This is a genomic window from Bradyrhizobium sp. JHI2711, assembly GCF_056156565.1.
The window spans coordinates 1-54706 of record NZ_JBPZPT010000006.1; the positions used below are offsets into that span (position 1 = coordinate 1).

The 54706-nt window shown below is 65.0% G+C and carries 56 protein-coding genes and 1 tRNA gene (1 of these 57 cut by a window edge); 23 read left to right on the plus strand and 34 right to left on the minus strand.

The features are described 5' to 3' along the window. The coding region (locus ACTEK7_RS32820) for a hypothetical protein (protein WP_474810611.1) at nt 1-213 on the plus strand (213 nt) is incomplete at its 5' end. A 192-nt stretch (nt 214-405) separates the two neighbouring features. Here the strand turns inward: ACTEK7_RS32820 and ACTEK7_RS32825 are convergent. Next, nucleotides 406-978 carry a hypothetical protein gene (locus ACTEK7_RS32825; protein ID WP_036011195.1) on the minus strand — a complete coding sequence of 191 codons (573 nt, stop codon included), beginning with the start codon at nt 976-978 and terminating at the stop codon, nt 406-408. Nucleotides 979-1371: 393 nt separating this feature from the next. On the opposite strand from ACTEK7_RS32825, the gene ACTEK7_RS32830 reads away from it, so the two are divergent. Then, nucleotides 1372-2031, plus strand: a complete 660-nt coding sequence (locus tag ACTEK7_RS32830) for a peroxiredoxin (RefSeq protein ID WP_036011192.1) — start codon at nt 1372-1374, stop codon at nt 2029-2031. A 122-nt stretch (nt 2032-2153) separates the two neighbouring features. On the opposite strand, the gene ACTEK7_RS32835 is transcribed toward ACTEK7_RS32830, so the two are convergent. Continuing rightward, nucleotides 2154-3884 carry a methyl-accepting chemotaxis protein gene (locus tag ACTEK7_RS32835; protein WP_036031599.1) on the minus strand — a complete coding sequence of 577 codons (1731 nt, stop codon included), beginning with the start codon at nt 3882-3884 and terminating at the stop codon, nt 2154-2156. 158 nt (nt 3885-4042) lie between these two features. Between ACTEK7_RS32835 and ACTEK7_RS32840 the strand changes: the two genes are divergently transcribed. After that, nucleotides 4043-5434, plus strand: a complete 1392-nt coding sequence (locus ACTEK7_RS32840; RefSeq protein WP_249786497.1) for a cryptochrome/photolyase family protein — start codon at nt 4043-4045, stop codon at nt 5432-5434. 66 nt (nt 5435-5500) lie between these two features. Continuing rightward, nucleotides 5501-5794, plus strand: a complete 294-nt coding sequence (locus ACTEK7_RS32845; protein ID WP_036011186.1) for a hypothetical protein — start codon at nt 5501-5503, stop codon at nt 5792-5794. Between the two features lie 116 nt (nt 5795-5910). Here ACTEK7_RS32845 and ACTEK7_RS32850 read toward each other — a convergent pair whose 3' ends face one another. Both ACTEK7_RS32850 and ACTEK7_RS32855 read right to left on the minus strand, forming a co-directional pair. Continuing rightward, a complete protein-coding gene (locus ACTEK7_RS32850; RefSeq protein WP_225139888.1) occupies nt 5911-6783 on the minus strand; it encodes a DMT family transporter in 873 nt (290 codons plus the stop codon). A gap of 99 nt (nt 6784-6882) precedes the next feature. Next, the gene (locus ACTEK7_RS32855) at nt 6883-7329 is read right to left on the minus strand and encodes a hypothetical protein (RefSeq protein ID WP_036011182.1); all 447 of its coding nucleotides are present in this window, start codon (nt 7327-7329) and stop codon (nt 6883-6885) included. Between the two features lie 297 nt (nt 7330-7626). Here ACTEK7_RS32855 and ACTEK7_RS32860 point away from each other — a divergent pair, with 297 nt between their 5' ends. Continuing rightward, the gene (locus tag ACTEK7_RS32860; RefSeq protein WP_225113203.1) at nt 7627-7890 is read left to right on the plus strand and encodes a hypothetical protein; all 264 of its coding nucleotides are present in this window, start codon (nt 7627-7629) and stop codon (nt 7888-7890) included. 24 nt (nt 7891-7914) lie between these two features. Here ACTEK7_RS32860 and ACTEK7_RS32865 read toward each other — a convergent pair whose 3' ends face one another. Together ACTEK7_RS32865 and ACTEK7_RS32870 are read right to left on the minus strand one after the other, a co-directional pair. Further along, on the minus strand, nt 7915-8376 hold the full coding sequence (locus tag ACTEK7_RS32865) for a host attachment protein (RefSeq protein WP_225147652.1): 462 nt from the start codon (nt 8374-8376) through the stop codon (nt 7915-7917). Between the two features lie 38 nt (nt 8377-8414). Further along, nucleotides 8415-8825, minus strand: a complete 411-nt coding sequence (locus ACTEK7_RS32870) for a DUF3775 domain-containing protein (RefSeq protein ID WP_036031620.1) — start codon at nt 8823-8825, stop codon at nt 8415-8417. Nucleotides 8826-9072: 247 nt separating this feature from the next. On the opposite strand from ACTEK7_RS32870, the gene ACTEK7_RS32875 reads away from it, so the two are divergent. Beyond that, nucleotides 9073-9357 (plus strand): hypothetical protein, encoded by a 285-nt coding sequence (locus tag ACTEK7_RS32875; protein ID WP_036031624.1) that lies wholly within the window; start codon nt 9073-9075, stop codon nt 9355-9357. A gap of 325 nt (nt 9358-9682) precedes the next feature. Next, on the plus strand, nt 9683-10645 hold the full coding sequence (locus ACTEK7_RS32880) for an AraC family transcriptional regulator (protein ID WP_225113206.1): 963 nt from the start codon (nt 9683-9685) through the stop codon (nt 10643-10645). A gap of 73 nt (nt 10646-10718) precedes the next feature. On the opposite strand, the gene ACTEK7_RS32885 is transcribed toward ACTEK7_RS32880, so the two are convergent. The 3 genes from ACTEK7_RS32885 to ACTEK7_RS32895 form a co-directional block, all read right to left on the minus strand. Next, nucleotides 10719-10795, minus strand: a tRNA-Arg gene (locus tag ACTEK7_RS32885). Between the two features lie 149 nt (nt 10796-10944). After that, nucleotides 10945-11463, minus strand: coding sequence for a hypothetical protein (locus tag ACTEK7_RS32890; RefSeq protein WP_225113207.1), 519 nt, complete (start codon nt 11461-11463; stop codon nt 10945-10947). A gap of 161 nt (nt 11464-11624) precedes the next feature. Beyond that, nucleotides 11625-12197 (minus strand): hypothetical protein, encoded by a 573-nt coding sequence (locus ACTEK7_RS32895; RefSeq protein WP_036011161.1) that lies wholly within the window; start codon nt 12195-12197, stop codon nt 11625-11627. 181 nt (nt 12198-12378) lie between these two features. On the opposite strand from ACTEK7_RS32895, the gene ACTEK7_RS32900 reads away from it, so the two are divergent. Beyond that, on the plus strand, nt 12379-12765 hold the full coding sequence (locus ACTEK7_RS32900) for a VOC family protein (RefSeq protein ID WP_225147653.1): 387 nt from the start codon (nt 12379-12381) through the stop codon (nt 12763-12765). A gap of 58 nt (nt 12766-12823) precedes the next feature. On the opposite strand, the gene ACTEK7_RS32905 is transcribed toward ACTEK7_RS32900, so the two are convergent. After that, nucleotides 12824-13321 carry a hypothetical protein gene (locus tag ACTEK7_RS32905; RefSeq protein WP_036011156.1) on the minus strand — a complete coding sequence of 166 codons (498 nt, stop codon included), beginning with the start codon at nt 13319-13321 and terminating at the stop codon, nt 12824-12826. Between the two features lie 254 nt (nt 13322-13575). Here ACTEK7_RS32905 and ACTEK7_RS32910 point away from each other — a divergent pair, with 254 nt between their 5' ends. Further along, nucleotides 13576-13929: a GrlR family regulatory protein gene (locus tag ACTEK7_RS32910; protein WP_036011154.1), complete on the plus strand. Its 354-nt coding sequence runs from the start codon at nt 13576-13578 to the stop codon at nt 13927-13929. On the opposite strand, the gene ACTEK7_RS32915 is transcribed toward ACTEK7_RS32910, so the two are convergent. From ACTEK7_RS32915 to ACTEK7_RS32950, 8 genes are all read right to left on the minus strand, one after another. After that, nucleotides 13930-16617: a PAS domain S-box protein gene (locus tag ACTEK7_RS32915; RefSeq protein WP_036011152.1), complete on the minus strand. Its 2688-nt coding sequence runs from the start codon at nt 16615-16617 to the stop codon at nt 13930-13932. A 188-nt stretch (nt 16618-16805) separates the two neighbouring features. Beyond that, nucleotides 16806-17600, minus strand: coding sequence for an NUDIX hydrolase (locus ACTEK7_RS32920; RefSeq protein ID WP_036011149.1), 795 nt, complete (start codon nt 17598-17600; stop codon nt 16806-16808). 4 nt (nt 17601-17604) lie between these two features. Then, nucleotides 17605-18558, minus strand: coding sequence for a dihydrodipicolinate synthase family protein (locus ACTEK7_RS32925; RefSeq protein WP_036011146.1), 954 nt, complete (start codon nt 18556-18558; stop codon nt 17605-17607). A 125-nt stretch (nt 18559-18683) separates the two neighbouring features. Beyond that, the gene (locus ACTEK7_RS32930; RefSeq protein ID WP_036011144.1) at nt 18684-19562 is read right to left on the minus strand and encodes an SDR family oxidoreductase; all 879 of its coding nucleotides are present in this window, start codon (nt 19560-19562) and stop codon (nt 18684-18686) included. A gap of 176 nt (nt 19563-19738) precedes the next feature. Next, the gene (locus ACTEK7_RS32935) at nt 19739-20599 is read right to left on the minus strand and encodes a MaoC family dehydratase (RefSeq protein WP_036011141.1); all 861 of its coding nucleotides are present in this window, start codon (nt 20597-20599) and stop codon (nt 19739-19741) included. A gap of 197 nt (nt 20600-20796) precedes the next feature. After that, nucleotides 20797-21186 carry a Zn-ribbon domain-containing OB-fold protein gene (locus ACTEK7_RS32940; protein ID WP_036011139.1) on the minus strand — a complete coding sequence of 130 codons (390 nt, stop codon included), beginning with the start codon at nt 21184-21186 and terminating at the stop codon, nt 20797-20799. Next, nucleotides 21186-22343 carry a thiolase domain-containing protein gene (locus ACTEK7_RS32945; protein ID WP_036011137.1) on the minus strand — a complete coding sequence of 386 codons (1158 nt, stop codon included), beginning with the start codon at nt 22341-22343 and terminating at the stop codon, nt 21186-21188. The genes ACTEK7_RS32940 and ACTEK7_RS32945 overlap by 1 nt, the downstream gene beginning before the upstream one ends. Before the next feature lie 947 nt (nt 22344-23290). Continuing rightward, nucleotides 23291-26782, minus strand: coding sequence for an indolepyruvate ferredoxin oxidoreductase family protein (locus ACTEK7_RS32950; protein ID WP_225147654.1), 3492 nt, complete (start codon nt 26780-26782; stop codon nt 23291-23293). Between the two features lie 283 nt (nt 26783-27065). Here ACTEK7_RS32950 and ACTEK7_RS32955 point away from each other — a divergent pair, with 283 nt between their 5' ends. Next, nucleotides 27066-28313: a c-type cytochrome gene (locus ACTEK7_RS32955; protein ID WP_225147655.1), complete on the plus strand. Its 1248-nt coding sequence runs from the start codon at nt 27066-27068 to the stop codon at nt 28311-28313. 55 nt (nt 28314-28368) lie between these two features. Here the strand turns inward: ACTEK7_RS32955 and ACTEK7_RS32960 are convergent, their stop codons facing one another. After that, nucleotides 28369-29013, minus strand: coding sequence for a trimeric intracellular cation channel family protein (locus ACTEK7_RS32960; protein WP_036011112.1), 645 nt, complete (start codon nt 29011-29013; stop codon nt 28369-28371). A 164-nt stretch (nt 29014-29177) separates the two neighbouring features. On the opposite strand from ACTEK7_RS32960, the gene ACTEK7_RS32965 reads away from it, so the two are divergent. Continuing rightward, entirely contained in the window at nt 29178-29567 is a 390-nt protein-coding gene (locus ACTEK7_RS32965; protein WP_036011109.1) for a hypothetical protein, read from the plus strand. A gap of 159 nt (nt 29568-29726) precedes the next feature. On the opposite strand, the gene ACTEK7_RS32970 is transcribed toward ACTEK7_RS32965, so the two are convergent. Beyond that, nucleotides 29727-30536 (minus strand): isocitrate lyase/PEP mutase family protein, encoded by an 810-nt coding sequence (locus ACTEK7_RS32970; protein WP_057029659.1) that lies wholly within the window; start codon nt 30534-30536, stop codon nt 29727-29729. A 129-nt stretch (nt 30537-30665) separates the two neighbouring features. Between ACTEK7_RS32970 and ACTEK7_RS32975 the strand changes: the two genes are divergently transcribed. Together ACTEK7_RS32975 and ACTEK7_RS32980 are read left to right on the plus strand one after the other, a co-directional pair. Continuing rightward, nucleotides 30666-32048 carry a 3' terminal RNA ribose 2'-O-methyltransferase Hen1 gene (locus ACTEK7_RS32975; protein ID WP_225113210.1) on the plus strand — a complete coding sequence of 461 codons (1383 nt, stop codon included), beginning with the start codon at nt 30666-30668 and terminating at the stop codon, nt 32046-32048. A gap of 9 nt (nt 32049-32057) precedes the next feature. Continuing rightward, nucleotides 32058-34610: a polynucleotide kinase-phosphatase gene (locus ACTEK7_RS32980; protein WP_225147656.1), complete on the plus strand. Its 2553-nt coding sequence runs from the start codon at nt 32058-32060 to the stop codon at nt 34608-34610. A gap of 14 nt (nt 34611-34624) precedes the next feature. On the opposite strand, the gene ACTEK7_RS32985 is transcribed toward ACTEK7_RS32980, so the two are convergent. Next, complete coding sequence (locus ACTEK7_RS32985; protein ID WP_225147657.1) at nt 34625-34981, minus strand: antibiotic biosynthesis monooxygenase family protein; 357 nt, start codon at nt 34979-34981, stop codon at nt 34625-34627. Between the two features lie 24 nt (nt 34982-35005). Next, entirely contained in the window at nt 35006-35314 is a 309-nt protein-coding gene (locus ACTEK7_RS32990) for an NIPSNAP family protein (protein ID WP_036011128.1), read from the minus strand. A 161-nt stretch (nt 35315-35475) separates the two neighbouring features. On the opposite strand from ACTEK7_RS32990, the gene ACTEK7_RS32995 reads away from it, so the two are divergent. The 3 genes from ACTEK7_RS32995 to ACTEK7_RS33005 all read left to right on the plus strand — a co-directional run bounded on the left by ACTEK7_RS32995 (nt 35476) and on the right by ACTEK7_RS33005 (nt 37811). Continuing rightward, complete coding sequence (locus tag ACTEK7_RS32995; protein ID WP_192893176.1) at nt 35476-36174, plus strand: winged helix-turn-helix domain-containing protein; 699 nt, start codon at nt 35476-35478, stop codon at nt 36172-36174. Nucleotides 36175-36353: 179 nt separating this feature from the next. After that, nucleotides 36354-37364 (plus strand): alpha/beta fold hydrolase, encoded by a 1011-nt coding sequence (locus ACTEK7_RS33000; protein ID WP_225147658.1) that lies wholly within the window; start codon nt 36354-36356, stop codon nt 37362-37364. A gap of 195 nt (nt 37365-37559) precedes the next feature. Beyond that, complete coding sequence (locus tag ACTEK7_RS33005; protein ID WP_036011098.1) at nt 37560-37811, plus strand: GCG_CRPN prefix-to-repeats domain-containing protein; 252 nt, start codon at nt 37560-37562, stop codon at nt 37809-37811. A gap of 152 nt (nt 37812-37963) precedes the next feature. Here the strand turns inward: ACTEK7_RS33005 and ACTEK7_RS33010 are convergent, their stop codons facing one another. After that, nucleotides 37964-38251 carry a twin-arginine translocation signal domain-containing protein gene (locus tag ACTEK7_RS33010; protein ID WP_225147659.1) on the minus strand — a complete coding sequence of 96 codons (288 nt, stop codon included), beginning with the start codon at nt 38249-38251 and terminating at the stop codon, nt 37964-37966. Nucleotides 38252-38393: 142 nt separating this feature from the next. Then, entirely contained in the window at nt 38394-38708 is a 315-nt protein-coding gene (locus ACTEK7_RS33015) for a hypothetical protein (protein ID WP_225147660.1), read from the minus strand. A 130-nt stretch (nt 38709-38838) separates the two neighbouring features. On the opposite strand from ACTEK7_RS33015, the gene ACTEK7_RS33020 reads away from it, so the two are divergent. Together ACTEK7_RS33020 and ACTEK7_RS33025 are read left to right on the plus strand one after the other, a co-directional pair. Next, nucleotides 38839-39492: a glutathione S-transferase family protein gene (locus ACTEK7_RS33020; RefSeq protein ID WP_225147661.1), complete on the plus strand. Its 654-nt coding sequence runs from the start codon at nt 38839-38841 to the stop codon at nt 39490-39492. Between the two features lie 75 nt (nt 39493-39567). Further along, nucleotides 39568-39720, plus strand: a complete 153-nt coding sequence (locus tag ACTEK7_RS33025; protein WP_193374987.1) for a hypothetical protein — start codon at nt 39568-39570, stop codon at nt 39718-39720. Between the two features lie 120 nt (nt 39721-39840). On the opposite strand, the gene ACTEK7_RS33030 is transcribed toward ACTEK7_RS33025, so the two are convergent. Together ACTEK7_RS33030 and ACTEK7_RS33035 are read right to left on the minus strand one after the other, a co-directional pair. Next, nucleotides 39841-40188 (minus strand): hypothetical protein, encoded by a 348-nt coding sequence (locus tag ACTEK7_RS33030; RefSeq protein WP_225142803.1) that lies wholly within the window; start codon nt 40186-40188, stop codon nt 39841-39843. A 110-nt stretch (nt 40189-40298) separates the two neighbouring features. Further along, complete coding sequence (locus ACTEK7_RS33035) at nt 40299-41831, minus strand: acyl-CoA carboxylase subunit beta (RefSeq protein WP_025036964.1); 1533 nt, start codon at nt 41829-41831, stop codon at nt 40299-40301. Nucleotides 41832-41971: 140 nt separating this feature from the next. Here ACTEK7_RS33035 and ACTEK7_RS33040 point away from each other — a divergent pair, with 140 nt between their 5' ends. The 3 genes from ACTEK7_RS33040 to ACTEK7_RS33050 all read left to right on the plus strand — a co-directional run bounded on the left by ACTEK7_RS33040 (nt 41972) and on the right by ACTEK7_RS33050 (nt 43746). Then, nucleotides 41972-42376: a DUF4260 domain-containing protein gene (locus ACTEK7_RS33040; RefSeq protein WP_225147662.1), complete on the plus strand. Its 405-nt coding sequence runs from the start codon at nt 41972-41974 to the stop codon at nt 42374-42376. Between the two features lie 150 nt (nt 42377-42526). Further along, the gene (locus ACTEK7_RS33045; protein WP_225147711.1) at nt 42527-43117 is read left to right on the plus strand and encodes a hypothetical protein; all 591 of its coding nucleotides are present in this window, start codon (nt 42527-42529) and stop codon (nt 43115-43117) included. Nucleotides 43118-43308: 191 nt separating this feature from the next. Beyond that, a complete protein-coding gene (locus ACTEK7_RS33050; RefSeq protein ID WP_225147663.1) occupies nt 43309-43746 on the plus strand; it encodes a DUF1330 domain-containing protein in 438 nt (145 codons plus the stop codon). Between the two features lie 48 nt (nt 43747-43794). On the opposite strand, the gene blaOXA is transcribed toward ACTEK7_RS33050, so the two are convergent. The 7 genes from blaOXA to ACTEK7_RS33085 form a co-directional block, all read right to left on the minus strand. After that, complete coding sequence (gene blaOXA / locus ACTEK7_RS33055) at nt 43795-44613, minus strand: class D beta-lactamase (RefSeq protein ID WP_225147664.1); 819 nt, start codon at nt 44611-44613, stop codon at nt 43795-43797. A gap of 74 nt (nt 44614-44687) precedes the next feature. Then, nucleotides 44688-44951 carry an EscU/YscU/HrcU family type III secretion system export apparatus switch protein gene (locus ACTEK7_RS33060; RefSeq protein WP_025036968.1) on the minus strand — a complete coding sequence of 88 codons (264 nt, stop codon included), beginning with the start codon at nt 44949-44951 and terminating at the stop codon, nt 44688-44690. After that, nucleotides 44948-46549, minus strand: a complete 1602-nt coding sequence (gene fliK / locus ACTEK7_RS33065; RefSeq protein WP_225147665.1) for a flagellar hook-length control protein FliK — start codon at nt 46547-46549, stop codon at nt 44948-44950. Before fliK ends, ACTEK7_RS33060 begins: the two co-directional genes overlap by 4 nt. A gap of 64 nt (nt 46550-46613) precedes the next feature. Then, nucleotides 46614-47399, minus strand: coding sequence for an ATP12 family chaperone protein (locus ACTEK7_RS33070; protein WP_225147666.1), 786 nt, complete (start codon nt 47397-47399; stop codon nt 46614-46616). Nucleotides 47400-47813: 414 nt separating this feature from the next. Beyond that, nucleotides 47814-49028 (minus strand): RluA family pseudouridine synthase, encoded by a 1215-nt coding sequence (locus tag ACTEK7_RS33075; protein ID WP_036041468.1) that lies wholly within the window; start codon nt 49026-49028, stop codon nt 47814-47816. Between the two features lie 52 nt (nt 49029-49080). Continuing rightward, entirely contained in the window at nt 49081-50418 is a 1338-nt protein-coding gene (locus tag ACTEK7_RS33080) for a replication-associated recombination protein A (RefSeq protein ID WP_036027579.1), read from the minus strand. After that, a complete protein-coding gene (locus tag ACTEK7_RS33085) occupies nt 50415-51821 on the minus strand; it encodes a DegQ family serine endoprotease (RefSeq protein ID WP_036027581.1) in 1407 nt (468 codons plus the stop codon). Before ACTEK7_RS33085 ends, ACTEK7_RS33080 begins: the two co-directional genes overlap by 4 nt. Nucleotides 51822-52133: 312 nt before the next feature. Between ACTEK7_RS33085 and ACTEK7_RS33090 the strand changes: the two genes are divergently transcribed. After that, complete coding sequence (locus tag ACTEK7_RS33090; protein WP_074448164.1) at nt 52134-53747, plus strand: OprO/OprP family phosphate-selective porin; 1614 nt, start codon at nt 52134-52136, stop codon at nt 53745-53747. Nucleotides 53748-53867: 120 nt separating this feature from the next. On the opposite strand, the gene ACTEK7_RS33095 is transcribed toward ACTEK7_RS33090, so the two are convergent. Further along, complete coding sequence (locus tag ACTEK7_RS33095; protein WP_036011060.1) at nt 53868-54242, minus strand: winged helix-turn-helix transcriptional regulator; 375 nt, start codon at nt 54240-54242, stop codon at nt 53868-53870. Between the two features lie 123 nt (nt 54243-54365). On the opposite strand from ACTEK7_RS33095, the gene ACTEK7_RS33100 reads away from it, so the two are divergent. Then, nucleotides 54366-54706 carry the 5' end (the start) of a zinc-binding alcohol dehydrogenase family protein gene (locus tag ACTEK7_RS33100; RefSeq protein ID WP_225147667.1) on the plus strand. 673 nt of this gene lie beyond the right edge of the window, so the window shows 341 of its 1014 coding nt (coding positions 1-341); the start codon lies at nt 54366-54368; its stop codon lies off the right edge, out of view.

The following is a 54706-nucleotide window of genomic DNA, read 5'->3' on the forward strand; positions in this document are numbered from 1 at the left end:
GAGGGTGGGACGACAAGGCAAAGCTCGGGCGAAATGCGCCGCGAGGATGCGGAAGCGTGTCCGCGAGCGAAATGCGAATTGAAGAACGGCGCTGCCCACCACACACTCCGTCATTGCGAGCGCAGCGAAGCAATCCAGAAATGTATCCGCGGAGGGATTCTGGATTGCTTCGCTGCGCTCGCAATGACGCTGTTGGGACAGTTGTTTGCCTGAAACTCAGGTCTCGTGCCCGGGACGCAGCGCGGCGTCTCTTGGACGATGCGCTGCAGAGCCGGGGCCCATGTCACAGCGAACCGCGCGGCGTCCTGGGTCCCGGCTCTGCGCCGCACCGCTTACGCGCTGCGCCGCGTCTGGGACAGGAGGAAACCGAACGACGCTGCGAGCCGCGACCGCGGCCCATTTGCCTTACATCCCGATGTCGAACACGTTCGGCAATTGGCCCGCCAGAGGCAGTGCGGTGGCGCCGAGGAAGGTCGCCACCATCGCCATCAGGCGACGGTTGTTCTGGCGCTTGCCACGCATCTGGCCGGCGATCCACTCCAGCATCTCGCTGTTGACCTTGGAGGCATAGGACGGCGCCCAGCTCTCGATCTCGGTGTCGGCCGACAGCGCGACGCTGCGCGGCGGCACCTTCAGGCCCGAGGCGCTCGCGGCATAATGGGCGACCGCCTTGGCAAGCAGGTCGTCGAACCGGCCGCCATCGGTGCGCTCCGTCGCGGCCTCGTTGATCTCGAACAGAACTTCGGCCTCGGCGCGGCTGACCGGCTGGTCGTTGACGGCGGTGGCGGTGAGGATGCGCACGCACCAGGCGGTGTCATCGGCGTCGAGCGAGCGGGAGAAATGCACCCGTCCCTTGGTGGTCGGGCCTTCGCCCGTGATCACGCCGTCCCGCACGACGGAAAGGGCATGAGCTGCAGTATCGCGGCAGGACGGCACGAGGGACGACGGCTCGGTGGGCTTAGGCGCAGCGGCGGACATAGTTCACTTCCAGACTTCTTCTGATCGACCAGCATTTCCATGCCGGCGTAAAGGGGTGGTTAACGATTCGATACGGGGATCGCGACTTTTCTAGATGGTTGCCAATTGGTCGCTATCAGGACCAATCTGGTTCTAGAACGCGCCGGGCGAGCGTGATGAAAGTCATAAAAGGCATTATCGGGGCGAGCGAGACCGTGTGACCCCGGGTGGAGCTGTTTCGCCGCAGCTGCCGCTGTAACAATAAGTTGCTAGAAAATCGGCTCTTCAAAGAAGGAATTCACATTTTACTTGAGCCGGTTCAGTTGGCGTTCACTTAGGCCGGCGAAGCCCTTATAATGGATGTGACGGCCGGAGACGAATTCTCGATTAGATTCAATGAGATGAGGTAAGATCATGACACTTCCGATCGGCGCCACCGCCCCTGACTTCGAAGCCGAAACCACCGAAGGGAAGATCAAATTCCACGACTGGATCGGCAACAGCTGGGCCCTCTTGTTCTCACACCCGAAGGATTTCACGCCGGTTTGCACCACCGAACTCGGCGCCCTCGCCAAGCTGAAGCCGGAATTCGACAAGCGCGGGGTCAAGCTGATGGGCCTCTCGGTCGATCCGGTCGACCGTCATGCCAAATGGTCGGAAGACATCATGGAGACCCAAGGCGCCGCGCCGAACTACCCGATGATCGGCGACACCGATTTCAACGTCTCCAAGCTCTACGGCATGCTGCCAGCCTCGACCTCTGGCGATCCCCTCACCCGCACGCCGGCCGACAACCAAACCGTCCGCAACGTCTTCATCATCGGCCCGGACAAGAAGATCAAGCTGGTGCTGGTCTATCCGATGACGACGGGCCGGAACTTCCAGGAGATCCTGCGCGTCATCGACTCGCTCCAGCTCACCGCCAAGCATCGCGTCGCCACCCCGGCCGACTGGTCGCAGGGCGACGACGTCATCATCGCGGGCTCGGTCTCCAACGACGAGGCCAAGACGATCTATCCGCAGGGCTGGAAGGAGCCGAAGCCCTACATCCGCATCGTCCCGCAGCCCAGATGACTTTTGGCGGTCGCGGATAGCGGCCCCAAAAAGTCATCCCGGGGCGATGCGTCAGCATCGAACCCGAGATCTCGAGATCCCGGGGCTGGTCCTTCGGACCATCCCGGGATGATGACCCAGAATCACGCCGCGTGCACGCGGTCGAGGAAGCTCTCGACCTCGGCCTTCAGATGCAGGCTCTCGCCCGACAGCGCCTGGGCGGAAGCAAACATGCGGCTCGACGTTTCGCCCGTCTCGCTGGCGCCCTTGGCGGCGTGACGGACATTGACCGCGACATCGGCCGTGCCTGACACCGCGGCGCGCACGCTGGCCACGATGTTGTGCGTCGCACTTTTCTGTTGCTCGACCGCCGCCGAGATCGAGCCTGCGATGCCGCTGATGCGCTCGATGGTCTGGCTGATCGCCTTGATGGCTGCGACCGATTCCTCGGTCGCAAGCTGCATGCTCTCGATCTGGTTCGAGATCTCGTCGGTCGCCTTCGCGGTCTGGCCGGCGAGCGTCTTGACCTCCTGAGCCACCACCGCGAAGCCGCGGCCGGCATCGCCCGCGCGTGCAGCCTCGATGGTCGCATTCAGCGCCAGCAGATTGGTCTGCTCGGCGATCGAGGTGATCAGCTTGACGACGTCGCCGATGCGCGAGCCGGCCTCCGAGAGCTGCGCGATGCGCTGGTCCGTCGCTTCGGCCTGCCGCACCGCCTCGGCGGAGATCTCGTTCGATTCCTGCACCCGGCGGGTGATCTCGGAGATGGATTGAGACAGCTCGTCGGAAGCGGACGCCGCCGAACGCACATGCTCGGAGGCGCTTTCGGAAGCTCCCGCCGACTGCGCCGACAGATCTGCCGTGGAGCGCGCGGCGTCGGTGAGTTGTCGCGCGGCGCGCTCGAACTCGCCGGACGATGCCAGCACTTTGTCGAGAATGCCGCCGACGCTGCCGCGGAACCCCTCGACGAAGTTGCGCAGCTCGGCCTTGCGCTGCTCGGCTGCGGCAGCGGTTGCCGCTGCCTGCTCAGTGCGCAGGCGCGCCCGCTCCTGCGAGTTGCTCTTGAACACCGCGACCGTGCGGGCGATTTCGCCGATCTCGTCGGCACGGTCCTCGCATTCGATCGCGACGTCGCTCTGACCGTTGGCAAGCGCGGTGAGCGAATGCGTCACCGAGGTCAGGGGCCGGGTGATGCGCCGGACGACCAGCAGGGTCAGGACCAGCACCAGAAGCGCGGCAAGCCCGGCAGCGGCCGCCATGCTCTCCATCGCCTGGGACAGCATGCCCTCGAACTGCACCATGGGGATGCCGACATATAGAATGCCGGCGACCTTGCCGGTGCCATCGGCGATCGGGAAATAGGCGGTCATGAACGTCTTGCCGAACAGCGTGGCCGGCCCCTTATAGGCCTCGCCACGGCGCAGCGGGGCCTGCCCCGGATGATCGGCGGCCAGCTGGGTCCCGACGGCGCGGTCGCCGTTTTCCTTTTTCACGTTGGTCGAGCGGCGGATGAACTGCCCGCTTGCCGCGTCGAACACGAACAGGGTCGCGTTGCCGCCGACATAGGACACCGCCCGGTCGACGATGGCGTGATCCCTGAAGTCGGGCATTTTGGGGATCTCGGCGCGGACCACCGCGCCGTCTCGGATCGTGATCTTGGCTTCGGGAACGGTCTCCGCAAAGGCCAGCCCCAGCGTGCGCAGATTGACCTCGATGTCGCGCAGGGCGCGGTCAGTGAAGGCGGATGTCAGTGACCAATAGCCGGCGCCGACCACGAGCGCCGTGTTCATTGCGATCAGCAGCACCGCGCACAGGACCGCTTTGGTGCCGAGCTTGAACCGCGGCAGGAACTTCGCCGTTAGAAGATTGGACATGGATGGAATGACCCCCGTAATTCCTGCATATTGGTGCAATTGACTTACAGCCGCATTAACGACGGGTTCCCACCGCCGCACGCCGTACGGTTTCCAATTGGTAAACGAGGCCTTCCCTGACCCCGCCCGTCATCGTCTGGTTTCGCGACGATCTCCGCCTGTCCGACCACCCCGCCCTCCACGCCGCCGCCAAGTCCGGAGCGCCGGTGCTTTGCCTCTACGTACTGGACGAGGCGGCGGGGCGAGCGCCGGGCGGCGCGGCACGCTGGTGGCTGGCGCAGTCGCTGCGGGCGCTCGGAGCCGAGATCGCCGCGCGCGGCGGCTCGCTCGTCCTGCGCAGAGGACCGGCGGCCAAGGTGATCCCTGAGGTGGTGCGACAGAGCGGTGCCCGCGCCGTCTACTGGAACGAGATCGCGCAGGCGCCTCATCAGGCGGTTGAGCGACAGCTCCAAGCGGCCCTTGCGAAGCTCGGCATGCACGCGCAAAGCTTTCCGGGCGACTTGCTGGTCCCGCCCGCGGCGATCCGCACCAAGGACGGCCGGGGCCTGCGCGTGTTCACCCCGTTCTGGCGCCGCGTACTGGCCCTCGGCGACCCGCCAAAGCCCCTGCCCGCGCCGAAGCAGCTGCGCCCTGCACCGAGCATCGCGAGCGATGGACTGGAGAGCTGGAAGCTCGAGCCGACCACGCCCGATTGGGCGGGCGGCCTGCGCGAGGCATGGAGCCCCGGTGCCGCCTCCGCCCATCTGCGCCTGCGCGACTTCCTCAAGCACATTGTTCGAACGTATTCCGGCGATCGTGACCGTCCGGACCGAGACGGGACCTCACGGCTGTCGCCGCATCTGCGCTTCGGCGAGATCAGCCCCCGTCAGGTCTGGCACGCCGCCCGGTTTGCCGCGGCGGAAGATCCGGCACGCGGGCAAGGCGTCGAAAAATTGTTGAGCGAGCTCGGCTGGCGCGAATTCTGCCGCCACCTCCTCCACGATCACCCCAACCTTGCCGCCGAAAACCTGCAGACGAACTTCGATGCCTTCCCTTGGCAGCCCGACAAAGAAGCGCTCACCGCCTGGCAGCGCGGGCGCACCGGATACCCCATCGTCGATGCCGGCCTGCGCGAGCTCTGGCACACCGGCGTGATGCACAACCGGGTGCGGATGGTGGTGGCCTCCTTCCTGGTCAAGCACCTCCTGATCGACTGGCGCGAGGGGGAGGCCTGGTTCTGGGACACGCTGGTCGACGCGGACGCCGGCAGCAATCCTGCCAACTGGCAATGGGTCGCCGGCTGCGGCGCGGACGCTGCGCCCTATTTCCGCGTGTTCAATCCGCAGCTTCAGGGCGAGAAGTTCGATCCTGATGGAGCCTATGTTCGACGCTGGGTTCCGGAGCTGAAGGCCCTGCCCGCCAAGCTGATCCACCGGCCCTGGCAGGCAACGCCGATCGAGCTTGCGAGCGCGGGCATCACGATCGGCAAGACCTATCCGCAGCCGATCGTCGATCATGCCAGGGCACGCGAACGCGCGCTCGCCGCCTACGCAAAGATCCGCAAAGGTTGAGCGTCGCTTTGACACGATTTCGAAACCCGCTATCGTCATCGCTCCATGCAAACCGTGGGGGACGATATGGACGACGAGAAACCGATCACCGAACAGGCGATGGAGACGATCACCACTGCCGTGGAAACGACCAAGGACGCGGCAGTCACCGCAGTCAAGCAGGTGAAGAAAGCCGCCAAGAAGGTCGCGAAGAAAGTAGCGCCGAAGAAGGCGGCCAAGAAGAAAGCCAAGAAGGCTGCGAAGAAGACGACGAAGAAGGCCGCAAAGAAGTCGTCCAAGAAGGCCGCGAAAAAGTCTGCGAAAAAGGCGACCAAGAAAGCCGGCAAGTCGAAGAAGAAGGCCAAGAAGGCCAAGCGCTGATCGCACCGGAAGACGTCTCCGGGTGCGGGCGCGCCCGGAGACAGCCCGCATCTATCCTCGCCGCTTGCTCGGCGTTGAAGCACTTCCGCGTTTCCGGCGAGCCGAACTGCGTGCCGTCAGGACCGCCAATTGACCACAAAGACCGCCGCGGCGCAGAGCGCCATGCCAGCAATGGCAATCGCATCCAGCTTTTCTCCGAACAGCAGATAGGCCATCAGGGCCGTGACGGCCGGAACCAAATAGAACAGGCTCGCGACCGAGGTCGCCGCGGCGTGGCGGATCAGCCAGTACAACAGCCCGATCGATCCGATCGAGAGCGCGACCGCGAGCCAGGCGAGCGCAAGCACAAACTCCCGTGTCCAGTGCACCACGCGATCCTCGAACAGGAAGGCGCCGACCGCGAAGAAGATGGTGACCGCCACGTACTGCACGAGATTGCCGGCGCGCCAGTCGATGTGATTGCAATAGCGGCGCTGATAGAGCGTGCCGAGCGTGATGCTGACCAGCGAGACCACCGAGGCGAGCCAGCCGAGCCCGGCTTCGCCGGTCATCGGACGGTTGTGCAGGATCAGCACCACCCCCCCGAGGCCGAGCACGAGCCCGGCCCATTGCAGCGGCGTGACCCGTTCGCCGAGCCAGCGATTGGCGATGGTCGAGGTCAGGATCGGCTGCAGACCTGGAATCAGCGCCGACAGGCCGGCCGGAATCGAATGCGCGATCGCAATCGCGGTGCCGCCGAGATAGAAGCCGTGGACGAGGATGCCGGCGACGGCGCTGTGCGCGATGCCGGCGCTATCAGGCCATTTCGGCCGGGCGATTCCCGCGATGATTGCCATCAGCCCGACCACGATCGCCATGCGGATGGCGAGATAGGTCAAGGGATCGGCATTGTTGACGACGTATTTGGTGCCGATGAATCCGGTGCTCCAGAGCAGCACGAACAGGATCGGCGCGGCGCGGGCGGCCAGGGCTTCTTGATTATGATTCATTGCCGCCCTCATTGCCCGACCCTCGGCCATGCGGCAATGCGAATTTCGTGGTGACGATATGCTGCGCTGCGACGGAGGATCGCGGTCCGTCTCAGCCGCTCACCATTCGTCCGGGCAGGGATTGACGATCTTCCAGAGCTCGACCCCGTTCTTGATCTTCTTCATGTCCGTGGTGAGCCCGCCATTGCGGCGAATCCAGTCCTTCACCGTGTCGGGGTAGTAGGACATGAGATCGGAGGTACCCTCAGCGCTGGTGACCTTGATGCCGAAGGTGAACGCCTTGTCGTAATAGGCCTGGTGGAAGCCGAGGCTCGCGCGCGGCGTCACGCAGATCTTGTTCATCGGCACGATGCCGAGCACGAGCGTGCAGGCCGAATTGCAGATGCCGTCGATGATGACCCGCTCGCCCTTTTCGCGCACCCGCTTGTACTTGGCCTTGTACTCCTCGACATAGCCGCCGTGGTCGCGCGTGATGTGCAGCTCGGCGCGCGCCGGCGTGGCGGCGGCGAGGCAGAGCAACAGCAGACTCGGAAGCGTGATGCGCATGGCGAGATGACGGCGAAGGCCTTCAGGAATGTACCGGACTCGAGGGGCCGGCAAATGCCCCCGGGCCGGCGGAAGAATTCTGAACCGAATAGTCTTTGGTCATACTTGTGTGGGGAATTCGTTAAGCATCCCGAAAAGGCCAAAAATGGGCAGCTTTGGCCGCATGTCCGGCAATTCTGTCACACCCACCCGGAAATCTGCGGGATTGGCCTTGATTTCTGGCCTCCGGAGCGATGCTTGGCCGCTCGAAATTGCTATAACAGGCTGACCCATTCGAGCGGGTTCCGGAGAATCGAGATGAGCAAGTTGACGCGTGTCGCCGCGGTTGCGGCCTTGACGGCTGCGGTCCTGGCCCCCGCCCTCGCGGAGGCGAACGGCCGCCACCGGTACCACCGCTCCTACGCGAGCCCGCTGCCCTACCCGATCAGCTACCTGCACAATTACGGCCCGGGTATCACCCCCGGCACCTTCGCCTACTATGACGGCCCGGCGACCAACCACTGCTACCGCAGCGCGGCCGCTTATATTGGTCAGGACGGCCGGCGGCACCCCTGCTACTGAGGCGCCGCGGCCGCTGCGGCTCCTCTATTTGGCGGCGCCCGACCGCAGCAATTGCTTCTCGATCTCGTAGACCGGCAGCTTGACGAGGTCCTTGCCGACCTCCCCCTGAAGCGCCTTGCGCAGCCCGTCCGAATAGTCGGCGCGGATCATGCCGAGCGCACGTGGCGAGGCCACCATGGTCAGGGCCGTCGTCTCACCGGAGCTGACGGCGGCATCGAGCCGGCCGGCTAGGCTCCGCAGAAAGTCGCGCTCGGCCTCGTCGTGCCAATCGGTCTGCTCGACCGAGCTGCGTGCGCCGCCGACCGCGCCATGCAACCGGCCCGGCGCGTCGGCCCCCTGAGCGGCGGTCGCGGGATTGGGCTGCTCGTGCACCTCCCTGGTGTGGAGGTTCGGAAACATCTCGTCGCCGAGGTTTTCCAGAATGAGCGCCTTGCGCCCGTCGCACACGACCAGCCAGTCACCCTTGTCCATTCTCATCTTGTCCATCGCAACTTCTCCTTCACTTGCAGACGCCGCATCCGGCATCAGAGCTGTTCTTCGAATTCCTCGAAGGACTTGCCGAATTGCGTCATCGCCTCCTCCAGATAGTCGGCGAGCATTGGCGTACCGATCAGGTATGAGGCGGTACGCTGGTTGTGCGCCTGGGCGGCCTGGGCGCGCAGTTGACGCCAATCGGAGAGATCACCGTCGCCGCGGCCAAGCCAGGTCAGCGCCACGAGATCGATCTGCTCGTCAACATTGAGAGCGCGGATGAAGCCCGCGAGCTCGGCACGGTCGGTGCTTTCGCCGCGCCCACCGCGGCCGTAGCTCATGTCGTCGTCGCCGAAGTCCAGGATGACGCCACCCCCTCCCGCTTCGCTGTCGGACCGGCGCGATTTCGAGATGACGAAGAACACCTTCTCCGGCGAGATCGACAGATCTGGAATGACTCGCATTCAGCTCACCTTGCCCGGCAGCAGGCACCACGCCGCTGCCATGACGGCGACAGTAAGAGCCAAGGCAAACTTGCGAATTGCGCAGGATCAAGCTCAAGTCACGACACGGCCTGCCCGGCCTACGGCCCGCTGCCGAGCCGTGACGTAAGGGTCAGCTCGCCTGTTCATCTGTATTACATTTCGGTTCGGCCACAATTTGATCAGAACAACCTCGATATCCTGCATCGCGTAAGCGAAGGAAGACATCATGAACCTCACGACTGGCCGATTGGCCGCGTTCCTGTTCGGCGCCCTCGTTGCATCGTCGACGGCATCCGCCATGCCCATCGCGCCTGCACCTGCGACACCGCAGGTCTCCGGCGTCGAGCAGGTCCGCATGGTCTGCGACGCCTGGGGACGGTGCTGGTGGCGGCCGAACTATTATGGCTACTACTACAGGCCGCGGCCATATTATTACGGCCCGCGGTACTATGGGCCGCCGCGCTATTACGGGCCGCGCCATTATGGGTACTACGGCTATCGCCGCTGGTGACGTTTGAAGGGGCCTTCGGGCCCCTTCGCTTTTGCGAGATCATGTCTTGCGCAGTGGATCACTGGCCCCAAGCCGTTCATGTTTGATCTAGATCAAAGATGAGATCAGCCGAAAAGGTCACTTATGACGATTTAACCGATCGTGTTTCGGTGCTGTCAACATGAAGGTGCAGAGCGTTGAGGAACGGCGATGAGCCAACGTACCTCATGGCATGATGTCCGCAATACTACGGCCCTGAAATTCGGTTTACTGAAACTCGATGCTTCGCCATTGATGATGCAGCGATGTTCCTTTGATTGTCTCATTTCAGCGGCCGGCCAGAATCATGTTGTTCGACGACCTCGCTCCCTCCTCTGCCCTTCAACTGATCGGCTTCTCCGATGTCGATGCGTTTCGGCCGATTGAGACGATGGAGGATGCGAGGAGCATTCCGCTCGACATCCCGAACTTCGCGGCGGCCCGAGCCATCGTCTCCCTGCCGGCGTGCCGCATCATCGTGATGAGATCGTTCGCGCGGATCCTAGATACCGCTTATCGCATGTCGAGCGGGATGGTGATCCTGTCGATGAGCGACGATCTTCAGGTCAACTTCAAAGGTGTGGATCTCGACGCCCGCTTCTTCGCTGCCCTCCACGGCAACGATGAGTGCCATTTCGTCGAGCCCCGGACCAATCATCACGCCATGATCATCTTCTCCCCCGAGCTGAGAGACCGGGGCTGGTTCGACCGCGCCGACCATTTGCGCGCCCATGTCGCGAACCGGCCCGCCCTGCTCCACACCCGACAGCTCCTGCTCGACATCCTGCGCACCGCGTCAGTGCAGCCAGACCTGTTCGAGACGACCGAGGTTGCGGCCCATCTGCAGGAAGGCCTGCTGCTCGCGCTCGACGATTTGTTTCGAATCGATTCGACGTCGGATCGGAGCACCTCGGTCCACAGCGAGCGGGCGATCAAGCTCGTGCAGCGCATCGACGACTACGTCGCTACCTATCCGACCGCGCCGATCTATACAGCCGATCTCGCCCGCGAGTTCGACGTCTCGATCCGTACGCTCGGCGGCGCCGTCAGCAAGGTGCGGGGCATGAGCCTGCACCAGTACATTCGCCTGAAGAGGCTGTGGGCGACCCGCGCCCGCCTCCTCAAGGGTGGCGTCACCGTGGCCACCTGCGCACGTGCCCAAGGCTTCCATCATCTCGGCGAATTTGCCGCAGCCTACCGCGCGATCTTCCACGAGGCGCCCTCCGACACGCTGGCACGCGGCCGGCAAAGCGGTGTCCCGGCAGGCTGATGGACGCCGCAGGCCCTCGCGGCGGTGACCCGGCATCCTCGCCGCTTTAGAACATATATGGAACAAAGAGGACTGGCGCGCTCGGAAGGATTCGAACCTCCGACCCTCGGAATCGAAATCCGATGCTCTATCCAGCTGAGCTACGAGCGCCCTGGCCCGAGTAGCGGGCCACCGAGATCCGCCGGCCGGCACTGGCGAGGAGCCAGTACACCCGACGGCGGTCGGATTGGTTCGAATTAGCAGAGAGGCCGGCCAATAAAAAGCCCTTCCCACCTCGATCGAGGCAGCCGAAGGCGCTGTTACCAGGTCGTGTTGAAGAGGCCGAAATGCGGCTGCTGAGCGACCAGCATCATGGGGCGGCCCGGCTGATGCGCCGGTTGCGTCCTGACGATCTTACGCTTGGGCTGAGCCTGGACAGGAGACGCTTGGGCCTGGAACGTCTGGGGCTGGCCCGCGTCGGACTTCCTCGCTGCGGCGGTCCCGGCCCTCGGCTCTGGCGTGAACTGGGCGAAGGTCTCGCGCACCCGCGTCTTGGCAGACATCTCGGCCAAAGCCGGCGACAGGCTCTCCTGTACCGGTGGCTGGGGAGCCGCAACTGCGGCAGTCTGAACCGCGGGTGCGACAATCGTCGGCTGGCTGGTGTCGAGGACGACGCGCTCAGGCAGATGGCGGTCGGACCGGATTCGGATCAGCGGCTGGTCGTTGCTTGCGGTCGCGACGGCCTGCGCTACGGGCGTCGCCGGGAAAACGAAATCCGCCGCGAACAGCAGTGTGAGCAAAGCTCCACCGACAAAGATGAAATACCTAAAGATGGGCATTGGCCGCGCTCCGCCCCCCGCATCCCCGCGTGGGCTCTGCTCGCCTCAACAGGCGATCTTCCAATTGGTTCCTGGCCCAGCCGTTCGGTTCAAATGGTGATGCATAGTTTTCGGCCAAGGACCGCAGAAGGTAACTTTTCAGCTACCGGGACAAGTCGCCTTCAAGCACGGCGTGCTGCAACCGGGGAACATTTTGCCTGATCGGCATTCACGTTAACGAAGCCGATCGGGATACGCACAAAGGTCTTGCGGCTCTTCATGCTGACCGGATCCGCCAGCACGCGGCTGCGGTCGGTCAGATGACTTCCATCGCGCCGCGTGAAGGCGCAGACGATCTCGACATCCTTTACGGCATAGTCGTTGTCGTTTCGCAGCGTGAACGTCACCAGGGCTTTGGAGCCGAGGCCGCCGCGACGCCAGGTCTGTGATGAAATCCTGAGACGACCAAGTTCTGCTGTCGCCGGCACCTGAGCTTCGGACACTGGCGAGGCTACTTTGGACGCATCGCCGGAGGGAGGCGCTTCAACAGCCGCCAGCTCAGGCCTCACCGGCTCAGCACTGTTGCCCTTGGAGAGAGGTAGCAGCATCCAAATGCCGCAACCGACGATGATTGCCGCCAGCAGCCATAGAAGGCTTCGGCCAAATGAGACGCTCGCAATCGTCACCGCCCGCGCCAGTCGTTCGCCGGTGCCGGCCAAGCGCCCCAATCCGAGTCGGTCGAGCCTCGCATTCATGGTTGCACACCGATCGCGACCGCAGCACCATCGAAGATGGATTTAGTCACAGCTTACCTTAATTCGGGCGACGAACTAAGGTTCCCCCAACGTCATGCGAGTCGGCAACGGCGGTGGTGGCCACCGGCGATACTGCTAGCATGCGCCATAGCATCGAAAAGACCCGTTGGGAGATTATGAAATGCCGTTCGCCGTCGCTTGGGATCACGTCCATCTGCGCAGCCCCGATCCGGAGGCCACCGCGGCCTGGCTGCAGGACATCCTTGGTGGCGAGATCGTGCGCGCGCCGGGACGAATCGACGTGAACCTCGGCGGAGCCAGGATCTTCATCGCGCCACTCGAGGGCGACAGCGCCGTCAGCCCGCCACCTCCGCACCCGCATCAGGGCCTCGACCATTTCGGCTCGACGGTGAAGGACATCGACGCGGTCGCCGCCGAGATCAAGGCCAAGGGTGTCACGTTCACGCGCGAGCCGACGACCATTCGTCCCGGCGTACGCATCTGCTTCATCCGCGGGCCCGAAGGCATCTCGATCGAGCTGCTCGAGCGCGACAAGAAATATACCTGACGCGACGGGGCGCCCCGCCGTCCAGGCACCGAGCCGGCGACGACGTCACGCCCGAAGGCTAAGTCATGCTACCGGGCATAAAGCAGCGGATGGTGACACCCATGTAGCCGTAGATCGGCCAGACCATGGTGCGTCCCACCCGGTTCGGCTCCGAGATCACGGCCTCCGCGGGCACGTCGACCCAGACGAGCTCCTGCTGCTGGCCATCGAGCGCATAGCCATAGCGCGGGACGCGGACGCGATAATGCCCGTCCTTGCTGTCCCAGTCGGAGTCCGAGAGCGCCGAACCGTCGGCATCGGAACAGCAGGGCCCCTCGCCGCTGCGCAGACTGTCGAACCAAGCCTTCAATTCGGGATTGGTGTTGGCGAACTGCCCGCGGTCGCGCGCGTGCCCCGAGGGGGCTGCGAGCGCGATCAAAGCCAACGCGGGCGCCAGCCTCGTGAGGTTTGCCCGGCGTATCGCATCGCCAATCCGCCGTTGTTCGCTTTTGCAATTCGTGGGACGCGCACCGTACAGACGCGGCTCATCGCCGCCGGAATCGATCCAGTTGGTCACGTTCGTCTTGCTCCAGCACCCCGCGGCCAGTGCAACAATGGTTATGCATTTCGCGGGCCAACTCTGATTCGCAACGTCGGGCCTCGCCTCACCATCAGAGCGTCACGACGGTGTCATGGACAAACCGGAACAACGACGGCTCGCAGCCGCCGCGACCGGCCGGCAAACTGCCTCGTTGCGCGCAGGGATGGGCTTTGGCATAAAAGCGGGACCGGTTGCGCCATTGGGCGATGGCGGCCGGCCTACGGGACGTTATGAAAAACGGCCTCTATTCAATTCACGTCACCCTGCTCGATGGTCGAGTCGGCAAGGGCAGCGGCGTGATTCTCTTCCGCGACGGCAAGATTCTCGGCGGCGATGCCTACCTGTATTACACCGGCAGCTACACGGTGAAGGACAACAACAGCTTCAAGGGCGAGGTGCTGGTGCAACGGCACACCTCGCCTCGAGGCGATGACAATCCGCTGTTCGGCGGCCCTGCCCCTGTCGGCATCGGCGTCACCGGCACGTTCACGGACACGCGCGGACAGATGACCGGCACCGCGCTGGTCGGCAAGGCCAGCCAGATCTTCGGCGCGACGCTGCACAAGCTTGCAGACGTCGATTAGCTATTCCGCGGCCTGTTCGAGCGGCGCCACACGCGGCAGGATCATCTGGATGCGCGTACCGCCACCCGGTTCGGAATCGAGATCGAGCCGGCCACCGAGCCGGTTGGTGACGATGCTGTAGACGATGTGCAGCCCGAGGCCGGTGCCGCCTTGGTCGCGCCGCGTGGTGAAAAACGGATCGAAGGCGCGGCGACGGACGTCGAGCGACATGCCGCAGCCATTGTCGGAGAAGATGATCTCGACGTTGTCCTTGCCGGACTCGCGCACCTGGATCTCGATCGTCCCGGGCCGGCCGTCCGGGAAGGCGTGCGCCACCGAGTTCAGAAACAGATTGGTCAGCACCTGGCCGTACGGGCCGGGATAGCTGTTCATGGTCAGGTCCGGCTGACACTCGACGTTGAGCGTCAGATTGTGCTTACGCAGGCCCGGCCGCAGGCTCATCACCACCTGCTCGGTGAGGTCACCGAGATCGAAAGTACGCTGATCCGAATAATTGCGGTCGGCGGCGACCTGCTTGAACGACTGGATCAGCTCGGCGGCGCGGTTGAGATTGGAGACGAGCTGCGAGGACGCATCGCGGCTGGTGCTGAGGAAGTCGTTGAGCGTGGAGCGGCGCAGCTCGCCGCGCTCGACTTCGGCGGTGAACATGGCGGTCTTGCGCTCCAGCGCGGAGGCGACGGTGAGACTGATGCCGACGGGATTGTTGACCTCGTGGGCGACGCCGGCGACGAGGCGCCCGAGCGCGGCCAGCTTCTCGGCCTCGATCAGGGAGGCCTGGGTCTCGCGGAGATTGCGCAGCGCGGTTTCGGCGGCTTCCTTGGCCTTGCGCATCTCCTGCTCGCCGCGCTTGCGCTCGCCGATATCGAGCGCAACGGTCACGATCCGCTCGATCTCGCCCTCGGCGTCGAGCAGCGGCAACTTGTTGACCAGCCATTGCCGCATGTTGCCGGAGGCGTCCTGATACTCCTCCTCGTAGAAACCGAGACCTTTTCGAAGCTTGAGCACCCGCTTGTCGCTCTCGTCGGACTTGGATGCGCCGTAGCGCGACATCAGGTCGGCCGTGGTGCGGCCGAGCGCCTCGCCGGGCTCGATGCCGAAGATGCCGGCCATGTAGCGGTTCATCAGCACGTAGCGCAGATTGCGATCCTTGACGTTGATCACCGCCGGCACGGTGTCGATGACCTGCTGGAGCAGGCGCCGGCCTTCGGCGATGGCTTCCTCCGCCCGCTTCTGGTCGGTGATGTCGCGCAGCGTGCCCTCGTAGCGGATGATGTTGCCCGCTTCGTCTCGCACGCCCGTGGCGCTGTCGGAGAGCCAGAGGATGTCGCCGCTGCGCTGGCGCACCTGATACTCGAACTCGCGCACCATGCCGTCGCGCGCCATCAGCCGCTGGTATTCGGCGCGCGCCTCGGGGTGGACGTAGATCGTGTGGGCGATGTCGCTGATGCTGTCGATCAGCTGCTGCGGGCTGTCGTAGCCCATCATGCGCGCCAGCGCGGGATTGGCGTTGAGGAGGTCACCGGCCGGGGTCGTCACGTAGATGCCGTCGATGGAGCCTTCGAACAGTTTTCGATAGCTCTCCTCGGCGAGCCGCTGCTCGGTGAGCGCGCGCACCGCCGCCTCGCGCGCGGTGTCGGCCTCCTCCAGCGCGCGGCGAAACACTTCGGCCGCCCGCGCAATGTCGCCGATCTCGTTGCCAAGGTCGGCGGACGGAATTGAGACGTCTTTCCGGCCGGCGGCGAGCGCGCGAATGGATCGCGCGATCTGGGCGAGCGGACGCACCGTCCTGCGCACCACGAACCAGGCAGCGCCGATGCCGATCAGCACGCCGACCGTGCCGAGCACGATGCTCTGCCATCGCGCCTCGGTCAGTGTCCGGGCGAAGTCGCGCGACAGCACGTGACCGCGTCGGGAGCTGACCTCGCGCAGCAATTCGGTGACGCGGCCGATCAGCCGTCCTTCGGTTCCCAGCACCTCGCGATCGATGTCGGCGATCTGCCGCTCGCGGACGGCGACGGCCATGATCGCCTCGGCATAGTCGTTCACCGCCGACTTCAGCTTGGCATCGGCAATATCGAGCCCCCGCATTCCCTGTGCAGCCTGCTCGGCTGCGGACGGGTTGCGCGCGAGCAGCCCGATCGCGATCCGGCCCTGTGCCTCGGACAGGCGGGACGCCAGCTCGCGGTCCGCGGTGCCTTCAACCGCTGCGTCGAATTGTTCGCGCAGCGGCGGCAGTCCGGCGAGCAGCTGGGCGCGGCGGTCGATCAGCGTGGAGATCCGCTCGAGGCCGGAGCGATAGGTTGCGAGCCGCTCGGTGACCCCGTCGAGCATGTCCTGCTGCTCGGGCGCGAGCTCGATGCGGGTCTTCTTCAGGATGTCGCTGAGCGTCGAGGCCGCCTCGCCGACCTGCTGGAATTGGATGCCGGCACCGGGATCTGTGACGAAGTCGCGCGCGGCAAGACGCAGTTCGTTCATGCGGCGATCGATGTCCTCGGCGAGGTCACCGACGCTCTGCAGCCGCTGCAGCTCGGCGAAGGTCGAATCGATGTGCCGGATCGCAATCACGCTCGCAGTCGAGGTGACAATGATCACCGCCAGCACCAACAGGAAGCTACCGAAGGTGAGCTGGCCGATGGAGAGCGAGAAAGTTCGCCTTTTCTCAGGGGACGGCTTCAATTCGGCGGACATTGGTGGTTTGAGGACCGGACTGCTGGAGGTCCAATATACGACGTAATGCTGCCCGGGGGGAACATGCCTCGGGACGCGGAATATCGTTAATATCGGGACTTGGCGCCCGCTTCAGCTTTACGACAGTTTGACGATGGCTGCCCCTGCGGCCCGGGATTCGTCGATACTTCGTTGCGTGTCGAAGTGTACTAGCCGACGGCCCCGACCTCGAACACCTCGCCGTCATAGCCGGCCTCGCTGGGGATGCGGAGCTGACGGCCGGTTTCGGTTTTGGTCATCACCGGCATCACCGTAACGATCGAGAGGCCGCGGGCGTGCTCCAGCGCCGCGCTCACGCTTCCCTGCTTGGCGAGCCGGATCAGGTTGCGTGTGGTCGGGAACGGCAGCTTGAAACGGCCGCTCTCCCCGCCCTCCACCGCCTCGCGCGGCGACACCCAGATCGAATCGGTGGATTCCCGTCCGTCATGGGCACCGAGCTGGTCGGGCGGTGCCGCGGCCAGGAAGAACCAGGTGTCGAACCGCTTCGGCATGCCCTCGGGCGTGATCCAGTGCGCATAGGGCACGAGCGTGTCGAGCGCGAGCTGGAGATTGTTGTCGGCGAGAATGCTGAGGAAGCTGATCTTGTGCTCGTTCAGCGCAACGCGATGCTTGTCGGCGATCTCCCCTGCTCGCCCGGCATCGATTGGCGTACCCGTGTCCTTCGACCGCGCCAGCAGGATCCCGCTCTCCTCGAAGGTCTCGCGGATCGCGGCGATCCGGAAGCCGCGGTCCGCTTCGCTGAGGCTTTCGCCGCCCGAATAGAGGTCGGCGCGGGCGACGATCTCGTTGTCGCCGGCATCGACGCTGCCACCGGGAAACACCAGCGCGCCCGAGTTGAACTCGATCTGATGATGGCGGACCATCATGAAGACTTCGATTTCCTTAGTGCCGTCGCGCAGCAGGAGGATCGTCGAGGCCGGGCGTGATGCTGATGTCTCGGCCATGCAACTAGCCTGCGGCGCTGGATTGCGGGCCGAGATTGGCGCGCTTGTCGAAACGGGCGACCCGCGACAAGAGATAGTCGACCTCGGCCTTCGCCGTCGCCGTCATTGTCGCACCGGGCTTGCGCTGCGCGCTGGAAGCGATGATACCACGCTTCTGCAGCACGTATTTGCGCACGGTGAGGCCGACGCCGGGCTGTTGCTCGTAGCGGATCAGCGGCAGATGCGCGTCGAAGATGTCATGTGCCGCGTCGCGCTTGCCGGCCTTGGAGAGGTTCACGACGTCGATCAGGAGCTCCGGGAAGGCATAGCCGGTCATGGCGCCGTCGGCGCCGCGCTCCATCTCGAAGTCCAGGAAGGTGCCGCCATTGCCGCAGAGGATCGAGAGCGGACGGAGCGAGCCGTCCTTCTGGAAGCCGCGTAGTGTCGAGATCTTCTCCAGGCCCGGCCAGTCCTCGTGCTTGAGCATCACGCAATTCGGATTGTCCATGACGATCTTGCGGATCACGGCGGGGGTGAACACGACCTGCAAGGTCAGCGGATAGTCCTGCAGCACCCAGGGCACATCAGGGCCGATGGCTTCCGCCGCCTGCTTGAAATAGCCGATGATCTGGTCGTCGGTGCGAAGCGAGGGCGGCGGCGCGATCATGACGCCGGCCGCGCCCGCATCCATCGAGGCCTTGGCCAGCGAGCGCATGGTGGCAAAGCCCGGCGCGGAGACGCCGACGATCACCTGCATCTTCTTGGCACGCTTGACGTAGCGCACCGCTACCTGCTCGGCCTCGGCGGCATCGAGTTTGGGGGCCTCGCCGAGGATGCCCAGCACGGTGACGCCGTCGCAGCCGACCTCCTCGTAGAAATCGGTCAGGCGATCGATCGAGCGCTCGTCGATCCGGCCGTCGTCATGGAACGGCGTCGGCGCGATTGCGAAGGTGCCCTTGGCGTCGGCGGTGAGTTTCATCGGTCCTCGTCTTTCTCTAATCTGTCATTCCGGGGCGCGACGCAGTCGCGAGCCCGGAATCCATAACCACGATCCGGAGTATGGATCCCGGGCTCACGCTTCGCGTGCCCCGGGATGACGGCCTTCTAAAACCGCCGCGCCCCCATCTTGATCTGCTCCTCGGAGAAGAAGATCTCCTTGGCGTGATCGACGATGTCCTGGGCCTTCCAGCCCGAGTGCGGCGGCTTCCAGCCTTCCATCTCCATCATCCGCATCTCGCGCACGCCGCGGGGCCCGGACACGCCCAGCACCTTGCCGGTCTGGTCGCCCGACAAGTCGCTGACCATGTATAGCACGGCCGGCGCGATGCCGTCCGGCCCGAGCGCGGCGCCGGGGTTCTCCTTATAGCGGGGCAGGTCTGCGGTCATGCGGGTCAGGGCGCCCGGGGCCAGCGTCCAGATCCGGATGTTGTACTTGCGGCCCTCGATCGCGAGCACGTTGGACAGGCCCCAGATGCCGCCCTTGGCCGCGCCGTAATTGGTCTGGCCGAAATTGCCGATCAGCCCTGACGTCGAGGAGGTGTTGACGATGACGCCGCCGCCGTTTTCCCGCATCCAGCGAAACACCGGCATGGTGCAACAAAAGGTACCCTTCAGATGGACCTTGATGACCTTGTCCCAGTCGGCCTCGCTGGCCTTGTGAAAGGTCTGGTCGCGCAAAATGCCGGCATTGTTGACCAGGATGTCGGCCCGGCCGAAATGCTTGATGGCGTCGTCGAACACCGACTGGCCGCCTTCCATGGTGGAGATGTCGGCACCGTTCGCGACCGCCTTGCCGCCCTGGGCCCTGATCGCGTCCACGACCTGCTGCGCCATGGACTTGTCGGCGCCGGAGCCGTCGCGGGGACCGCCGAGATCGTTGACCACGACCGAGGCCCCTTCCCGCGCGAACAGCTTTGCGTAGGCCTCACCGAGCCCGCCGCCCGCGCCGGTGATCAGCGCGACCTTGCCGTCGAGTAGTCCCATGGTGGCGTCTCCCTGTTTTTGTTTCTTCCACCTCTCCCCGCTTGCGGGGAGAGGTCGATCGCGTAGCGATCGGGTGAGGGGGTACAGGTCTCAATACCGTCCCGACTCGTGGTGAGAGCCCCTCACCCCACCCTCTCCCCGCAAGCGGGGCGAGGGAGTGAGACGCCGGTGCCCGCCTAACCCAGCACCGTCTTGCCGTTCTTGATCACCGTCACCCCGCGCGACTTCACCTTGGCTTCGAACGAGATCACGTTGCCGTCCTTCCAGAGGTCCATGGTCACGGTCTCGCCGGGATAGACCGGCGAGGAGAACCGCGCGACGTGCTGACGGAAGGCGCTCGCATCGTAGTCGGCATAGGTCTGGAGCACGCCGCGGCAGGTGATGCCGTAGGTGCACATGCCGTGCAGGATCGGACGCGGGAAGCCGGCTTTCTTGGCGAACTCGGGATCGGAGTGCAGCGGGTTGCGGTCGCCGCAGAGGCGATAGACCAGCGCCTGGTCGGGGCGCGTGGTGATGTCGATTGTCTTGTCCGGCTCGCGCGATGGGATCTTGTGCGGATCGGGCTGGGTCAAGTTCGGCCCGCCGAAGCCGCCATCGCCGCGGGCAAAGCGCGAGGCGACCAGCGTTGCCAGCTTCTCGCCCTTCTCGTTCTTCAGCACGGTCTGGTGAACGATGACCACGCCCTTGTCCTTGCCCTTGTCGTAGACTTCGAGCACCGAGGAGTCGGCGGTGATGTTGGCGGCGACCGGCAGCGGCTGGTGGAAGGTGATGTCCCGTTCGCCGTCGACCACCATGACGCGGTTGAGATTCATCTCGCCCGGGCCCGAGCCCCAGGCCGCGACAGAGGCGAAGGTCGGCACCACCTTCAGCGGCCGCGGCGTGAACGTGCCCTCGTTGACGAAGGCGAGTTCGTTCTCGTCCATGGGATCGGCACCGAGGCCGATGCCGTAGGCGTAGAGCATGACTTCGCGATCGGTGTAGGCGTATTTCTGGCCGAGATTTTTCAGGCCTTTGAGCTCTTCGTATCTGGCGGACATTCTTCTGGTTTCTCCCGGGATTTCACCGGCGCTTACTGATGCGCCCTCTCCCCTTGCGGGAGAGGGCTCCGAGGTGCCGGCCACATACGCGTTTGGGTGAGGGGTTGCTTCCACGTTGAAGATTCTCTCCGTGGAGAGAACCCCTCATCCGGCGCTTCGCGCCACCTTCCCCCGCAAGGGGGGAAGGAAGAAAGCAATCAAGCCACCGTGAAGAACGGCAGCGGGGCGCCGTCGGTCGGCTTGAACACCACCTTCACCTTCTGACCGATCTTGAGCTTCTCCAGATCGCAGTCGACGAAATTGGTCTGCACCGATGGCCCCTCCTTCAGCGTGACGTAGCCGATGGCGTAAGGACCGGTCGGCGATTTCCGCATCAAGCTGTAGGTGTAGATCGTGCCCTCGCCCGAGGCCTGCTCCCACACCGTCTTGTCGGAGTAGCAGAACGGGCAGATCGAGCGCGGGAAGTAATGCGCTTCGCCGCAGGCGGTGCAGCGCTTGATCATGAACTTGCCCTCTTTCGCGGCGTCCCAGAACGCTGATGTCTCGGGATTCGTCACCGGGGCCGGATACTTTTTCACTTCGCTCATCACACGCGCTCCAGAATGGCGGTCGAGGCGGCGTGGCGGACGCCGAGGAGGCCGCCGGTGCCGTGGGCGATGGCGAGATCGCAGTTCTTGACCTGCACCTTCGGATGCGCCTCGCCGCGCAGCTGCCTGACGGCCTCGAGGATTTTGGTCATGCCGCCGCGGTTGACGGGATGGTTGCTGCACAGCCCGCCGCCATCGGTGTTGAACGGCAGCTTGCCGACGCCCGAAATCAGGTTGCCGTCGGCGACGAACTTGCCGCCCTCACCCTTCTTGCAGAAGCCGAGATCTTCGAGCTGCATCAGCACGGTGATGGTGAAGCTGTCATAGATCGAGGCGTATTTGATGTCCTTCGGCGTGATGCCGGCTTCCTCGAACGCACGCGGACCGGACCAGACGCCGGCGGAGTAAGTGAGGTCGAGATCTTTGCCGCCGCGCGGGCCCTTCATCGCCTCGCCATGGCCGATCAGGCGCACCAGCGGCTTCTTCAGGCTCTTGGCAATCTCCGGCGTCGTCACGATCAGCGCGCCGCCGCCGTCGGAGACGACGCAGCAATCCATGCGATGCAGGGGATCGGAGATCATCGGCGAGTTCAGGACGTCCTCGACAGTGACCACGTCCTTGAGCATCGCATGCGGATTGTACTGCGCGTGATGCGAGGCCGCGACCTTGATCCAGGCGAGCTGCTCGGAGGTGGTGCCATAGTCGTGCATGTGGCGCATGGCACACATGCCATAGGCATTGTGAGTGGTCGCCCCGTAAGCGGTTTCGAAATCGACCTCGGCGCCGGAAGCGCGCGGCGGCATCGCGCCGGTGCGCGGCTTGCCGGCGAGCGTCACGAGCGCGATCGAGCATTTGCCCGCGGCGATCGCCTCGGCGGCATGGCCGAGATGGATGATGTAGGAGCAGCCACCGGTCTCGGTGGAATCAATGTGGCGAAGCTTCTTGGTGTTCAGGCCGAGATAATCGACCATCGGCCAGGCGCCGCCGGGCGCGTCGCCCGCGCAGAAATAGCCGTCGATATCATCCTTGCTGATCCCGGCATCCTCGATCGCGCCCTTGGCGACCTCGGCGTGGAGCTGGGCGGTGGATTTGTCCGGCGCATGCCGGGTCGGGTGTTCGTAGATCCCGGCAATGTAGGCCTTGCCCTTGATGGTCAAAACTTCAGTCTCCGCTCGCGTCTCGTTCGTGGCTCTTTTTTTGGCTCTTTTTTCTGAACCGCACCGGGCTGATTGGCAAGCGCGGAAATATTCCGCCCCGCGAGAGGGTAGCGGATTGGCGCAAGGGGAGCACATCCGAAAATCCGCCCCAGATAGCAAGCGAACCTGCCCGCCGCGTCGTCATTGCGAGGAGCCCTTGCGACGAAGCAATCCAGAGCCCCCTCCATTGAGGAATTCTGGATTGCTTCGCTACGCTCGCAATGACGGAGTTTGTTGCCACTGATGGCGCTGCTTCAAGTCAAGACTCGCTCGCAGACACACGCCCGCATCCTCGCGGCACATCTCGCCCGAGTTTTGCTCCCGTCTTGCTCCCTCCGAAGACAGAGGGCGCAGGGAAGACCGGGTGCCGGCTGGGCACCCACGGTCCGCTGTGCGCGAATTGCGCGAAAAACAGATGCACAGCGGCATACAGGTGCGGCCCAACATCCGGCCTTCCCTGCGCAGTGGCTTTACGGCTTATGTCGCGCTCTCCCCGGGGAGCGATGCACTATTGCCCCCGTCGCCTTGCGAGAGAGACCCGCAAGACTTGACGCACAGACCCCGGGCGTCAGGACCACACGATTTTGCCGTACGCGAGACCGCGCCCGTCGTGCGCGCGAAAGACTCGCGCGACGCAGCCCGCGTCCACCGCCGCTCACCCCGCGTTTCGTGACGATCGCGATACGCCCCTCTGAGAGGGATGAGGTGGCGGAGAGATACGATAATTCCGAATTTCGGTAAAGCGGAATGTTTTTGCGCGCGCGGATTGACCATGGCTTGGGTGTTTTGCCCGGCGGGCAACGCAACGGATGGTGTCGTAGCCCGGATGGAGCGCAGCGCAATCCGGGGCCGTCACCCGCGGAGGCACTCGTCCCGGATTACGCTGCGCTCCATCCGGGCTACTACGCCTACTCCGCCGCGATCTGCCGGGGCGCCGGCGGCGGGTTGGCCAAATCCGCGGCGAGCTGGGCGTAGCGGGCCTTGGCGTCGTGTACGGCCTTCTCCTTCACGGGGCCGTAGCCGCGGATGCGGTCGGGCAGTGAGAGCAGCTCGACCGCGGTGTCGATCGTGAGCGGCGACAACAGGCCGAGCACGGTGGCGACGTCCTTCTCGTAGCCGGCGATGAGATCGCGCTCGAGCTTGCGGTCGGCGCTGCGGCCGAAGATGTCGAACGGCGTGCCGCGCAGGAACTTGAACTTGGCCAGCACGCGGAAGACCTTCAGCATCCACGGGCCGAAGGCGCGCTTCTTGGGGCGCCCCAGCGCATCGACACCGCTGCTGAGGATCGGCGGCGCGAGATTGAAGTTGAACTTGAAGTCGCCCTCGAACTGGTCGCGAAGCTGCTGCTCGAAGGCGCCGTCGGTGTAGAGGCGCGCGACTTCGTACTCGTCCTTGTAGGCGAGGAGCTTTGCATAATTCACGGCAACCGCGCGCGGCAGCGCATCGCCATAGCCGCCCTTCGCGGCGGCATCGCGGACCTGGTCGACCAGCTTGCGATAGCGCCTGGCGAGACGAGCGTTCTGGTAGGCGGTCAGATGCTTGGCGCGGTGCTCGATGATCTCGTCGAGCGTCATGGCATCGAGCGCCTTCGGCGCGACCACTTCGTCCCCGCCCTTCAGCATGTCGGCAAGGCGCTTGGGGTCGGCGACCGCGAGACGGCCGAGGCGGAAAGCTTCCTTGTTCATCTTGATCGAGACGCCATTGACCTCGATCGCCTGCTCGATCGCTTCCGCGGAGAGCGGCAACAGACCCTTCTGATAGGCATAGCCCATCATCATCATGTTGGTGGCGATGGCATCGCCGAGCAGCTGCTCGGCAGGCTTGGTGAAGTCGAAGAACACCGAATCCTTGTGCAGCGCCGTTTCCAGGAGCCCGTTCAGCTTGCGGGTCTGGAAATTGAAATCGCGGTTGAGGATGAAATCGGCGGTGGGAATGACGTGGCTGTTGATGATGCCGTGGGTGCGGCTGGTGTCACAAAGGGTGATCGTGTCCTTGGCGACTGCGACGACTTCGTCGGCGGCGAGCACGAGATCGGCCGTGCCGGTGACGATGCGCGAGCAGGTCACCTCGGCCGGATGATCGGACAGGCGGACGTGGCTGAGCACCGCCCCGCCCTTTTGCGCGAGGCCCGACATATCCAAGATCATCGAGGCCTTGCCCTCGATATGGGCGGCCATGCCGAGCAGCGCGCCGATGGTGAGCACGCCGGTGCCGCCGACGCCGCCGACGGCGATGTTATAGGGCTTGTCGAGCGTCGGACGCGAGGCCGGCTCGGGCAGCGCGCCGATCTCAGCGAGCTCGGCTGGCGCGCGGTGGCGCGGCGCACCGCCGTCGATGGTGACGAAGGACGGACAGAATCCTTTCAGGCAGGAATAGTCCTTGTTGCAGGATGACTGGTTGATAGCGCGCTTGCGGCCGAACTCGGTCTCCAGCGGCTCGACCGAGATGCAGTTCGACTGCACCGAGCAATCGCCGCAGCCTTCGCAGACGGCCGGATTGATCATGACGCGGCGCGCCGGGTCCTCCATCAGGCCGCGCTTGCGGCGACGGCGCTTCTCGGCGGCGCAGGTCTGCACGAACACGATCGCCGAGGTGCCCTTGAACTCGCGGCACATCTTCATGACGTTGTCGAGCTCGTCGCGGTGATACTTCTTCACGCCGGGCGCGATGGTATCGGCCGGGTAAGCGTCTGGGTTTTCCGAGACCAGATATAGTTCGCGGATGCCTTCGGCGTAAAGCTGCTGGGTGATCTGCTGCGGCGAGAGATCGCCGTCATGACGCTGGCCGCCGGTCATGGCTACCGCATCGTTGTAGAGGATCTTGTAGGTGATGTTGGCCTTGGAGGCGATCGCCTGGCGGATGGCGAGAATGCCGGAGTGGAAGTAGGTGCCGTCGCCGAGATTGGCGAAGATGTGGTTCTCGTTGGTGAAGGGCGCGATGCCGACCCAGGGCACGCCCTCGCCGCCCATATGCGTGAACGTCTCGGTCGAGCGGTCCATCCACAGCGCCATGAAATGGCAGCCGATGCCGGCCAGCGCGCGGCTGCCTTCGGGGACTTTCGTCGACGTGTTGTGGGGGCAGCCGGAGCAAAAATACGGGGTTCGGGAGACAGGGGCGACCGCCTGCATCTGGGTCGCCTGGCGGCCGTTGAACCAGTCGGCCTTGGCGCGGAGCATCTCCGCGATTTCGGGGTTGAGATCAAGTCGAAGCAGGCGTTCGGTCAGCGAGGTCGCGAGCGAGGCGACGCTGAGCTCGGCGGCGAAGGTCAGGAAGCGCTTGTCGTGCTCGTCCATCTTGCCGACGATGCGCGGGCGCACATCGTCGCGCCAGTTGAACAACACCTGCTTGACCTGGTTCTCGACGATCTCGCGCCGCTCCTCGACGATGAATATCTCCTCCAGGCCGACGGCGAATTCGTGCACGCCTTCCGGCTCGAGCGGCCAGGGCATGCCGATCTTGTAGAGACGAAGGCCGATTTTGGCGGCGACCTCCTCGGTGATGCCGAGCTCGCGCAGCGCCTGACGAACGTCCTCGTAGCTCTTGCCAGAGGCCATGATGCCGAAACGGGCGTTCGGCGAATCCATGGTGACACGGTTGACCTTATTGGCGCGGGCAAAGGCGATGGCGGCAAAGCCCTTGTAGTCCTGCAGGCGCCGATCCTGCTCGAAGCGGTCGTCGGGCCAGCGCAGGTTGAGGCCGCCGGGTGGCAGCTCGAAATCGGTGGGAATGATGAACGGCTTCATCTCGTCGGTGAGGTCGATCTCGGCGGTGGTCTCCACCGTCTCCGTGATCACCTTCATGCCGACCCAGCAGCCGGAATAGCGCGACATCGCGATGCCGAGCAGGCCCATCTCGATCATCTCGTGGATGCTCGAGGGATAGAGATACGGCATCAGTGCCGACATGAAAGCATGGTCGGACTGATGCGGGACGGTGGAGGATTTTGCGCCGTGGTCGTCGCCGGCAAGGCACAGCACGCCGCCGTTCTTGGCCGAGCCCGCGGCATTGCCGTGACGGAACACGTCGCCGCAGCGGTCGACGCCCGGGCCCTTGCCGTACCAGATGCCGACCACGCCATCGTATTTGGCGCCGGGCGAGAGGTTGAGCTGCTGCGAGCCCCATACCGCGGTCGCGGCGAGGTCCTCGTTCACGCCGGGTTGGAACTTGATATTGTACTGCTCGAGATGCTTGCGCGCGGCGAACAGCTGCTGGTCGTAGCCGCCGAGCGGCGAGCCGCGATAACCGGAGATGAAGCCCGCGGTGTTGAGGCCGTTGGCGCGGTCGCGCCGGATCTGGGCCATCGGCAAGCGGACCAGGGCCTGGATGCCCGTGGTGAAGACGTGTCCGGTCTGCTGGGTGTACTTTTGATCGAGACTGATCGGACCCTGGTTGATGCCCATGCTGTCCTCGCTTGCGCCCTGTTCAGGTCTTGCTGACTTAAGTCGTTGCCTGCCCATTGGTTTTAGCTAGGGCGCGCCGACCACCTCCGCCACTCTATGTCGGATATTTCATGATCCGCATCACAATTCTGGACCAAAGGAGGCCTTGGGTAAAAATCGCAATTTCGTGGCCTGAAACACGTTGGCGATTGTCAGTTTGTGTCACCATACCCCCATCGTTGCGAAATGAATCGACGCTTCCCTTCACGCGGGTAGGGTCGATGGGTCGCAGGAGAGGCTGTCGATGCGGACGATTCTGACGGGCTTGACGCTTGTGGGCCTGGCATTGTGCAGTGCGGTTGCAAGTACGGTCACAAGCGCGGCCGGCGCCGCCGGACCATCGCCCGAGCTGATCGCCTATGGCAAGGCGCTGGTCGAGGCCGGCGACTGCGCGGGCTGCCACACTGCGGATCCGGCAAAACCGTTCGCGGGCGGCAAGCGCATCGACACGCCCTTTGGCGCGATCTACGCGCCGAACCTGACGCCGGACCGTGACACTGGCATCGGCGGCTGGACGGATGCCGATTTCACCCGCGCCTTGCGCACCGGCATCGCGCCTGACGGCTCGAATTATTACCCGGCGTTTCCCTACCCCTACTTCACAAAGATGACGAAGGACGACACGCTGGCGATCCGCGCCTATCTCGCCACGCTGGCGCCCGTCACCAGCCGCAACAAGCCGCCGGAGCTGCGCTGGCCATTCGGCTATCGCGGCCTGATGCGGCTTTGGAACACGATGTATTTCAAGCCCGGCCTGTTCGAGCCGGACCAGACCAAGAGCGCGGCCTGGAACAGAGGCGGCTACCTGGTCACCGGGCTCGGCCATTGCGGCGCCTGCCACACGCCCAAGAATTATTTCGGCGCCGACCGGGATGCGCAGGCGCTGTCCGGCAACGCGGTCGGCGGCTGGTTCGCACCGCGGCTCGACGGCGCCCCGCGCACCGGGCTGAAATCCTGGAGCGAGGCCGATATCACGGAGTACCTGCAAACGGGGCGCAATGCCAGAAGCCACGCCGGCGGGCCGATGGCGGAGGTCGTCGTCAACTCGACCTCGAAGATGAGCGATGCCGACGTGCGCGCGATCGCGACCTATCTGAAGAGCCTGCCGCCGGCCCGGCGCGAGACCATCGTGACGCCGCCGGACGCTGCCGAGATGAAGGCCGGCCAGGCGGTCTACGCAAAGCTCTGTATCGCCTGCCACGAGGCCGACGGCACAGGCAGCCCGCGCATCTACCCGCCGCTGCCGGGCAATGCGCTGCTGCAATCGATCAATCCGTCCTCGACCTTGCGCATCATCCTCGACGGTGCCCACACCGTGACGACGCCGCGCGCGCCGAACACCGGCGAGATGCCGGCTTACGCCAAGCAGCTGTCCGACGCCGAGATCGCCGCGGTGACGAACTACATCCGCAATTCCTGGGGCAATGCAGGCCCGCTGGTGACACCGGCACAGGTGGCAAAAGCAAGGAAGCGAGAGGCGAATGGGGAATAGCGAGTGGCGAATGGCCCAGAACCATTCGCCATTCGCCATTCGCGCGCGACAGCGCTCACCGCTCTTCATCCCCCGTGAACACGAATTTCGGCATCTCCCATTTGTAGCGCACCGCAAGCAGGCGGAAGCTGATGCCGAGGACAAATGTCAAAATGGTCCAGAGCTCCGCGTTGAGCTTGAGACCGAACGCGGTCGCATAGAACAGTCCCGTCACCACCGAGACGCTGGCATAGAGCTCGGAGCGAAACAGCAGCGGCACGTCGTTGCAGAGCACGTCGCGCAGCACGCCGCCGGCGCAGCCCGTCACCATGCCCGAGACGATGACGATCGGCAGCGAGGCATCCATCTGCCAGGCAACGTCGCAGCCGGCCATGGTGAAGACGACGAGACCGATGGCATCGAGCACGATGAAGGCGACCTTCAGCCGGTGCACGAGGCGCGCAAACAGGATGGTGAGGAAGGCGGCGCCGCCGGCGAGCGCGAGATAGATGGGGTTCTGCACCCAAGCCAGCGGATAATGTCCGAGGAAGAGATCGCGCAACGTGCCGCCGCCGAGCGCGGTGATGCAGCCGAGGAAGCAGACGCCCAGCCAATCCATGCTGCGGCGTCCGGCAGCGAGCGCAGCCGTCATGCCCTGCGCCGCCACCGCGGCCAAGGACAGGAAATGCAGCACGCTATCGGTAGGCGGCAGGCTCCACATCGCGTGTTCCCTCCTCCATGGCCCTCGAACTCAGGCGTGGGTTCCCATGGAACAGGTTCCCGATTCCCCACACCGAGGCAACATGCGACGAAAGCACCAAGGCGGCGGAACAGAATCTCGCACCTGAGGGTTGTCCCGGGGTCATAACCGAGGAGACCAAATCGATGGCAGACGACCGTTTTCCCAACGATCCGTACCGCCCGAACCTCGCCGACGATGAGTACTCTCGCGCGGCGCGCCGGGATGCCGACCTGCAGGCCGATCCCGAGCTCGGGGAAGGCCCCGCCTCCAGCGGCAAGATCGCGCTGTTTGCGGTCGCTGTCGCCCTGGTGCTGGGCGCAGTGTTCTACGGCTTGAACAATTCCAGCACCACCAACGAGGCCAGCAACACACCGGCCTCGCAGACTGCGCAGACGCAGCCGACCAATCCGGCCGCACCTCCCGGCATGCGTGACGTGACGCCGCGCAGCAACACCGAGCCGGGCGTGACCACGGGTGCAGCGCCGAACAGGCCGGCCCCGAATACGCCAGCTCCGTCCGACGGCGCGAAGTAACATTTCGTAATGATGCGCGAGAGCGGCGGGATGCAACATCCCGCCGCTCTTCGTTTGGCTAAAGCGCGATGGGATTAGGATGAATCGTCATCGCGCTTTAGGTTATTGTTTGAGCATGATCTTCTCGGAAAACCGCCACGCACTTTTCCGGATCATGCTCTACCCGAACATCTTGTTGAGCTCGCCGCCGGGATAGCCGCCGCCGAGCTCGGTGAAGGTCCCCTTCTCCGCCATCTCCTTGGCCGCGCGCATGAAGCCGCCCCAGGCGGCGCGGGCGAGCGAGCCGCCGACGCTGATGCGGCGCACGCCAAGATCCTGGGCTTCCTGCAGCGACAGGCCGGAGCCGCCGATCAGAAGATTGAACGGCTTCGGTGCGACCGCCTTGACCACCGCGGCGATGTCCTCGCGGCTCTTCAGACCCGGCGCATAGAGGCAGTCGGCGCCGGCATCGGCATAGGCGGTGAGCCGGTCGATAACGAGCTTGAGATCGGTCACGCCCCACAGATAGGCCTCGCAGCGGCCGACCAGCAGCGTGCCGCTGTCGCCGATCGCCTTGCGCGAGGCCTTGATGCGCTCGACGGCCAGCGCGCGATCGTAGAGCGGCTTGTCCTTGTCGCCGGTGGAATCCTCGATCGAGAGGCCCGCAACGCCGGTGCGTACACCGCGCTCGACATTGTCCGCGACCTTGTCAGGCTCGACCGCAAAGCCACCCTCGAAATCGGCGTTCACGGGGATGTCGACAGCCGAGCTCAATGCTGCCAGATGCTGACAGACGTCCTCGACGGTGACGTGATTGTCGGCCTTGCCAATGGTCCAGGCAAAGCCCGCGCTCGATGACGCGATCGCCTTGAAGCCGAGATGCTGCAAGGCTTTCGCGCTGCCGACATCGACCGGATTGGGCAGGATGAAGCAGCCGCTCTCGTGCATTTTCCTGAACGTCGCGCGCTTGTCAGCGGTCGTCACGTGCATGTTTCTCTCCCTTGTTAGCCGCGCAGAGATAAGGCTGCGTGCCCGGCCGCGCCAGTGTCTCCGCCCTCAAAGGCGAGCGGAGCAATCAAGACCACTGGAAGTAAATGCTGCCATCGGCTATCTGACGGCATGTTCCTATCGATTGCGACCACCCATCAACCGGCCACCGACCTCGGCTACCTGCTCAACAAGCATCCCGAGCGGATGCATGAGCTCGAGCTGACCTACGGCAAGGTCCTTGTATTCTATCCCGAAGCCCGCGAGTCGCGCTGCGAGGCGGCGCTGGTGCTCGACGTCGATCCAGTCGGCCTCGTCAGGGGCAAGGGACAGGGCGAAGGGTTGCTCGATCAATACGTCAACGACCGTCCGTACGCGGCCTCCTCGTTTCTCTCGGTAGCGCTGAACAAGACGTTCCGGACCGCCATGAATGGCGTGAGCAGCGCGCGGCAGGAGCTCGCCGACAGCGATCTTCCGCTGGAGGCCGTGGTCACCCCGCTGCCGATGCGCGGCGGCGAGCGCGTGGTGCGGCAGCTGTTCGAACCGCTCGGCTGGCTCGTCGACCTCGAGCCGGTCCCGAGCCCGAACGTCGACACGGCCGGCAAGGCCTATGCACGCCTGCGCCTGAGCGGGACGGCCCGGCTCAGCGCCCTCCTCAATCATCTCTACGTGCTCATCCCGGTCATGGACGACGCCAAGCATTATTGGGTGGGCGACGATGAGATCGACAAGCTGCTCAAGCGCGGCGAAGGCTGGCTTGAACAGCATCCAGCCAAGGAGCTGATCGTCCGTCGCTATCTCCGTCATCGCGGCACGCTGGCACGCGTTGCGCTGGAACGCCTTGCCCCCGAGACCAAGGACGATCCTACCGAGCCCGACGAGCGCAGCGGCGACGAGGACACGCTCGAGACGCCGATCCGGCTCAACGACCAGCGGATGGCCGCGGTCGTCGAGGCGCTGCGTGCGACCGGCGCCAAGACCGTGGCCGACCTCGGCTGCGGCGAAGGCAAGCTCTTGCAGCACCTCCTCCGCGAACGCTGGGCCGACCGGCTGATCGGCCTCGACCCTGCCGTGAACGAATTGCAGCGGGCCGTACGGCGCCTCAAGCTGAACCTGCCCGGCGGCCCGCCGGAAGGCCGCGTGTCGCTGCTGCACGGCTCCCTGACCTACTACGACAAGCGCTGGGCCGAGGCGGATGCCGCAGCGCTGGTCGAGGTCATCGAGCACCTCGATCCCGACCGCCTTCCGCTCGTCGAACGTGTCCTGTTCGGCGCGGCGCGGCCGCGCGCGGTCGTCGTCACCACGCCCAACGCCGAATACAACGTGCTGTTTCCGACGCTCGCGGCGGGCAGCTTCCGCCATCGCGACCATCGGTTCGAATGGACCCGCACCGAGTTTCGCGACTGGGCGGACAGGATCGGCACGGCGTACGGCTACCGCGCCGAATTCAGCGACATCGGCGCGAGCGACCCGGCGCTCGGATCACCCACCCAAATGGCCGTCTTCACGCGATAGCTTCAAACGATGAAACTCGAGATTCCCGACTTCTCGCTGGTCGTGCTGATCGGCTCGACCGGATCCGGCAAATCCACCTTCGCGGCAAAGCATTTTCTGCCGACCGAGGTGATCTCGTCGGATTATTGCCGCGGCCTGGTGGCGGACGACGAGACCAACCAGAGCATCAGTGCGGACGCCTTCGACCTCGTGCGCGAAATCGCCGGCAAGCGCCTGAAGCATCGCCGGCTTGCGGTCATCGACGCAACCAACGTCCGCCCTGCCGAGCGCAAGGGCTGGGTCGAGCTGGCGCGCAAATGGCACGCCCTACCGATCGCCATCGTGTTCGATCCAGGCATCGACGTCTGCATCGCGCGCAACAAGGAGCGTCCCGACCGCGCGTTCGGCGGACAGGTCGTGCAACGCATGGTCTCGGAGATCCGGCGCGGCTTCGGCGGCCTCCAGCGCGAAGGCTTTCGTCAGGTGTGGAAGCTCTCGGATGTCGAGGCCATCGACGCCGCCACCATCGCGCGCCAGCCGCTCTGGACCGATAAACGCGGAGATCACGGCCCGTTCGACATCATCGGCGACGTTCACGGCTGCGCAGACGAATTGCAGGCGCTGCTCGCGCTGCTCGGCTACGGCGTGCAATGGTCGGCTGACCGTAGCGTCACCGTGACGCCACCCGAGGGACGGAAGCTAGTCTTCGTCGGCGATCTCGTCGATCGCGGCCCCAACACGCCGGATGTGCTGCGCATCGCAATGAGCATGACGGCGGCCGGCACCGCGTATGTCGTCCAGGGCAATCACGACCGCAAGCTCCAGCGCTGGCTTGCCGGCCGCAAGGTCACGGTTGCGCATGGCTTGCAACAATCGATCGATCAACTCGCCCATGAGGACCGCGGCTTCCGCGACGGCGTCGCCACCTTCCTCGACGGGCTCCGCAGCCATGTCTGGCTCGACGGCGGACGGCTTGCAGTTGCGCATGCCGGGCTGAAAGAAGACATGATCGGCCGCGGCTCGGGCGCGGTCCGGGAATTTGCGCTGTTCGGCGAGACCACTGGCGAGATCGACTCCTACGGCCTGCCGGTCCGCGCCGACTGGGCGGCCAAGTACCGGGGATCGACGACCGTCGTCTACGGTCACACGCCGGTGGTCCGGGCCGACTGGGTCAACAATACGCTCTGCATCGACACAGCCTGCGTCTTCGGCGGCAAGCTGACGGCCTTGCGCTGGCCCGAGAAGGAGATCGTCGAGGTTGTGGCGGAACGCGTTTGGTCCGAACCGGTGCGGCCGCTGGCAAGCCCTGCCGACCCAGCTTCGGCCCAAGCCGACGCCGATCAGGTGCTTGACATCGAAGACGTCGTCGGACGGCGCTGGATCGAGACCGAGCTGCGCGGCCGAATCGTGGTCGCGGAGGAGAATGCGACTGCGGCACTGGAGGTGATGAGCCGGTTCGCGCTCGCACCGCAATGGCTCGCTTATTTGCCACCGACGATGTCGCCTTCGGAAACCAGCGCGCGCGAGGGTTGGCTGGAGCGGCCCGAAGAGGCTTTTGCGCATTTTCGCGAACGCGGCGTCAGCGAGGTGGTGTGCGAGGAGAAGCACATGGGCTCCCGCGCGATCATCGCGCTGTGCCGGACGGCGAGCGCGGCCGCTGCCCGGTTCGGCGTGCCCATCGGCGAGACTGGCGCGATCTGGACCCGGACCGGGCGCGGCTTCTTCAATGACGCCGCGACGACCGAGGCGCTTTTGGCACAATTACGGCACGCGGTGGACGGCGCGCGCCTGTGGGAGGAGCTTGGCAGTAACTGGCTGCTGCTCGACGCCGAGATCATGCCCTGGTCGGCCAAGGCCGGTAGCCTGATCGAAAGCCAGTACGCACCGGTTGCCGCCTCGTCCGCGGCGGGACTGTCCGCGGCGGCGGACGCACTGACGCGTGCCACCAAGCGCGGTCTCGACATCGCCGGCCTTCGCGATCGCTTCGCCGACCGCCTTCTGCGCGCGGAGCGCTATGGCAAGGTTTGGGCGCCCTATATCTGGCCGGTGAGCGGCGTTGCCGATCTCAGGGTTGCGCCGTTCCATCTGCTCGCAAGCGAGGGACGCGTCTGGTTCGACCATGATCACGTCTGGCACATGAAGCTCGCCCACCGGCTGGCCGCCGCCTCCGACGCGGTCATCAGGAAAACGCAGTGGCGCACGGTTGCTCTCGACGACGAGCCCGCCATCGGCGATACCATTGCCTGGTGGGAAGCCATGACGAACCAGGGCGGTGAAGGGATGGTGGTCAAGCCACGCGACTTCATTGCTCGCGGCAAGAAGGGCCTCATTCAGCCCGCGCTGAAGGTGCGCGGGCGCGAGTATCTTCGCCTGATCTACGGTCCCGAATACGATGCGCCCGAACACATTATCCGGCTGCGCCAGCGCAATCTCGGCGGCAAGCGCAACCTCGCCCTGCGCGAATTCGCTCTCGGCCATGAGGCGTTGAAGCGCTTTGTCGCCCGCGAGCCGCTCCGGCGGATTCACGAGTGCGTATTCGCCGTGCTGGCACTTGAGAGCGAGCCGGTCGATCCGCGGCTCTGAGGCTTTCGTGGCCGCTACCGCGCGGCCTGGTCATGCACGGCGCGGCTGTCATTCGGCGCCTCGTCGCGGTCGTTCATGCCGTAGTCGCGGATGACGCTGGCGATGCGTAAGTGATAATCGGCGAAGATCTGCGCCCTGCCCCTGGCCTGGGTGCGGCGGTGCTCCATCGTGTTGCGCCAGGCCTGGACGGCCGCTTCGTCCCGCCAGAACGATACCGACAGGATCTTGCCCTTCTCCGTCAGGCTCTCGAAGCGCTCGACCGAGATGAAGCCGTCGATGGTCTGCAGCAACGGCTTCAGATCGGCTGCAAGGTCGAAATAGGTCTGGCGGTGTTCCGGCTTGGGCCAGACCTCGAAGATCACGGCGATCATGGGCGTCTCCTGCTGTTGGTCGGCCTACAATACCACCTTGCGCAGGAAGGTGCGTTCTTCGGCGAGGATGAATTTCTCCGCCTCGGCAAAGTTGAAGTTTGCCATACCGTCGAGATCGGCGCGCAGCCGTTTGCGATAGGCTTCATAGGCGGCCAAGCTCTCGAACGAGATCAGGGCCGACGCAATGTTGTTGGTACCCTCATGCGGCATGAAGTAGCCAATCAACTCGCCGCCACATCTCGGGATGATGGTGAGCCAGCGCTTCGAATATTCCTCGAACTGCGCGCGCTTGAAGGGATCGAGCTGATAGCGGATGAAGACGGTGACGGACATAATGGGCTCCTTTGTTTTCGCCGTCATTGCGAGCGTAGCGAAGCAATCCAGGAGTCCCTCCGCGGACGCAGTCTGGATTGCTTCGCTACGCTCGCAATGACGTGTTCGTGACAACACGCTACGCCCTTGCCCGACACCAACGCTTCGGTTACCATCGAAGCATGAAATCAGGACCCGACATCGCCATGGTCGCCTCGCTGGTCGGCGATCCCGCCCGCGCCAACATGCTCACGGCGCTGATGAACGGCCGTGCGCTCACGGCGAGCGAGCTGGCTCAGGAGGCCGGCATCACGCCGCAGACCGCAAGCTCGCATCTGTCGAAGCTCGAGGCCGGCGGCCTGATCGAGCCGGAGAAACAGGGCCGCCACCGCTATTACCGCCTCACCGACGATGACGTCGCCGGCGTGCTCGAGGGGCTCGCCGGCCTTGCCGCGCGGACCGGCCATATGCGCGTGCGCACCGGGCCGAAGGACCCTGCGCTGCGGCGCGCGCGGATCTGCTACGACCATCTCGCCGGCGACCTCGGCGTGCAGATGCTGGACTCCTTGCGCGAGCGGCATCTGGTCAGGCAGAAGAAGCAGGAGATCGAGCTGACCGCCGAGGGCGAGCGCTTTCTTGTGAAGCACCTGCAGATCTCGCCCGACATGCTCAGCCATCCGCGCCGCCCGGTCTGCAAGGCCTGCCTCGACTGGAGCGAGCGGCGGCACCATCTCGCCGGCACGTTGGGGGCCGCCATGATGCAGCGCTTCGCCGAGCTGAAATGGGCCGCGCGCGATCCCACGCCCGGCAGCCGTATCGTGAATTTCACCCGTACCGGCGAGAAGCAGTTCGCTGCGCTGTTCGCGAATGGGAAGGACTGATCACACAAGCTCTGTGAGATCGCACGTTTGCGTGTGAATGTGCACTCTCGTCATGGCCGGGCTTGACCCGGCCATCCACGTCTTTATTGCGGCTGGCACGTGGATGCCCGGGCCTTCGCCTCGCCGAAGCGGCTTCGGCCGCGCAGGCGGGACAAGCCCGGGGCATGACGGAGACCGTGATGAACCGCATCTTCCTGGCCGCGCTTGCCGCCGCCCTTCTCGTTTCCCAACTGACATCGACCCGCGCCGCCGACGCTGCGCCCCGCGAGCCCTATGGCATCGCGCTCGAAGGCTTTGCCTATCCTTACCCCGTGCACTTGCTCCCCGTCGTCAACGACGGCGAGCAGCTCAGCATGACCTATATGGATGTCGCCGCGGCACGGCCGAACGGCCGCACCGTCGTGCTGCTGCACGGGCGCAATTTTCCGTCGAGCTATTGGGCGCCCGTGATCAAGATGCTGAGCGAGGCCGGCTTTCGTGTCGTGGTGCCGGACCAGGTCGGTTTCGGCAAGTCTTCCAAGCCGGCGGGCGAGCTGCATTTCGACAATCTGGCGCGCAACACCATTGCGCTGCTCGATCACCTCAAAATCGACAAGGCCGAGATCGTCGCGCATTCGCTCGGCGGCATGCTCGGCGTGCGCATCGCCCGGGCCTATCCCGACCGCCTCGTCCATCTGGTGCTGACCGCGCCGATCGGGCTCGAGGACTACCGCCTCTACGTGCCGCCGACGCCGACCGAGAAGATGATCGAGACCGAGGACAAGCTCACCGCCGACGGCTATCGCAAGCAGCTCCAGACCAATTACGCAATCAAGCTGCCGGCCGAGGCGATCACGCCGTTCATCGAGGCCCGCTTCAATATCAAGGGCAGCCCGGACTATCCGCGCTGGCTGCGCGCCTTCGTCTCTTCCGGCCAGATGATCTATCGTGAACCGGTGGCGCACGAGATCCCGCTGATCGCGACACCGACTCTGTTCATCATGGGCGCGGACGACCACAACGCGCCGGGCCGGCCGCTCGCGCCGGAGGCGCTGCGGGCCAAGATGGGGCAGAACGCAGAGCTTGCGAAGCAGCTCGCCGCGAAGATGCCGAACGCGCGGGCCGAGGTGATCCCCGACACCGGCCATCTCGTGTTCCTGGAGGCGCCGGAGACGTACAAGGAACTGGTGCTGGGCTTTCTCGGCCGCTAGCGACACCAGCGTGTCGTCCGGGACCAGATGCGGGGAACGTTCATGCCGCATTCAGGTCATGATTGGCAGGTTTGGATCGCAACGTGCCGGCACGTTTCTCCAATTTTAACGTGTCGAATCGTGTCTGTTGATTCATTGTGCGCCACAAGCGCCATCCCCCTAAGCCTGCCCCCAGGACAAGAAGGAAGATCAAAAATGAAATACCTGTTAGCCGCCGTCATGCTCGCCAGCGCGGCCGTCGTCGGTTTCAGCGAGGCGGCCAGCGCCGCCGAGGGCTGCGGCCGAGGGTTTTATCGCGGCCCCTATGGTCAGTGCCGCCCGATGCGTGGCGCGGTCGTCGTGCGCCCCGCCCCCGTGGTGGTCGCCCCACCGGTCGTCGTGGTGCCCCGCGCGCGCGTCTGCCCTTACGGCTTCCGCTGGTACGCCGGCCGCTGCCGTCCTTACTGATCTTCTTCGCACTCCAGAATGGCCGCGCGGCACCCGCTGCGCGGCCATTTTCTTTTGGCGCTCTGACTTTCGCCCACGGAGCCGGGCGTCTCCAGAATCGAAACGGGGACCGCCAGCGGCGATCCCCGTCGAGTCCGCGAATGGTCGCGAGCTTACCAATAATGGCGGCGGCGCCAGCGCCGGTGACGCCGGCGCCAATGACGGCGGTGCCAGCCCCAGTGGCGGCCACGCCCACGCCAGTGAACCTGCTCAGGAGCGAGTTGCGCAGCTTCCTCACTGGTCGTGACAGCGGGATGAGCGTCGGGATTGCCTTGCGGCGCGTGAGTGGGATCAGCGAGCGGCTGCGGTGACAGCGGCGCGGCCTGTGCCGCGGTCGCGGCGAAGGCAGCGGCGCCCGCCGTCAATCCCAAGGCAAGTTTCAAAAAGTTCCGGCGCTCCATCGTTTCTTCCTTCTTGGATCATCGTACCCGTGATGCAGAAGGAATGTCGCCGCAACGCCATGAACCGAAGCTGAAGCCGGCGTTCAGATTCATGCGAGCCGAGATGAAGAATTCGTAACTCCGTCCGGGTTACAGGACCTCGCTACGCCGCGAACTCCTGCGCCAGCACCAGCGTCTCGCGCGAGCGCTTCACGTCGGGCCAGTCGCGGTTGAAATCGGCGACGAGCTTTTTCAGCGCGTCGCCTTTCAGCATCGCGTTCAGCTTGGCCTCGTCGTCGAACTGATACATCGCCTGGTGCAGCGAGGGATCGTCGAGACTCCAGAACCGCCACGCCTTGCTCACGCCGAAGACCTTCACTGCGTCGGGCAGGTGTTCCGTCTCGTACCACCGGTCGAACGCAGCGCGCTTTTCGGCGTCGGACACGACGGCGCGAACGACGAAGAAGGCTGCTGGCATCGGATTTCCTCCTGTTGTTTGGGGCGAGCCTAGCCGGTTAAGCCGCCGGCGACAAAAGGAGTCGCCGCCGGTGTCGGAATGGGCGCCCTTCGTTCGTCCTTTGCGTTGAACCGGCACACGGAGACAGCAAATGGCCGACCTCACCCTGACCACCTTCGATTGGGTTCCCGCAGCGCCGCGAGGCTTCGTGCGCGACTTCCGCGTGCGCTGGGCCCTCGAAGAAGCCGCCTTGCCCTATCGCGTCGCCAGCGTGCCATTCGACGACCGCGGGCCCGCGCACTTCGCCCACCAGCCGTTCGGCCAGGTTCCGTGGCTGACCGACGGCGACCTCTCGATCTTCGAGACCGGCGCGGTCCTGCTGCATCTCGGCGGCCTCAGCGAGAGGCTGATGCCAAAGGACCAGCGCGGCCGCACTGAAGCGGCGGAATGGGTGTTCGCGGCGCTCAATTCGGTGGAGATGGCCAGCCTGCCCTGGGGCATGTCGAAATTCATGGGACATCCGACCGACACGGCAGCATGGAAGTTCGTGGATGACTTCCTCAAGCTTCGGCTCAAGCATCTCGAGCCGGTGCTGGGCAGCCGCGAATGGCTGGCGGGCTCCTTCTCCGTCGCCGACATCCTGATGGCGGACGTGCTGCGCGTCGTCGATGGTTTCAACGGGCTGACGGATAGTCCTGCCTGCCGCGCTTACGTCGCGCGCGCCACCGGACGTTCGGCGTTCGCCAAGGCCCACGCCGACCAGCTGGCGCATTTCGCCGCGGCGGATAAGGCGCGTGGGACGTGATGCACCTCACATAATCGATGCTTTGCTTGGCATAGAGTCGCCGGCATCGGAACGATTCAATTCGACAGGTGACCCATGGTCCGCATCGAATATCTCAAGCGACAGATCGCCCGCGCCGAGCGGTTGGCCAAGGCCATCCTCGACCGGCAGACCGCCGACCGGCTCCAGGCCTACGCCGCCGAATGCCGCGCCGAATTGTCGGAGCTGACAGTCAAGCAGGCCGCGTGAGGCTTGCTGGCGCTGGAGGCGTCTGATGCGTAGGGCGGATTAGCGATAGCGTAATCCGCCACTTCTCCATCCGATGACGCACACCTTGGTGAATTACGCTTCGCTAATCCACCCTACACCTCACACCAGCTTCAGCGGCGCATCGGCAACGACCCTGAGGTCAATGCTGCCGATCAACGCCGCACGCCGCGCCTCCGCAGCACTGATGGCCTCGTCCGTCTGCCGCAACGTCGAGACATTCGAGCCGAGCGAGACGATCCCGCCGAGCACCAGCGCAATCGATCCGAGCGCGGCAGTCTGACCAAATCCGAACAGACCGAGGATCGTCACCAGCAGCAGCGCCGCCCCGCCACCGATCGCGATCTTGGACGCCAGGATGTACTTGCGGCACCGCTCAGCGATCTCGGCGAGCGCCTCGATGCGATCTTCGATGTCGGAGATTTCGTCGGAAGGATCGTCTTCGGTCATTGGATCGAGCGTGCCAAATCAGAAGGAGCCTGTCGCCCGCATGAGCAAAGCGACATGCGGGACCTCGGCAAAGGGCCGGATTTCGCTGCGCTCATCCGGGCTACCTCCTATTACAACGGCAAATTGTCGTGCTTCTTCGCCGGCATTTCCGTCTTCTTGTCCTTCAGCATCGCCAGCGCCCGCGCGATGCGCTTTCTTGTCGAGTGCGGCATGATGACGTCGTCGATATAGCCGCGCTCGGCGGCGATGAACGGCGACAGGAAGCGGTCCTCGTATTCCTTGGTCCGGGCGGCGATCTTGTCGGGGTCGCCGATATCGCTGCGGAAGATGATCTCGACCGCGCCCTTGGCACCCATCACCGCGATCTGGGCGGTCGGCCAGGCGTAGTTCATGTCGGCGCCGATCTCCTTGGAGGCCATGACGTCGAAGGCGCCGCCATAGGCCTTGCGGGTGATGATGGTGACGAGCGGCACGGTGCATTGCGAGTAGGCGAACAGGAGCTTGGCGCCGTGCTTGATCAGCCCGCCATATTCCTGGGCGGTGCCCGGCAGGAAGCCCGGCACATCGACGAAGGTGACGATCGGGATGTTGAAGGCATCACAAAAACGAACAAAGCGTGCCGCCTTGCGCGATGCGTCGCTGTCGAGCACGCCGGCCAGCACCATCGGCTGGTTGGCGACGAACCCGACCGTGCGCCCCGCAATGCGGCCGAAGCCAGTGACGATGTTCTTGGCGAAGGCTTCCGCGATCTCGAAGAAGTCGCCCTCGTCCACGACCTTCAGGATCAGCTCCTTCATGTCATAGGGCTTGTTTGGATTGTCGGGGATCAGCGTGTCGAGCGACATGTCGACCCGCTCGATGTCATCGAAGCTCGGCCATTCCGGCACGCCGTCGGTGTTGTTGGAGGGCAGGAAGTCGATCAGGCGACGCATCTGCAAGAGGGTCTCGACGTCGTTCTCGAAGGCGCCGTCGGCGATCGAGGAACGCGTGGCGTGCACCGAGGCACCGCCGAGCTCTTCGGCGGTGACGACCTCGTTGGTCACGGTCTTCACGACGTCGGGGCCCGTGACGAACATGTAGCTGGTGTTCTTCACCATGAAGATGAAGTCGGTCATCGCAGGCGAATAGACGTCGCCGCCGGCGCAGGGGCCCATGATCACGGAGATCTGCGGGATCACGCCCGAGGCAAGCACGTTGCGGCGGAAGACGTAGGAATAGCCGGCGAGCGCGGCGACGCCTTCCTGGATGCGGGCGCCGCCGGCGTCATAGAGGCCGATGATGGGCGCCCTCGCCTTCATCGCCATGTCCTGGAGCTTCGTGATCTTCAGCGCATGCGTTTCCGAGAGTGAGCCGCCGAACACCGTAAAGTCCTTGGCAAAGACAAACGTCTTGCGGCCGTTGACGGTGCCCCAGCCGGTGACGACGCCGTCGCCCGGCACCTTGGTCTTCTCCATGCCGAACTCGGTGGAGCGGTGCTCGACGAACATGTCGAACTCCTCGAACGATCCCTTGTCGAGCAGCAGCTCGATGCGCTCGCGCGCCGTCAGCTTGCCGCGGGCGTGCTGCGCCTCGATGCGCTTCTCCCCGCCGCCGAGCTTTGCGCCGGCACGACGATCTTCAAGGGCGTCCAGGATGTGTTTCATTTGCTCCCGCCAGTTCTTAAGTGATGGGCGGGTTCTAACACGGCATTTTGCGGCCCGGAAAGCCGCTTTCGCCGTCGCAGGGCTGCCCTGCCGTAGCGGGAAAGCGCAAGGAATTACAAAGTTTTGCCCAGGAGGCGAGCGTGAGCGGAGGAACGGCCGAGACGGGCGCTGCAACAGGCGGCGTCAACATCCTGCTGCGGCTGGAGGGCCTCACCCTGTTTGCAGGGATGGTGACGCTCTATGCGGCCTGGGACGGGTCGTGGCTGGTGTTTGCGCTGCTGTTCTTCGTACCCGATCTGAGCTTCCTGGCCTACCTGTCCGACGCCAGGTTCGGTGCGATGGTCTACAACGCCGCCCACAGCTACATGGCCCCGGTGGCGCTGCTGACGCTGGGCTTCGCCCTCGCCTCGCCCCTCACCCTCTCCATCGCCTTGATCTGGCTTGCCCATATCGGCATCGACCGGGCGCTCGGCTACGGCCTGAAATATTCCGCCGGGTTCGGCTTCACCCACCTGGGGCGGATTGGGCGGCAGAAGGATTCCTGACCTCACATTTGGCAGCCCGGCAGGTTGACCGGGCCGACCGATTCAGGCTTGCTCCGAGTCAGATCAGGCGCCGAATGTTGCGTGAGCCCAGTCGGTACGGCGGTGATCATCATGCCCTGGCTCCAGCGTCTACCTACTGGCATCACCGAGATGTCCGCGACGGTCGTCCCCTTGCCGCCGAACCCAGCGTCCGAAACGATCGACTTCCTGCGCCGCATGGCCGGCATGGTGTCGGGGCGGAACGGCGAGATGCTGCTGCGCGCAGCCAGCATGATCGAGACGCTGAGCCAGCGGGCGATGTCGGCCGAGCGGCTCTATCATCAGGCGCAGGAAGAGAGCACGCGCAACGCCGAGCTGCGCGAGTCCGCCGAACTCGCCTCCGACGCCATGGTCGGCCAGATCGCGGCGCTGCGGGCACAGCTCGCCGAGTTCACCGCCGCGACCGCAGCCGAGCGCGCCGCCTTCGATGCCGAGCGCGGCAAGCTGCTCGAGCTGATGCAGCATGCCGAGAGACATATCGGCAAGCTCACGACGGAGCTCGACAGCTTGCGCGCCTCCGTCGACAGCCTCAACGAGACCGCGGTCTCGGTGCCGATCGAAGTGCTGCGGCTGGCGCGGACGCAGTTCGATTATCTCTCCAGCGGCTTTGCCCGGCGCGGTGATCCGATCTCGCAGGCCATGAGCGAGATCGGCGGCTTTGCGATTGACCGGGCGCTCACGGCAAAACCCGACAACGCCTGAACTCCGTCCCCGAAATCGTCGACTTTCAGCTCGAGCTGGACCGCCGGGTTGGCGCTCAGAATTGCCGAGGAGTTGCCGATGGCTGCGTGGTGTTGCCATGACGTCATCATAGCGGTGACACCGAAACCACTACAAGGCCGGGCGTTCGAAAGCGATATCAGCGCAGCAAGAACCCACGACCGGAGAGAACAATGTTCGTCGATATCGATAATGCATCACTCGCGATGGCAGGCTCGAGCCTGCCCGGAGATCAACCTATCTTCATGATCAATCTTCTCCGTTATCGGAATGAGGCCTTGTACCGGGACAAGTCCGAGCTTCCGGCCTGTTGCGGCCGCGAAGCCTATTTTACGCGCTATGTCCCCGCATTTCGCAAGATCGCGACTCCGCAAGGGGTCAGGCCAACTTGGCTTGGATCTATCGGAGCTCTGCTGGTGGCCGCGCAAGGCGAAGCCTGGCACGACGCCGCAATCGTCCGTTACCCTGACTTCGCGACCTTTCGAGCGATCGTCTTGAGCTCCGATTACCGGCGTGAGGCCGAGCCCCACCGTTTGGCCGCGCTCGCCGAGCGGCGCCTGATTGCGACGACCGAGGTTCAGGTGCCGGCTGATCTGCAACCGCGCGCTTAAGCTGACCGTGTGGGATCGGGTTGCTTCTCCATCAACCACACGGTCGCGCTAGATCGCGCCGATCTCGGCAAGGCAGGCTTGCGTCAGCGTCATGCGAGCCTCGATGTGCCGTGGCTCTTTGCAATCCATGTTGAGCGCGAACACGGTATGTGCCTCGCCCTTCTCGGCCCAGCCGACCATCCAGCCGAGCGACGGCTCGCCGCGCTCGGCGCCCAGGAGACCAGATTTGGCGCGGATGACGGCGTCGCCGACCTTGGTCGCCGGCAGGATGTCGGCGACGAGATCCTGGCTGCGCTTCGAGATCGGCAGCGCGCGGCGGCGCAGCCGGTCGACGAAATCGACTTGCTCGACCGGATCGATGCGCAAGGCCCCGGTGAGCCAGAACTGGTCGATGCCGCCGCCGATGTCGCGATTGCCATAGTCGAACGCGTCGACATATTGCTGCATACGCACCTCGCCGATGCGGCGCGCGATCTCCTGATAGACCGGCACCGCGCTCACCGCGATCGCGCTGCGCAGCGTGTGATCCTTGTTCCAGGCCTCGATCGGCCGCTTGACGCCGTCCCAGGCAAACACGTCCTTGTCGGGGTCAGTGACGACACCGGCCTCGAGCGCAATCAGCGAGTTGGGAATCTTGAAGGTCGAGGCCGGCAACTTGCCCTCGCCCGAGCGCTCCTTGTCGCTGGCGACGATCAGATAGTCCTCGACCTTGTAGCCGACGAAGGTGCCCGACGTGCCGAGGTCGGTGAAGCGCTTTGCAAGAGCGTCGCGGATTTCATTGCGCGGCGGCGCGACATGGGCGCGCGCGCGTCCAGGCAGGATCGCGGTTGCGGCGAGGAGGCCGAGGGTGGAACGGCGGGTCAGCAAAAGCGATATCCGTGAGCAGCGAAAACCAGCGCGACCATGCAGCCGCTAAGTGTTGAAACGATGACAGGTTGTGTTTACCGCCCCCGGCCCGACAGCCGCAGCACGAACACCAGCACCTCGGCGACGGCCTTGTAGAGATCTGGCGGGATCTCGTCGCCGAGCTCGACCTTCGACAGCGCGCCGGCCAGAACCTCGTTCTCCTCGATCGGAATGTCGTGGGCCTTGGCGATCTCGACGATCTTCTCGCCGATCGTGCCCTTGCCCTTGGCGACGACGACGGGCGCGCCAGATCCCTTCTCGTAATGCAGCGCGATCGCGAGCTTGGAGGGATCGCTCATGTGGCGCGATCCAGGAAGTGGCCGGCGCGAGCGGGCGCCGGAGCCGGCGGCGTGCCGTCGCGGACCACGATATCGCCGGGCTTGAGCTCGGCCTTCGTCAATGCCTGGCTGAGCTCACCGATGCCGGCGCGGAGCTGCTGCGCCGTGACCGGCCGCTCCGCCCACATCCGAACGAAGGTCTTGTCGCCGTTCAGCGTGATCAGCGCATGCACGGGTCCGGCCGGCTCGACATCGAGCGAGAAGCGCGCGCGCCAGGCGCGCTTGGCGGGATCGCCCGACTCATTGCCGCCGTCGCGCGAGATCTCGAACTGCGCCATCGCGGTACCTTGCGGGGTCGCGAACGGAATCTCGAAATTCCACTGCGGCACGGCCGGATCGATGCGGTGGCCGCTGGCGTCGGTGCGATCGGGAAGCGAGGCAATTTGCAACAGCGTCTGCCGCGCGATCGCGGCATCGGTGTCATCGAGCAGACGATGCACGGTCGCAGCCAGCGGCGTATCCGGTGCGAGCGACGGCGCGGCGATGGGCTGAGGCGCCGGCAGCGCACCGCGGACCGGTGGAGGTGTCGGCTGTGCGGCCGCCTCGAAGATATGGGCGTCCGGCACGGACTTGTTGGAGCCCGGCACGTTGCCGGTCAGGCGCGGCAGGTTTTCGGTGACCTCCTGCAGCAAGCTCGCGGCAAGGCCGGCAGACATGGTTCGCGACAGCAGGGCTTGCGGATGGTTGCCCGCCACATCGGACAGCACGGCGGCAGCGAGCGCGCCGCGCGACGCTTGCGCCGGTTGAGCGAGTTCCGGCGACGCCGCTTGTGCCGTTTCGCCCGCCAGCGCGGAGGCTGCGGTCTGCGTCGTGGCCGCAGCACTCGCCGGCAACGGCACAGCTGACGCAGTTGCCTGCGCCGCGCCGGAGGTCGATGCCAGGGTCTGGCGCAACACCAGCAGTGCGGCCTTCAAGTCCGGGATTGCGCCGGAGGACGGTGTCGTGCCTGCGGCCAATGACGACTCGAGAAACAATCCGGATTTCTGGAAGGCGGATTCGATATCACCGCCGTCGAGGGCGGTGTTGAGCGGCGTCTGCTGCGCCAGCACGTCGAGCACCGCCTGCTTCAGCCCGGCGGGCAGATTGCTGCTCGTCACGACGGAGGCCAGGTTGGCAAACAGCGGCGCCTGGCTGCCCTGTTTGGTCACGGCCCCGGCAGAGGCCGTTTGGACGGCGACCTGCTCGGACGGAGTGAGGGTGTTCCGTGCCGTCGCCACCGACGGCGCCAGCGGCGGGCTGTCCACCAGCGAGGCCGCGCGCGGGGTCAGCGTGACCTGATCTCCCGCCGCCTCGCCCGCCCCGGCCATGACTGCAAGGCGAATGGTGCCGTTGCTCTGCGAGACCGCGAGCTGAAGATTCTGCCCCGGCGTCAGCGCCACCTCCGACATCACGTCCATCGCCAGGTTGGCGATCGCGATCCGCACCAGATTGTCGGCGAGCACGCTGACCACCCTGGCATCGACGACACTGCCGGCTTGAAGCACGAGATCCGGCGTCGCCGCATCAGCCGGGCGGCTGGCGGCGTTGACGGGAGCGATGGGGGTGACCGGCGTCGGCATCTCGGCAGCCCTAGGGAATGCCGGCTACCGTAACCGCCGCCTCGTAAACCTCTCGTTAAGGACCTCAGATGGCCGGCCGCTTCACCGCCGCCAGAACCGTCACAGCGGCCTGGAAATCCTTCAGCCGGGCAGCGCGGCGGGCAGCCGCCTCCTCGTCCAAGCCCCATTGCTCGACGTTCCAGTCCTCGTCGACATGGGCGGCGGCCCAGACCTGGTCGGCATCGCGCACGTCCTGGTCCAGCGCCAGCGCGAGCAGCGCCGATCCGGTCAGGGTGGTCACCATGTGGAGCGCGGCGACCGACCAGGGGTCGCCGGGCAGCGCGGCCCGTGCGGCCTTCACCGCCTCGTCCGGCTGCTTCACGTGCATGACGCCTTCGGACAGGATGAAATGCGCACCCAGCGTCTGCGCCGCCCAGGACAGCACAGGATCCCAATGCGCGGCCTCCCCGGCGACCAGTCCCTCAGGGTGGCCGGCACGATAGAACAGCAGGTCGGACTCGAAATATTTGGCGAGGTCGTCGCTGACGAGCTCGACGCGATCGACGACGCCCTCGACCACGCTGTTGGCGATGCGCGTCAACGGCATGGTCACGGGATCGATCGCCTCGCCTTGGGCGGACCATTCCGCGGCGACACTATCTGCGAGCGCGCGCGTCGGGATCACCAATTGGCGGCCGGAGGGCGTACGGATCGGCTTGCCGTCGAGAGTGATGGCGAAGCCGCCCTCGGCATCGACGACGCCGGCCTCCTTGTAGAAGCGATTGCGCAGCAGCGTGCGCGCGGACGCGCGCGCCGATTCCCGGGGATCAGGCGGGGGCTGCCTTGCTGCTTCTTCGAACAATTCGCGCATGTCGTTTTTTTGTTCCTGTCGTCAGTCGAATTACCAGTGTCGTCACGACCTCGCCAGTAGGACCAGGAGTGCTGCTAGTTCGCACACATGCGCGCGTACGTGCCGCGATCGGCCGGCCCCAGTCCTGCGGCTGCGCCGTCGTGAAGACATTTCGTGACGCGATCGCTGAACGAATTGCGCGGGGGCGGCTGGTAATTGTAGCGCGGCGGCGCGTCAAACTGCGGAACCTTGGGCACCTCGATCTTCGGCGGCGGTGGCGGCGCAGGCAGCGGTGGAGCGAGCCGCGCGCGTCCGGCGAGACATATTGCGCGCGGGCGGCCGGCTCTACCAACAGAGTAGCCAAGAGCGCAAAGCAGATCGACAATCGTCTCATGGGGGAACATGTCGTGCGCCAGGCGCCCCTATTCAACCTCACTATTCTTCAGGCGCGTTCTCGATCGGATCAAATCTGGTTGCGTCCAGACCCAGCAGGTTCCACGACTGCTGCATGTGCGGCGGCAACGGCGCGGTGGCGTCGATCACGCCGCCGCGCGGATGCGGGATGACGATCCGGCGTGCGAGCAGATGCAGCCGGTTCTGCAAGCCGCCGGGCAGCTGCCAGTTCTCGATGTTGAAATATTTGGGATCGCCGACGATGGGATGGCCGATATGGGCCATGTGGGCGCGCAGCTGGTGGGTGCGGCCCGTCACCGGCTTCAGCGACACCCAGGTCAGCTTGTTACCGGCGGTCTCGACCACGGCGTAGTACGTCACCGCGTGGCTGGCGCCCTCATCGCCATGCTGGGCGATGCGCATGATGGTGTCGTCCTCGCCCTCCTCCTTCGCAAGGAAGGTCGAGATGCGCCCCTGCTTCGGCTTCGGCAGGCCCGGCACCAAGGCCCAATAGACCTTTCGCGCCGAGCGCGAGCGGAACGCGCCGGTCAGGTGTGAGGCAGCGAAGCGCGTCTTGGCGATCAGGAGACAGCCCGAGGTCTCGCGATCGATACGGTGGACGAGACGCGGCTTCTGGCCCTTGGCATCGCGCATCACCTCCAGCATCTGGTCGATGTGCCGCGTCATCCCCGAGCCACCCTGCACGGCAAGGCCGGCCGGCTTGTTCAGGACGAGGACGTCGTCGTCCTCCCAGATCGTCATCTCCTTCAGCGCCTTCAGCGTCTTCTGCGCGGCCTCCGAGAGCTCGCCGACGACCTTCGGCGCATCGAGCTTGAGCGGCGGGATGCGGACGCTCTGTCCCTCCTCCAGCCGGTCTTTGCTGTCGACGCGCTTGCCGTCGACACGCAGCTCGCCTTTGCGCACGACACGCTGGATGTGGGAGAACGACAGGCCGGGAAAGCGCGCTTCCAGGAAACGGTCAACGCGCATGTTGTTCTCGTCGGCCGTGACCGTGACGGTCTGCACCTTGGTCGGCAGCAGCGCCTCGACCGACTTTTCAGGCGCAGGCCTCTCCTGGACCGCTTTGGGCGGACGCCGCTCGGCGCGCTCGCCAACAAAGCGCGGCGGCTTACCGCCGGGCTTGCCACCCGGACGCGGTCCGGCCTTCTTCGCGCTACGCGCCTGATGCGGCCGCGAGTCGTCGCGCTCGTCACGCGAGCGCGGCTTTGGGTTCATTCTCTTGATGCGGCGGCTCATGGTTGCCTGCGTACCCTAAAAGCGGCCTTCCGTCACGACGAAATGGCCGCTTCTAGGGCGAGCCGCCCCGCTCCTTGCGCAGCTTGGCCCAGTAATCCAGCCGCTTCCTGATCTCGCGTTCAAAACCCCGCTCGGGCGGGTCGTAGAAGGTCTGGCGGCCCAGGGCCTCCGGGAAGTAGTCCTGGCCTGAGAAGGCGTCCGGCGCATCGTGGTCGTATGCGTAGCCGGAGCCGTAGCCTTCCGACTTCATCAGCTTGGTCGGGGAATTGAGGATGTGCTTTGGCGGTAGCAGCGAGCCGGCCTGCTTGGCGACCTGCATCGCGCTGCCAAAGGCGGTGTAGACCGCGTTCGATTTCGGCGCGGTGGCGAGATAGACCACGGCCTGGGCGATGGCGAGCTCGCCCTCGGGATGGCCGAGGAAGTCGAAGGCGTCCTTGGCGGCATTGGCGATGACGAGCGCCTGCGGATCGGCCAGCCCGATGTCCTCGACCGCCATGCGCACGACGCGGCGGGCCAGGAACAGCGGGTCCTCGCCAGCGTCCAGCATGCGCGCGAGGTAATACAGCGCGGCATCGGGATCGGAGCCGCGCACCGATTTATGCAGCGCCGAGATGAGATTGTAGTGGCCGTCGGCCGATTTGTCGTAGATCGGCGCGCGGCGCTGCAGAATCTCCTGCAGCTGCGCGGCATTGAAAATCTCGTCCGCCCGCGCCGAACGCCAGACTTCTTCGGCGAGCGTCAACGACGCACGGCCATCGCCGTCGGCCATGCGCACCAGCACCGCGCGCGCCTCCGCATCGAGTGGCAGCTTCCTGCCCTCGACGGCTTCGGCATGCACGAACAGCTTTTCGATCGCGGCGGCATCGAGCGAGCGAAATACCAGCACGCGCGCACGCGAGAGCAACGCCGCATTGAGCTCGAAGGACGGGTTCTCGGTGGTAGCGCCGACCATGACGACAGTGCCGTCTTCCATCACGGGCAGAAACGAATCCTGCTGGGCGCGGTTGAATCTGTGCACCTCATCGACGAACAGCAGCGTGCCCTTGCCCATCTCGCGGCGGGCACGCGCGGCGTCGAACGCCTTCTTGAGGTCGGCGACGCCGGAGAACACCGCCGAGATCTGTTCGAAATGCAGATCCGTCGCGTCAGCCAGGAGCCGTGCCACCGTGGTCTTGCCGGTGCCGGGCGGGCCCCAGAACACCAGCGAGCCGAGCGTGCGCGTCTCCAGCATGCGCGTCAGCGCACCATCGGGGCCGAGGATGTGATCCTGGCCGACGACCTCCGACAGCGTGCGCGGGCGCAGCCGGTCCGGCAGCGGATGCGGAGCATCGTGTTCGAGCCCCGCCGCAGCAAAGAGAGTCGGTGTCTCCGTTGGTCGCTTCGGACTCATCCGCCCAGCGTGACGTTGATCTGCTGGCCACCACGCACCAGCGTGATGCGCCAGATCCGTGCCCGTTCACCTGCAGCCTTCTCGAGGTCGCCGGTCTTGCTGATCTTCTGATTGTTGACGGCCAGGATGATGTCGCCCTTCTGGAAGCCCACACTCGCAGCCGCGGTATCGCCGCCGATATCGGTGATCACAACGCCTTCGGTGTCGGCATCCAGACGCAGCTCATCGGCGACGGCCGGCGTGATGGTCGAAACCTTCGCGCCCTGGAACGGCGAACGCGCGGTGACGACGAGCTCGTTGCGCCCGGTGTCGGGCGCGGTCTCCAGCGCTACCGTGAGCTTCACCGACTTGCCGCCGCGCTGCACGTCGAGCTGCGCGGTGCCGCCGAGCGGACGGGTTGCGAAGCGATAGTCGAAGGCGTTGGGATCATCCACGATCTGGCCGTCGATCCCGGTGATGAGGTCGGAGGATTTCAGGCCGGCTTTCGCCGCCGGACCGTTCGACACCACGCTCGCGACCAGCGCACCGGTCGGCGAGCGCAAGCCGAGGCTCTCGGCGATGTCGGGCGTCACCGCCTGCAATTTCGCACCGAGCCAGGGCCGCTTCACCGCCTTGCCGCCGCTCTTGGCGGAGGCGACGACGACGCGCACCATGTTGGCGGGAATCGCAAAGCCGATGCCTTGCGAGCCGCCGGAGCGCGAATAGATCGCGGTATTGATGCCGGCGAGCTTGCCACCCATGTCGACCAGCGCGCCGCCGGAATTGCCCGGGTTGATCGCCGCATCCGTCTGAATGAAGAACTGATAGTCGGTGATGCCCACTTGCGTGCGCGCCAGCGCCGAAATGATACCCTGGGTCACGGTCTGGCCGACGCCGAACGGATTGCCGATCGCGAGCACGACGTCGCCGACCAAGAGCTCATCGGAATTGGTGAAGTCCAGCGTCGGGAACTTCTCCTTGCTGTCCTTCAGGCGCAGCACGGCGAGATCGGTCCGGGAATCCTTGAGCAGGATCTCGGCCTCGAACTCGCGCTTGTCCGACAGCGACACCTTCACCTGGTCGGCGCCCTCGATGACGTGGACGTTGGTGACGACGAGGCCGGAGGCATCGACGATGACGCCGGAGCCGAGCGAGCGCTGCATCTGCTCGGGCTGCTGGCCCGGCACGCCGAAGAAGCGGCGGAAGATCGGATCGTCCAGTAGCGGATTGCGGTTCTGCACCACCTTTGCGGCATAGACGTTGACGACCGCCGGCTGCACCCGCTGCACGATCGGCGCATAGGACATCCGCAGCTCGGCCGGCGACGACGGGACCCGACGGTCCTGCGCTGCAGTCGGATTGAAGGTGGCCGAAAAGGCTATGCACAGCGCCGTAAGGGCGGCAGTCCAGGTCGCTCGAAACATTCCTACCTCTTGGAAATGACGCCGGAATATAGGCGCGTTCGCCCCCCAATAGAAGAGCGCCGGAGGGCAATATTCGGCCGCCTCGAAGCCGTGTCCGGGATGCAAGGGTGCCGTGCGAATCGGCCATTTGCCCGGCGGCGGATTGGCATGATGTGCGTCATCTTGCATGGTGGTGTGAGGCGGATTCGGTTGCGGCGAATTTGCATCAGTAGGAACCGACGCAACCGCTCGCAGCGTCGCGGGGCAGTCATCGATCACACCTAGGCTCTCCGTTCGCGACTTGGGGAAAACAGTCAGATGATGGAGCGTAACGTGAGCAGAACAAGAATTGCGGCCACCGCGATTGGTCTCGCCGGCGCGCTGGCGGCCTCGCAGGCCCAGGCCCAGTCGGCAAGCAGCAGCGAGCAGGAGATCGCGCTGTTGAAGCAGCAGTTGAAGATGCTCGAGCAGAAGCTCGACAAGCTGCAGAGCCAGACCGCGGCGAACACGGCAGCCGCAGCAAAGGCGAAAGTCGAAGCCAAGGCAGAGGCAAAGGCCGAGGCGCGCGCGGAGGCAAAGGCCGCGGTGGCCAATGCCAACGCGGCAATCCCCGTCAAGGGGCCGGCGCCGGCGTCCGGCGTCGTCGTGACGATGCCGAACAACCGGCCGACGATCTGCACCGCCGACCAGGCCAACTGCGTCGCCATCACCAGCCGCCTGCATTGGGATGTCGGCGGCTATGACTATCGTCCCAACACCGCGGCCACCGTGCCGCAAAAGCTCGATAGCGGCCAGAACGTCCGCCGCGCGCGCATCGGTGTCACCGGCAAGTTCTTCCACGATTGGAATTTCGCACTGGTCTACGATTTCGGCGGCTCGTCCGACGGATTTGGCGGCGCCGCGCCGGGATCGCTGCCCGGCGGCGGCGTCTCCGGCGTCGAGAACGCCTATATCAGCTATACCGGCCTGAAGCCGTTCGGCGGCAAGATGGCGATCGAGGCCGGCATCATGGACCTGCCCTACACCATGGATGAAGCCACGAGCTCGAACGACATCATGTTCATGGAGCGCGCCTCGCCCGGCGTGATCGCGACCAACATCGCCGCCGGTGACTTCCGTTCCGCAGCCGGTGCGCGCTGGTTCAACGACCAGCTCTGGATCGGCGGCTATGTCACGGGACCGACGACCGGTGCGATCCATTCCGCCTCGAGCGCGGCGCCGCCCGGCACCAGCGAGCAATATGGTGCCGTGGCGCGCGTCGCCGGCAATCCGATCAGCACCAAGGACTACTCGGTGCATATCGGCGCCAATGCGCAATGGCTGATCCAGCCGCCGCGCAATCTCATCGCCAACACCCAGACGGTCACGCTCAGCGATCGTCCGGAATTGCGGCTCGACCCGACCACGCTGATCTCGACCGGCGCTATCGCCAATGCCTCGGGCGCGCAGGTCTACAGCGTCGAGGCGGCGGCGACCTACGGTCCGTTCATCGTCCAGGGCGAGTATTTCTGGTACAATGTCGATCGCACCGCCAACACGGCCGTGCCGCTGACGGGTGCACCGAGCCTGAAATTCCAAGGCGGCTACGCGCAGGCCGGCTATGTGCTGACCGGCGAAGGCCGCTCCTACAATGCGGCGAACGCGGCCTATAGCGGCGTCAAGCCGGCACATCCGTTCTCGCTCGACGGCGGCGGCTGGGGCGCGTGGGAGATCGCAGGACGGTTCTCGACGATCGACCTCAACGATCAGCTCGCGACCGCGAGCGGCGTCGCAGGCGGCCGGCAGACCGTCTATACGCTCGCGCTCAACTGGTACGTCAACGGCAACGTGCGCTTCATGCTCGATTATCTGCACGGCACGGTGTCGCGACAGGCCTCGCCGATCTCGACCGCCGACGTCGGCTCGAAGTTCGACGCGGTCGCGATGCGCACGCAGTTCGCGTTCTAGAGCATGATCCGGAAAAGTGTGAAGCGGTTTTCCGAAAAGATCATGCTCAAACAAAACCTAAAGCGCGATCGCGCTTTAGAACGCGCTCGTTCGGGAGCGGCAGCGTCCGCTCCCGAACGATCACGCCGCGCGCTTCTTCTTCACGACCACGGGCGGCGGCGCGCAGGACAACCGCTCCTGGTGGCTCTCGCCCCAGGCCTTCAGGATGTCGATCACGGGCCTCAGGCTCTCGCCCAGTTCGGACAGGCAATACTCCACCCGCGGCGGCACCTCGGCATAGACCTTGCGGATGACGAGCCGGTCTTCCTCCAGCGCGCGCAGCTGCTTCGTCAGCATGCGCTGGGTGATGCCAGGCATCCGGCGGCGCAATTCGCCGAAGCGCTGGGTGCCGCTCTGCAGATGGTAGAGGATCACGCCCTTCCACTTGCCGTCGATCAGGTCCAGCGTCGCCTCGACCGAGCAGCCTGGACGGCGGGCGAAATTACGGCGTTTCATGCGGCCTTTTCCCAATAGTATCCAAACAGGGACTATATCCCCAAATTTACAGTACTTGCCAAATCGGAGCCAGAGCGACAGTTAGGGCAGCGGGCGAACAAAGCCATCTGATGGAGACACGCCATGAAAGCCGTCGGCTACAAGAAATCGCTTCCGATCGAGGACGCGGAATCACTGTTCGATTTCGAGACCGCTAAACCCGACCCCAAAGGGCGCGACATCCGCGTCGCGGTGAAAGCGATCTCGGCCAATCCGGTCGACTACAAAGTGCGCAAGCGCGCCGCCCCGCCCGAGGGCGAGACCAAGATCCTCGGCTATGACGCGGCCGGCGTGGTCGATGCGGTCGGGTCTGAGGTCACGCTGTTCAAGCCAGGGGACGAAGTGTTCTACGCGGGCTCGATCCTGCGCCAGGGCACCAACGCCGAATTCCATCTGGTCGACGAGCGCATCGTCGGCGCCAAACC

Excerpts from the sequence above, each read along its gene's own strand:
- ACTEK7_RS32835 (WP_036031599.1), bottom strand. The coding sequence starts at position 3,884 with ATGTCCAATCTTCTAACGGCGAAGTTCCTGCCGCGGTTCAAGCTCGGC.
- ACTEK7_RS33075 (WP_036041468.1), bottom strand. The coding sequence starts at position 49,028 with ATGAGCCGCCGCATCAAGAGAATGAACCCAAAGCCGCGCTCGCGTGAC.
- ACTEK7_RS33025 (WP_193374987.1), top strand. The coding sequence starts at position 39,568 with ATGGTCCGCATCGAATATCTCAAGCGACAGATCGCCCGCGCCGAGCGG.
- ACTEK7_RS32955 (WP_225147655.1), top strand. The coding sequence starts at position 27,066 with ATGCGGACGATTCTGACGGGCTTGACGCTTGTGGGCCTGGCATTGTGC.
- ACTEK7_RS33085 (WP_036027581.1), bottom strand. The coding sequence starts at position 51,821 with ATGTTTCGAGCGACCTGGACTGCCGCCCTTACGGCGCTGTGCATAGCC.
- ACTEK7_RS32970 (WP_057029659.1), bottom strand. The coding sequence starts at position 30,536 with ATGCACGTGACGACCGCTGACAAGCGCGCGACGTTCAGGAAAATGCAC.
- ACTEK7_RS33070 (WP_225147666.1), bottom strand. The coding sequence starts at position 47,399 with ATGCGCGAATTGTTCGAAGAAGCAGCAAGGCAGCCCCCGCCTGATCCC.
- ACTEK7_RS32950 (WP_225147654.1), bottom strand. The coding sequence starts at position 26,782 with ATGGGCATCAACCAGGGTCCGATCAGTCTCGATCAAAAGTACACCCAG.
- ACTEK7_RS32940 (WP_036011139.1), bottom strand. The coding sequence starts at position 21,186 with ATGAGCGAAGTGAAAAAGTATCCGGCCCCGGTGACGAATCCCGAGACA.
- ACTEK7_RS32850 (WP_225139888.1), bottom strand. The coding sequence starts at position 6,783 with ATGAATCATAATCAAGAAGCCCTGGCCGCCCGCGCCGCGCCGATCCTG.
- ACTEK7_RS32990 (WP_036011128.1), bottom strand. The coding sequence starts at position 35,314 with ATGTCCGTCACCGTCTTCATCCGCTATCAGCTCGATCCCTTCAAGCGC.
- ACTEK7_RS32865 (WP_225147652.1), bottom strand. The coding sequence starts at position 8,376 with ATGGACAAGATGAGAATGGACAAGGGTGACTGGCTGGTCGTGTGCGAC.
- ACTEK7_RS32890 (WP_225113207.1), bottom strand. The coding sequence starts at position 11,463 with ATGCCCATCTTTAGGTATTTCATCTTTGTCGGTGGAGCTTTGCTCACA.
- ACTEK7_RS33010 (WP_225147659.1), bottom strand. The coding sequence starts at position 38,251 with ATGGAGCGCCGGAACTTTTTGAAACTTGCCTTGGGATTGACGGCGGGC.
- ACTEK7_RS32875 (WP_036031624.1), top strand. The coding sequence starts at position 9,073 with ATGAACCTCACGACTGGCCGATTGGCCGCGTTCCTGTTCGGCGCCCTC.
- ACTEK7_RS32870 (WP_036031620.1), bottom strand. The coding sequence starts at position 8,825 with ATGCGAGTCATTCCAGATCTGTCGATCTCGCCGGAGAAGGTGTTCTTC.
- ACTEK7_RS32900 (WP_225147653.1), top strand. The coding sequence starts at position 12,379 with ATGCCGTTCGCCGTCGCTTGGGATCACGTCCATCTGCGCAGCCCCGAT.
- fliK (WP_225147665.1), bottom strand. The coding sequence starts at position 46,549 with ATGCCGACGCCGGTCACCCCCATCGCTCCCGTCAACGCCGCCAGCCGC.
- ACTEK7_RS32960 (WP_036011112.1), bottom strand. The coding sequence starts at position 29,013 with ATGTGGAGCCTGCCGCCTACCGATAGCGTGCTGCATTTCCTGTCCTTG.
- ACTEK7_RS33020 (WP_225147661.1), top strand. The coding sequence starts at position 38,839 with ATGGCCGACCTCACCCTGACCACCTTCGATTGGGTTCCCGCAGCGCCG.
- ACTEK7_RS32920 (WP_036011149.1), bottom strand. The coding sequence starts at position 17,600 with ATGGCCGAGACATCAGCATCACGCCCGGCCTCGACGATCCTCCTGCTG.
- ACTEK7_RS32985 (WP_225147657.1), bottom strand. The coding sequence starts at position 34,981 with ATGATCGCCGTGATCTTCGAGGTCTGGCCCAAGCCGGAACACCGCCAG.
- ACTEK7_RS32855 (WP_036011182.1), bottom strand. The coding sequence starts at position 7,329 with ATGCGCATCACGCTTCCGAGTCTGCTGTTGCTCTGCCTCGCCGCCGCC.
- ACTEK7_RS33060 (WP_025036968.1), bottom strand. The coding sequence starts at position 44,951 with ATGAGCGATCCCTCCAAGCTCGCGATCGCGCTGCATTACGAGAAGGGA.
- ACTEK7_RS32895 (WP_036011161.1), bottom strand. The coding sequence starts at position 12,197 with ATGAATGCGAGGCTCGACCGACTCGGATTGGGGCGCTTGGCCGGCACC.
- ACTEK7_RS32910 (WP_036011154.1), top strand. The coding sequence starts at position 13,576 with ATGAAAAACGGCCTCTATTCAATTCACGTCACCCTGCTCGATGGTCGA.
- ACTEK7_RS33095 (WP_036011060.1), bottom strand. The coding sequence starts at position 54,242 with ATGAAACGCCGTAATTTCGCCCGCCGTCCAGGCTGCTCGGTCGAGGCG.
- ACTEK7_RS32965 (WP_036011109.1), top strand. The coding sequence starts at position 29,178 with ATGGCAGACGACCGTTTTCCCAACGATCCGTACCGCCCGAACCTCGCC.
- ACTEK7_RS32880 (WP_225113206.1), top strand. The coding sequence starts at position 9,683 with ATGTTGTTCGACGACCTCGCTCCCTCCTCTGCCCTTCAACTGATCGGC.
- ACTEK7_RS32825 (WP_036011195.1), bottom strand. The coding sequence starts at position 978 with ATGTCCGCCGCTGCGCCTAAGCCCACCGAGCCGTCGTCCCTCGTGCCG.
- ACTEK7_RS32830 (WP_036011192.1), top strand. The coding sequence starts at position 1,372 with ATGACACTTCCGATCGGCGCCACCGCCCCTGACTTCGAAGCCGAAACC.
- ACTEK7_RS32915 (WP_036011152.1), bottom strand. The coding sequence starts at position 16,617 with ATGTCCGCCGAATTGAAGCCGTCCCCTGAGAAAAGGCGAACTTTCTCG.
- ACTEK7_RS33030 (WP_225142803.1), bottom strand. The coding sequence starts at position 40,188 with ATGACCGAAGACGATCCTTCCGACGAAATCTCCGACATCGAAGATCGC.
- ACTEK7_RS33045 (WP_225147711.1), top strand. The coding sequence starts at position 42,527 with ATGTCCGCGACGGTCGTCCCCTTGCCGCCGAACCCAGCGTCCGAAACG.
- ACTEK7_RS32935 (WP_036011141.1), bottom strand. The coding sequence starts at position 20,599 with ATGTCCGCCAGATACGAAGAGCTCAAAGGCCTGAAAAATCTCGGCCAG.
- ACTEK7_RS32860 (WP_225113203.1), top strand. The coding sequence starts at position 7,627 with ATGAGCAAGTTGACGCGTGTCGCCGCGGTTGCGGCCTTGACGGCTGCG.
- ACTEK7_RS32845 (WP_036011186.1), top strand. The coding sequence starts at position 5,501 with ATGGACGACGAGAAACCGATCACCGAACAGGCGATGGAGACGATCACC.
- ACTEK7_RS33015 (WP_225147660.1), bottom strand. The coding sequence starts at position 38,708 with ATGCCAGCAGCCTTCTTCGTCGTTCGCGCCGTCGTGTCCGACGCCGAA.
- ACTEK7_RS33080 (WP_036027579.1), bottom strand. The coding sequence starts at position 50,418 with ATGAGTCCGAAGCGACCAACGGAGACACCGACTCTCTTTGCTGCGGCG.
- ACTEK7_RS33005 (WP_036011098.1), top strand. The coding sequence starts at position 37,560 with ATGAAATACCTGTTAGCCGCCGTCATGCTCGCCAGCGCGGCCGTCGTC.
- ACTEK7_RS33050 (WP_225147663.1), top strand. The coding sequence starts at position 43,309 with ATGTTCGTCGATATCGATAATGCATCACTCGCGATGGCAGGCTCGAGC.
- ACTEK7_RS33000 (WP_225147658.1), top strand. The coding sequence starts at position 36,354 with ATGAACCGCATCTTCCTGGCCGCGCTTGCCGCCGCCCTTCTCGTTTCC.
- ACTEK7_RS32925 (WP_036011146.1), bottom strand. The coding sequence starts at position 18,558 with ATGAAACTCACCGCCGACGCCAAGGGCACCTTCGCAATCGCGCCGACG.
- ACTEK7_RS32975 (WP_225113210.1), top strand. The coding sequence starts at position 30,666 with ATGTTCCTATCGATTGCGACCACCCATCAACCGGCCACCGACCTCGGC.
- ACTEK7_RS32995 (WP_192893176.1), top strand. The coding sequence starts at position 35,476 with ATGAAATCAGGACCCGACATCGCCATGGTCGCCTCGCTGGTCGGCGAT.
- ACTEK7_RS32930 (WP_036011144.1), bottom strand. The coding sequence starts at position 19,562 with ATGGGACTACTCGACGGCAAGGTCGCGCTGATCACCGGCGCGGGCGGC.
- ACTEK7_RS32980 (WP_225147656.1), top strand. The coding sequence starts at position 32,058 with ATGAAACTCGAGATTCCCGACTTCTCGCTGGTCGTGCTGATCGGCTCG.
- ACTEK7_RS33035 (WP_025036964.1), bottom strand. The coding sequence starts at position 41,831 with ATGAAACACATCCTGGACGCCCTTGAAGATCGTCGTGCCGGCGCAAAG.